General features: G+C 61.2%; 39 protein-coding genes. 21 read left to right on the top strand and 18 right to left on the bottom strand.

Features of this window, described 5'->3' with window-relative positions; translation table 11 throughout:
- Window positions 1–60 precede the first annotated feature (60 nt).
- Window positions 61–1,428: an aromatic acid/H+ symport family MFS transporter gene (locus tag HX807_RS27100; RefSeq protein ID WP_134325766.1), complete on the top strand. Its 1,368-nt coding sequence runs from the start codon at window positions 61–63 to the stop codon at window positions 1,426–1,428.
- Here HX807_RS27100 and HX807_RS27095 read toward each other — a convergent pair.
- The gene (locus tag HX807_RS27095) at window positions 1,399–2,223 is read right to left on the bottom strand and encodes a class I SAM-dependent methyltransferase (RefSeq protein WP_008438574.1); all 825 of its coding nucleotides are present in this window, start codon (window positions 2,221–2,223) and stop codon (window positions 1,399–1,401) included. The genes HX807_RS27100 and HX807_RS27095 overlap by 30 nt on opposite strands.
- Window positions 2,224–2,265: 42 nt before the next feature.
- Window positions 2,266–3,069, bottom strand: coding sequence for a SirB1 family protein (locus tag HX807_RS27090; RefSeq protein ID WP_003212796.1), 804 nt, complete (start codon window positions 3,067–3,069; stop codon window positions 2,266–2,268).
- A 186-nt stretch (window positions 3,070–3,255) separates the two neighbouring features.
- On the opposite strand from HX807_RS27090, the gene HX807_RS27085 reads away from it, so the two are divergent.
- On the top strand, window positions 3,256–4,275 hold the full coding sequence (locus HX807_RS27085; protein WP_010176963.1) for a Glu/Leu/Phe/Val dehydrogenase dimerization domain-containing protein: 1,020 nt from the start codon (window positions 3,256–3,258) through the stop codon (window positions 4,273–4,275).
- A gap of 6 nt (window positions 4,276–4,281) precedes the next feature.
- Here the strand turns inward: HX807_RS27085 and HX807_RS27080 are convergent, their stop codons facing one another.
- The gene (locus tag HX807_RS27080; RefSeq protein WP_102368149.1) at window positions 4,282–5,589 is read right to left on the bottom strand and encodes an acetamidase/formamidase family protein; all 1,308 of its coding nucleotides are present in this window, start codon (window positions 5,587–5,589) and stop codon (window positions 4,282–4,284) included.
- A 217-nt stretch (window positions 5,590–5,806) separates the two neighbouring features.
- Here HX807_RS27080 and HX807_RS27075 point away from each other — a divergent pair, with 217 nt between their 5' ends.
- A complete protein-coding gene (locus tag HX807_RS27075; RefSeq protein ID WP_087695180.1) occupies window positions 5,807–6,532 on the top strand; it encodes a dienelactone hydrolase family protein in 726 nt (241 codons plus the stop codon).
- A gap of 209 nt (window positions 6,533–6,741) precedes the next feature.
- Here HX807_RS27075 and HX807_RS27070 read toward each other — a convergent pair whose 3' ends face one another.
- On the bottom strand, window positions 6,742–7,002 hold the full coding sequence (locus HX807_RS27070) for a YebG family protein (protein ID WP_003212789.1): 261 nt from the start codon (window positions 7,000–7,002) through the stop codon (window positions 6,742–6,744).
- Window positions 7,003–7,307: 305 nt separating this feature from the next.
- On the opposite strand from HX807_RS27070, the gene HX807_RS27065 reads away from it, so the two are divergent.
- Both HX807_RS27065 and HX807_RS27060 read left to right on the top strand, forming a co-directional pair.
- The gene (locus HX807_RS27065; protein ID WP_008438570.1) at window positions 7,308–7,565 is read left to right on the top strand and encodes a DUF6124 family protein; all 258 of its coding nucleotides are present in this window, start codon (window positions 7,308–7,310) and stop codon (window positions 7,563–7,565) included.
- A gap of 283 nt (window positions 7,566–7,848) precedes the next feature.
- Window positions 7,849–8,337, top strand: a complete 489-nt coding sequence (locus tag HX807_RS27060) for a phosphate-starvation-inducible protein PsiE (RefSeq protein ID WP_003212783.1) — start codon at window positions 7,849–7,851, stop codon at window positions 8,335–8,337.
- Here the strand turns inward: HX807_RS27060 and HX807_RS27055 are convergent.
- From HX807_RS27055 to HX807_RS27045, 3 genes are all read right to left on the bottom strand, one after another.
- Window positions 8,334–8,651 (bottom strand): DUF3509 domain-containing protein, encoded by a 318-nt coding sequence (locus HX807_RS27055; protein WP_177051634.1) that lies wholly within the window; start codon window positions 8,649–8,651, stop codon window positions 8,334–8,336. The genes HX807_RS27060 and HX807_RS27055 overlap by 4 nt on opposite strands.
- 300 nt (window positions 8,652–8,951) lie before the next feature.
- Window positions 8,952–10,247: a serine/threonine transporter gene (locus tag HX807_RS27050; RefSeq protein ID WP_102605175.1), complete on the bottom strand. Its 1,296-nt coding sequence runs from the start codon at window positions 10,245–10,247 to the stop codon at window positions 8,952–8,954.
- Between the two features lie 60 nt (window positions 10,248–10,307).
- Window positions 10,308–11,684, bottom strand: coding sequence for an L-serine ammonia-lyase (locus HX807_RS27045; RefSeq protein WP_177051632.1), 1,377 nt, complete (start codon window positions 11,682–11,684; stop codon window positions 10,308–10,310).
- 137 nt (window positions 11,685–11,821) lie between these two features.
- On the opposite strand from HX807_RS27045, the gene HX807_RS27040 reads away from it, so the two are divergent.
- Complete coding sequence (locus HX807_RS27040) at window positions 11,822–12,769, top strand: LysR substrate-binding domain-containing protein (RefSeq protein ID WP_003212775.1); 948 nt, start codon at window positions 11,822–11,824, stop codon at window positions 12,767–12,769.
- Window positions 12,770–12,980: 211 nt separating this feature from the next.
- Complete coding sequence (locus HX807_RS27035) at window positions 12,981–13,391, top strand: HPF/RaiA family ribosome-associated protein (protein WP_003212772.1); 411 nt, start codon at window positions 12,981–12,983, stop codon at window positions 13,389–13,391.
- 72 nt (window positions 13,392–13,463) lie between these two features.
- Here the strand turns inward: HX807_RS27035 and HX807_RS27030 are convergent, their stop codons facing one another.
- Window positions 13,464–14,972, bottom strand: a complete 1,509-nt coding sequence (locus HX807_RS27030) for an MFS transporter (RefSeq protein WP_177051630.1) — start codon at window positions 14,970–14,972, stop codon at window positions 13,464–13,466.
- A 104-nt stretch (window positions 14,973–15,076) separates the two neighbouring features.
- Between HX807_RS27030 and HX807_RS27025 the strand changes: the two genes are divergently transcribed.
- A complete protein-coding gene (locus HX807_RS27025; RefSeq protein ID WP_177051627.1) occupies window positions 15,077–15,949 on the top strand; it encodes a LysR family transcriptional regulator in 873 nt (290 codons plus the stop codon).
- On the opposite strand, the gene fecA is transcribed toward HX807_RS27025, so the two are convergent.
- From fecA to HX807_RS27010, 3 genes are all read right to left on the bottom strand, one after another.
- Complete coding sequence (gene fecA / locus HX807_RS27020) at window positions 15,950–18,295, bottom strand: TonB-dependent Fe(3+) dicitrate receptor FecA (protein WP_102605177.1); 2,346 nt, start codon at window positions 18,293–18,295, stop codon at window positions 15,950–15,952.
- A gap of 89 nt (window positions 18,296–18,384) precedes the next feature.
- Complete coding sequence (locus HX807_RS27015) at window positions 18,385–19,326, bottom strand: FecR domain-containing protein (protein WP_087695174.1); 942 nt, start codon at window positions 19,324–19,326, stop codon at window positions 18,385–18,387.
- The gene (locus HX807_RS27010; RefSeq protein ID WP_087695173.1) at window positions 19,323–19,811 is read right to left on the bottom strand and encodes a sigma-70 family RNA polymerase sigma factor; all 489 of its coding nucleotides are present in this window, start codon (window positions 19,809–19,811) and stop codon (window positions 19,323–19,325) included. The genes HX807_RS27015 and HX807_RS27010 overlap by 4 nt, the downstream gene beginning before the upstream one ends.
- A 159-nt stretch (window positions 19,812–19,970) precedes the next feature.
- Between HX807_RS27010 and HX807_RS27005 the strand changes: the two genes are divergently transcribed.
- The 6 genes from HX807_RS27005 to HX807_RS26980 all read left to right on the top strand — a co-directional run bounded on the left by HX807_RS27005 (window position 19,971) and on the right by HX807_RS26980 (window position 26,243).
- The gene (locus tag HX807_RS27005; RefSeq protein ID WP_003212759.1) at window positions 19,971–20,273 is read left to right on the top strand and encodes a DUF3649 domain-containing protein; all 303 of its coding nucleotides are present in this window, start codon (window positions 19,971–19,973) and stop codon (window positions 20,271–20,273) included.
- Window positions 20,270–21,844: a PepSY domain-containing protein gene (locus tag HX807_RS27000; RefSeq protein ID WP_177046373.1), complete on the top strand. Its 1,575-nt coding sequence runs from the start codon at window positions 20,270–20,272 to the stop codon at window positions 21,842–21,844. Before HX807_RS27005 ends, HX807_RS27000 begins: the two co-directional genes overlap by 4 nt.
- Window positions 21,845–22,171: a DUF3325 domain-containing protein gene (locus HX807_RS26995; protein ID WP_177051625.1), complete on the top strand. Its 327-nt coding sequence runs from the start codon at window positions 21,845–21,847 to the stop codon at window positions 22,169–22,171. It abuts the gene before it with no gap.
- Between the two features lie 11 nt (window positions 22,172–22,182).
- Window positions 22,183–22,743: an RNA polymerase sigma factor gene (locus HX807_RS26990; protein WP_003212753.1), complete on the top strand. Its 561-nt coding sequence runs from the start codon at window positions 22,183–22,185 to the stop codon at window positions 22,741–22,743.
- Complete coding sequence (locus HX807_RS26985) at window positions 22,740–23,729, top strand: FecR family protein (RefSeq protein WP_177051623.1); 990 nt, start codon at window positions 22,740–22,742, stop codon at window positions 23,727–23,729. The genes HX807_RS26990 and HX807_RS26985 overlap by 4 nt, the downstream gene beginning before the upstream one ends.
- 273 nt (window positions 23,730–24,002) lie before the next feature.
- The gene (locus tag HX807_RS26980; protein ID WP_177051621.1) at window positions 24,003–26,243 is read left to right on the top strand and encodes a TonB-dependent receptor; all 2,241 of its coding nucleotides are present in this window, start codon (window positions 24,003–24,005) and stop codon (window positions 26,241–26,243) included.
- 135 nt (window positions 26,244–26,378) lie between these two features.
- On the opposite strand, the gene HX807_RS26975 is transcribed toward HX807_RS26980, so the two are convergent.
- On the bottom strand, window positions 26,379–26,729 hold the full coding sequence (locus tag HX807_RS26975; protein ID WP_003212747.1) for a glutaredoxin family protein: 351 nt from the start codon (window positions 26,727–26,729) through the stop codon (window positions 26,379–26,381).
- On the bottom strand, window positions 26,729–27,733 hold the full coding sequence (yejK, locus tag HX807_RS26970; RefSeq protein WP_003212745.1) for a nucleoid-associated protein YejK: 1,005 nt from the start codon (window positions 27,731–27,733) through the stop codon (window positions 26,729–26,731). The genes HX807_RS26975 and yejK overlap by 1 nt, the downstream gene beginning before the upstream one ends.
- Window positions 27,734–28,130: 397 nt before the next feature.
- Here yejK and HX807_RS26965 point away from each other — a divergent pair, with 397 nt between their 5' ends.
- The gene (locus HX807_RS26965) at window positions 28,131–28,412 is read left to right on the top strand and encodes an HU family DNA-binding protein (RefSeq protein ID WP_003212743.1); all 282 of its coding nucleotides are present in this window, start codon (window positions 28,131–28,133) and stop codon (window positions 28,410–28,412) included.
- Between the two features lie 64 nt (window positions 28,413–28,476).
- On the opposite strand, the gene rlmF is transcribed toward HX807_RS26965, so the two are convergent.
- The 5 genes from rlmF to HX807_RS26940 form a co-directional block, all read right to left on the bottom strand.
- A complete protein-coding gene (gene rlmF / locus HX807_RS26960) occupies window positions 28,477–29,499 on the bottom strand; it encodes a 23S rRNA (adenine(1618)-N(6))-methyltransferase RlmF (RefSeq protein WP_003212741.1) in 1,023 nt (340 codons plus the stop codon).
- 248 nt (window positions 29,500–29,747) lie between these two features.
- On the bottom strand, window positions 29,748–32,594 hold the full coding sequence (locus tag HX807_RS26955; RefSeq protein ID WP_177051619.1) for a valine--tRNA ligase: 2,847 nt from the start codon (window positions 32,592–32,594) through the stop codon (window positions 29,748–29,750).
- Window positions 32,595–32,779: 185 nt separating this feature from the next.
- Entirely contained in the window at window positions 32,780–33,184 is a 405-nt protein-coding gene (locus HX807_RS26950; RefSeq protein WP_177008183.1) for a DNA polymerase III subunit chi, read from the bottom strand.
- Window positions 33,185–33,191: 7 nt separating this feature from the next.
- Window positions 33,192–33,620, bottom strand: coding sequence for a DNA polymerase III subunit chi (locus HX807_RS26945; protein ID WP_102605183.1), 429 nt, complete (start codon window positions 33,618–33,620; stop codon window positions 33,192–33,194).
- Window positions 33,621–33,671: 51 nt separating this feature from the next.
- Window positions 33,672–35,162, bottom strand: a complete 1,491-nt coding sequence (locus tag HX807_RS26940) for a leucyl aminopeptidase (RefSeq protein ID WP_003210444.1) — start codon at window positions 35,160–35,162, stop codon at window positions 33,672–33,674.
- Window positions 35,163–35,444: 282 nt separating this feature from the next.
- Between HX807_RS26940 and lptF the strand changes: the two genes are divergently transcribed.
- From lptF to era, 6 genes are all read left to right on the top strand, one after another.
- Complete coding sequence (gene lptF / locus HX807_RS26935; protein WP_008438514.1) at window positions 35,445–36,563, top strand: LPS export ABC transporter permease LptF; 1,119 nt, start codon at window positions 35,445–35,447, stop codon at window positions 36,561–36,563.
- Window positions 36,556–37,635, top strand: a complete 1,080-nt coding sequence (lptG, locus tag HX807_RS26930; protein ID WP_003210440.1) for an LPS export ABC transporter permease LptG — start codon at window positions 36,556–36,558, stop codon at window positions 37,633–37,635. Before lptF ends, lptG begins: the two co-directional genes overlap by 8 nt.
- A 151-nt stretch (window positions 37,636–37,786) precedes the next feature.
- Window positions 37,787–39,586, top strand: a complete 1,800-nt coding sequence (gene lepA, locus HX807_RS26925) for a translation elongation factor 4 (RefSeq protein WP_003210439.1) — start codon at window positions 37,787–37,789, stop codon at window positions 39,584–39,586.
- Window positions 39,587–39,591: 5 nt separating this feature from the next.
- Complete coding sequence (gene lepB / locus HX807_RS26920) at window positions 39,592–40,446, top strand: signal peptidase I (RefSeq protein ID WP_003210437.1); 855 nt, start codon at window positions 39,592–39,594, stop codon at window positions 40,444–40,446.
- Window positions 40,447–40,593: 147 nt separating this feature from the next.
- Window positions 40,594–41,283 carry a ribonuclease III gene (gene rnc / locus HX807_RS26915; protein ID WP_003210434.1) on the top strand — a complete coding sequence of 230 codons (690 nt, stop codon included), beginning with the start codon at window positions 40,594–40,596 and terminating at the stop codon, window positions 41,281–41,283.
- Window positions 41,276–42,178, top strand: coding sequence for a GTPase Era (era, locus tag HX807_RS26910; RefSeq protein ID WP_003210432.1), 903 nt, complete (start codon window positions 41,276–41,278; stop codon window positions 42,176–42,178). Before rnc ends, era begins: the two co-directional genes overlap by 8 nt.
- Window positions 42,179–42,220 lie beyond the last annotated feature (42 nt).

The raw sequence follows: 42,220 nt of genomic DNA, 5'->3' as shown, positions 1-42,220 counted from the left end.
GCTCCCACATGTGATCTTCAGCGTGTCCAAAATATATAAAAACAATACAGGTCCCTTGCGATGCACAATCAGATTGCCAGCTTTCGTGCGGCACTCGACGCCCGTCCGGTGTCGCGCTATCAGTGGTTGATTCTCCTGTTGCTGGCACTGTTGCTGGTCACCGACGGCTACGACGCCCAGGTCCTGGGCTACGTGGTCCCGGCGCTGGCCAAGGACTGGGGCCTGGAAAAAGCCGCGTTCGGCCCGGTGTTCAGCGCCAACCTGCTGGGGCTGACGCTGGGCTCCCTGGCCGTCACGCCGCTGGCGGATCGCTTCGGGGTGCGGCGAATCCTGCTGTGCTGTGTGTTGATCTACGCCAGCCTCACGGTGCTGATGGTGTTCGCCAACTCTCTCAATACCTTGATGGCCGCCCGCTTTATCTGCGGCATCGGCATGGGCGGTGCAATGCCCAGCGCCATGGCCCTCATGTCGGAATACTCACCACCCCGCCTGCGAACATTGATGGTGACGCTCGCCGCCTGTGGCTTCTCTTTCGGCGGTGCGGCCGGTGGTTTTGTCGCGGCCGGGTTTATCGACAGCTTCGGCTGGCAGGCGGTGTTCCTCGCCGGTGGTGTGACGCCATTGCTGTTGTTTCCGTTTCTTGCCTGGATGTTGCCCGAATCCCTGCCACGCCTGCTGCGTGATGCACCGCCGTATGCGCGCCTGCAAAAAGTCACCGCGCGAATGCTGCCAGGCTGGCAACCGCCGCCAGCGAGCGAGGCAGAAAACCGCCAGGAGCAAGGCAGCAAACTGACGGTGGTGGAGCTGTTCCGCCATGGTTATGCGCGCCCGACATTACTGCTGTGGGCGACGTTTTTTGTCAGCCTGATCCTGCTGTATTTCATGATCAGCTGGCTGCCTTCGCTGTTGCTGGAAAGCGGCCTGGGCCTGAATGAGGCCAACCTGGTGACCTCGATGTTCCTGTTCGCCGGGACCTTGGGCGCCATCGGCATGGCCTGGTTTGCCGACCGGCTCAAAAGCAAAGTGCGCCTACTGTCCGGCGTGCTGGCAGCGGCTGCGGTGTGCACCATCCTGCTGGGGCTGAATCACGACAATCCGCGCTATCTGGTGGCCTGCGTGTTTGCGGCGGGCTTCTGCATCATCGGCGGTCAACTGACCCTGAACGCGTTCGCCAGTAACTTCTACCCGGCTCACGTACGGGCGACCGGTACTGGCTGGGCGTTGGGCGTCGGGCGGTTCGGTTCGATCCTGGGGCCGTTGTTCGGCAGCCTGTTGCTGGCGATGCACATTCCGGTGCAGCAGATTTTCTTCTTCTGCGCGATTCCGGCGGTGATTGCGGCGTTGTTGATTATCCAAGTGCGCTCGCCCAAGGGCGCAGCACCACAAGGCCCTGATGCGTTATTGGCGCCGGGCGCTGATAACGCGTAATCCCCAGCCGGTGGACACGCTGCCATCACTCTGCTGAAGGTGAGCGATGGCGGCCAGGAAGCGTTCTTTCAGGCGGGCCTTGGCAGGGATTGTCAGCCGGTCGATATCGTAGGTTTCTTTCAATGACGTCCACAGTGCGGCTGGCTGAGGCTGCCAGTGGACGTCGATGTCTTCGAAGCGGATGTCAGTGAAATGATCTGCCAGCAAGGTTCGCCAGCCGTCTTCGGTGCGCGTGCGCGGGTCGCCCATTGGCAAGTGGGGCAGTTGGTCTTGCTTGGCGATTGGACGAAACGCGTCCAGAAACGCGTCGCCGACAGGGCCGAGTAGAAACGTCCTGCCGATCAGCACCGCCAACGTGCCGCCGCTGCGCAATACCCGCTGTACCTCTTGCAGTACCTGTTCAAGATCATCCATCAGCATGATTGCCATGTGCGACAGCAGCACGTCGACGCTGCCCGTGGCCATACTCAATGCCTGGGCGCGTTCCTTGAGCAGCGTTACATCAGATGGGAGACGCAAGCGGGCGGCGTCCAGCTCCGCCTGGCTCATGTCGACACCGGTCAGTTGCAAGCCGGGTTGCTGACGGGCAGCCAGCAATTTGAGCAGATAACCATCGCCGCAGGCCAGGTCCAGCACGTTCATCGGGCTTTGTGCGGTGGGCACGTGCGCAGTCAAGGCAGCATAGGATGAGCTGTATTTCACCGCCGGCAGTTCGGCGAATGCCGCGCTGGTGGTGCCGGGCTGGCGCTGGTGAAAATCTTCGAGGTAACGTTCGGCGGGGGAGCGCAGGGGCATGACAACCTCATCCATGGGGCGGTACAGCTTACGCCAAGCGGGTCAATGCACCACAGAGTTCGGCGGCAAATGGCCCAGCCGTTCGGTCAGGCGTAGACGCTGGATCGGGTCTTCGCTGAGCATCAACGCGTGTTCCAGGTCAAAACGCTCGGCGTTCGGGCAATCCAGGCGCTGATACAAACTGGCCCGGGCCAGGTAATCGGCGGCGCTGGCATTGCCCAGCTCCAGCACGCGTTCGGCGTCCACCAGAGCGGCCAGGTGGTCGTCGTTGGACAGGTGCAACTGGCGCAGATTACGCGACAGCCGTTGCAGGATCGATCGCGGCTCGGCGGTGTGCAGGTGGTCGGCCTGCAACTTGAGATTGGGCCCGTACTGGCGGGTCAGCAGGTCGCGGCAATCGTTGGGGTACAGGCGTCGGCCGCCGCAGGGGTCGAGCAGGTGATCGGCGCCCGGCACGCGCAACAGGAAGTGCCCCGGGAAGTTGACGCCGACCAAGGGGATGTCCAGGCGCCGCGCCAGCTCCAGGGCAATCAGCCCCAATGCCAGTGGCTGGCCGCGTTTACGCTTCAACACCTTGTCCAGCAGCGCGGCGGCGGGGCGCAGCGGGGTGTGGTCATCCTGGGCGAACCCCAGGTCGTTCATGCGCCGCAACAACGGTTGTCCGAGTTCATCCGCCGGCAGCATTGGCATGCTGAGGCTGACCAACTGCTGCAGTACCTTGAAGTCCTGCAGGATGGCCAAGGGGTCCACCGCCGGGTCGTGCTCGGCCGCCATCCACAGCGCGGCTTCAAACAGCGCGGGCGGTGACCGTTCCAGGCAGGCAAAAAAGGCGTCGCGGGGCTTCATTGGGTTCTCCGGCGGATGTCTCGTTTTAGCCTTGCTGTGAACTTTCGTCCAGTGCCTTAAGACAGGTCCTACCTGTTTATGTCGCAAACCCTTTAAAACCGGTGGTCTTATTCCTGCGCGCTTCAGCAGGGTTTCGCTGGCGGTCCTATACTTGGCGCCTACCAGAAGTGATTCGGGAGCTTGACGATGTTTGCGCTCATGCACAGCACCCGCCTTGAATCGCTGCACCTGAGCGTTGACCCGGCCACCGGGTTGAAGGCGGTCATTGCCATCCACAACAGCCGCCTCGGTCCCGCCCTTGGAGGCTGCCGCTACCTCTCTTACCCCGACGATGAAAGTGCCGTGGCGGATGCCGCGCGCCTGGCTCAGGGCATGAGCTACAAGGCCGCGTTGGCCGGTTTGCCGGTGGGTGGCGGCAACGCGGTGATCATCCGCCCCGCCCATGTGGAAAGCCGCGCGGCATTGTTTGAAGCCTTCGGCCGCTGCATCGAGCAGTTGGATGGCCGCTACATCACCGCCATCGACAGCGGCACCTCGGTGGCCGACATGGATTGCATCGCCCAGCAGACCCGCTATGTCACCAGCACCACGGCGGCCGGCGATCCCTCGCCCCACGCGGCGATGGGCGTGTTCGCCGGCATCCGCACCACCGCGATGGCTCGCCTGGGCAGCGATAACCTGGAAGGTCTGCGCGTGGCGATCCAGGGCCTGGGCAACGTCGGTTATGCCCTGGCCGAGCAACTGCACGCCGCCGGGGCTGAATTGCTGGTGAGCGACATCGACCACGGCAAGGTGCAACTGGCGATGGAGCAACTGGGTGCGCACCCGATTGCCAACGAAGCCTTGCTCAGCACCCCATGCGATATCCTTGCGCCCTGCGGTGTGGGCGCGGTGTTCAACCGCTACACGGTCGCGCAGTTGCGATGCGCAGCGGTGGCCGGCTCCGCCAGTGCGCAACTGACCAACCTGCAAGTGGCCGATCAGTTGGAAGGGCGTGGGATTCTTTACGCGCCGGACTACGTGATCAACTCCGGTGGGCTGATCTACGTGGCCCTCAAGCACGGCGGCGCGGAGCTGGAAACCATCACCGCGCACCTGTCGAACATCGGCACACGCCTGACCGAAATCTTCGCCCATGCCCAGGCTGAAAAGCGCTCACCCGCGCGGGTAGCGGATGAGCTGGCGGAGCGCTTGCTGTACCGCTGAGGCGGGTCAAAGCTGATATTTCTCCCGGGCCAGTTGGCCCACGCCCATACGATCAAGGATGTGCATCGGGCACAGAATCGTGACCCGCACGGTTCCCGGCAGGCGGCTGATTTCAATTGAGCCGTTGATGGTCGCGCGGTTGCGCACTTCGTCGAGCGGCAGCCCGGTCACGGCGGCGGCGCGTTCCAGTCCATTGTCTGTCGCGACGTTGAGATTGGTCCCACTGCCGATGAAGGTGATGGGCGCGTTCTCCTCGATCTCCACCTGGCCCCAGCGCTCCCCCAGTGCCTTCACCCGCAGGCGTTGCTCCGCGGTCATCGGGCGCGCCATGGGCGGCAGGTCATCGAGGTTTTGCAGCAGGATCGGCCCGTCCAGGCTCAGGCCCTTGATCACCTGCACCGTCAGTTCGGTTTCCCCCGACACATCGGTGGCATGCCCGGCAATTTCGCCATTGCCCTGTTGAGCATGCATATCGCCCATGTATACCCCGGCGCCGGGGACCTTCACCGGGCAGATCAGGATGCAGCCTTCGCGCACGGAATTGGTGTCCATGTGGCCATCGGTTTTCGCGGCGTGCAGTTCATCGTGGGTCATGCTGTAGCGATGGGGCGCGCCCACCAGGTACTGGCCGAAGTCGCCGCAGTTGTGGGAATCCGGCAGATCCCGTGAAGGCGTGGTGCCGATGTTGCCCAGGAATGGGCGCATATGCGCGGCCAGGCCCGGGATATCGGCGCGGGCCAGGGACAGGATCGAGTGCTGGGCAGACAGTTCGGGCAGCGCCGACATGTCCGATGCCTTGCCGGCCAGGCGATCCGCCACGGCCTGATTGACCGTCAGGCTCACCTGATGCTCGGCATCCAGAACGATCACGTAACCATTGCTGAAACGAAACGCACTGACCTCGGCGCCACAGGCATCGCAACGAATGGCGTCATCGCCAATGCCTTCGACGTGGCTGGCGGGATGCTCTTGCCCGCAGTTGGAGCAGAACTTCGCGACGAACGGGTCGCCGTGGTAACGCCCTTCGACAAAACTCATGACCCCCGAGGACGTGGCCAGGGAGGTGACGCGCATGCGCTTGATCTTCAGCGCCACCGCGTCGCCGATGTCGGCGCCGGCGATGAACACGGGCTGGGTCACTTCATGGCCACCCTCAAAGGCCGGCGTGATCATCGGGCCCCAGCAACCGGGCGGGGTGCCGGTGATCAAGGTGCCACCGTCGGCCAGCGGGCCGAGCATTTTCTGGCTGGGGCCGAGCAGCCCATTGGTGTAGGAGGTGACGGTGAGACGGTCGACAGAAGGGAGGTTATTCATTTTATTTTCCGGGCCCTGGGTGATTGAATGTTGAACAGGCTTCATCACTTAAGCGCCGATGTGTATCTGTCGTGTGTCGCGCTGCCGCGATTGCCGGTACGTGTGTATCTCAGGGGCATCCATACACACTCTGATACACCCGCAGTGGCGGACACGTGCAAATACAGATATCTCTGTTGCAGGCTTACTTTTTCAAACCCATCAGAACGAGGTTGGCATGTCCAAACAAACAGCAGGGCGCTCCAGCGGGCGCATGATTACCTTCAAACGCCCGGATGGCGCTGACGTCAACGGCTACCTGGCCAGCCCGGCGGTACTCGAAGGCGCGCCGGCGATCGTGGTGATCCAGGAATGGTGGGGCGTAAACGATCAGATCAAGGGCGTGGCCAATCGACTGGCCGAATGCGGTTACCGCGTGTTGGTGCCGGACCTTTATCGCGGCGCGTCGACCGTGGAAGAGGAAGAGGCTCACCACCTGATGGATGGGCTGGATTTTGGTGACGCGGTTTCCCAGGACATCAAGGGCGCCGTGCAGTACTTGCAGGCAGATTCGAAAAAAGTTGGTGTGACCGGTTACTGCATGGGCGGGGCGTTGACGTTGCTGGCGTTGAACGCGATTCCGGAAGTCGCTGCGGGCGTGGTGTGGTACGGCTTCCCGCCGCTGGAGTATCTGGATGCTTCGAAGATCAAGGCGCCGCTGATCGGGCATTGGGGCACGCAGGATGCCTTCTTCAATATCGACACCGTGGCGGAGCTGGAGTCAAAACTGCATGCTGCGGGTGTGGACGCGACTTTCCATCGCTACCTGGCGCGCCATGCGTTTGCCAACGAGACGGCGATTGGTGATGGTCGGATTGCAGACACGCAATACGATGCCGCCTGGTCGCAACTGGCGTGGGACCGCACGTTGACGTTCTTCGGCAAGACCTTGTGGCAGGCATGACACATGTGAAAGGCATCAACGCATAACCTGTGGCGAGGGAGCTTGCTCCCGCTGGAGTGCGCAGCGCTCCCAAGCTTTTGGGTCTGCTGCGCAGCCCAGCGGGAGCAAGCTCCCTCGCCACAGCAAGCTCCCTCTGCCACAGCAAGCGCCCTTGCTCAAAGCAAGCCCCCTCCGCCACAGCAAGCCCTTTCGCCACTACTGGCAATGCATCACTCAGCCGCTGGCTGCCCAATCTCCGCCAATGCACTCGCATTGTTTTTGAACGCCGCCGCAAACGCCGCGCGGTTCTTGGCCATGAAAATACCGGCATCTTCAGCCTGCTTCTCGCTCAAGCCTTCGACGTTTTTCAACAGCACTTCCATCAGGGACTCTGCCAGCTCAAGCATCTGGTCGTGTGCGTCGGCAAGTTTGCGATCCACGAATGTAGTCTCCAGGTCACGGGTACTGCGATACAGGGTTTCAACAGCCATTTTTCGGCCTCGTCATCGGTGCAGTATTGAAGGGAGTTGCCCTTGGTTCGAGTGTCGCCAAGCGTTTTTGCGACCACTGTATTTATATACAGCTAAAAGCATAAGCCAATCCATGGGCTTTGGGTAGTGGCTTTTCAATGTAGCTGGCAAATGCTGGTTTGCCCTATCGGAAACCTCTCACAGGTTGGTGGGGTTGCAGGAGCGTCATTCAGTGGCTTACCTTCTCCGGGCTTCGCTTATGCGGTACACGAGTTTGGCGGCTCGAATTTAAGGAGCAAACATCTTGTAAATCCAAGGAATGCACCATGGTAAAAATGACTGCCTGTTTTTCTGAATCGCCTATAAAGCCGCCTACCGCGCTTTTCGCTGTGACCCCAAATACTGACACTGAAACATTACTCGCCAACGCCAGCGAAACCTTGAACAGTGCCCGTGAAATGGCCAGTAGCCTGGCTTTTGAGCTTGAAGGACCACAGCGAAGTTTGCTTCTGGCGATCCATCAACTGCTGGAAATGAGTGGTTTGTTGGTTGATCAGGCGTTGGACCAAGTCGCCCCGACCTGACCTGAATCACCCGGTCACCTGGATCGTTCCCACGCTCTGCGTGGGAATGCATACCGTGACGCTCCGCGTCACCTCTATCCGAAACCCTGGGGCATGGGACGCGGAGCGTCCGGGGCGGCATTCCCACGCAGAGCGTGGGAACGATCATCAAGCAGCAAGATAAGTGCCTCATATCACCCCGCCACCATCTCACTTCCTGTTCCCTGGCCTTTTTTCTGCATGCAGAGAAACCGTCACGTCCAACCCGCATTATCCGGTCGAGCCGACCTAAGGAAGCATCATCGTGAAAATCAACTGGGCTGAAAACCTGCGCAAGACCGTGCACCAACTGGCCGAGTCCTTGGGAAATCTGTTCGTCGAGACGTTCCACTACCTGGCGTTGTTCGCCATTGGTGCGGTGACCGCCTATGCCGCGGTGATGGAATTTCTGGGGATGCTGGAGACGGGGCACATCAAGATCGATGACATCTTGCTGCTGTTCATCTACCTGGAACTGGGGGCGATGGTCGGGATTTATTTCAAGACCAACCACATGCCGGTGCGTTTCCTGATCTACGTAGCGATCACGGCGCTGACCCGTCTGCTGATTTCCAACGTGTCCCACCACAACCCGCCCGACATCGGCATCATCTACCTGTGCGGTGGGATTCTGCTGCTGGCGTTCGCGATTCTGGTGGTGCGGTATGCGTCGTCGGCATTTCCGTCGGTGAAGGTCGAAGGCCCGCGCCGCAAGGGCGAAGCGAGCCTTGAAACAGAGAAGGGCGAGCTCTAGAACCCTGCGGTGAGCGGCGGCCTGCTGACCGGCGGCCGCTGCAGTACCTGGTGGCTGTCCCCATCGGTCATCACCGCCAATATCTCCATCGCGCTGTGCCCCTGCTCGATCGCAATCCCGAATTGCACACTCTGCACCAGCCGTTTCAGGCGCTGGGGGTCGTTGCGTTGTTCGGCGCTGATCATGCGTTTGGCCACGACGCCGTCTTCATCGGACAGGGTCAGCATGATGCTGCCGTCCAGCCGCTGGATGCTTAAATTGACCCGGTATTTCGGGGCGAAGGTGTCGGTGATGATCTGAAAAGGGTTGTCCATGGTGCGTTACCGCCTGATAAGAACATGCAGTCATTGACGACCGGTGTCGGGATTAGTTCGCGTTTCCTGACCACCGGCCATTCGCTCGCTGAGGTTTTCACAAGGTCCGTTTTCCTCAAGTGCTGTACAGCAAGGGGCGTGCCGTACAGCAATCTGCCTGCCATCAAATTTCCCCTGTAGGAGCGGGCTTGCTCGCGAATGCGGTGTGTCAGCCAATGATTGCTCAGCTGAACGACCGCTTTCGCGAGCAAGCCCGCTCCCACAGTGGGTCGGTGGTGTTTTTGAGTTCGGTGATCCGTTTCAGGGCATGACCGAAAAAACGATCGCAGACAGCGCAATCAAACCGATCAACACCACAAACACGTTGGACGCCTGGCCCGAGTACTGGCGCAGGGATGGCACGCGGCGGATGGCGTACATCGGCATCAGGAACAGCAGGCAGGCGATGATCGGCCCGCCCATGGTTTCGATCATGCCGAGGATGCTCGGGTTGAAGGTGGCCACGGCCCAGCAGGTGAGCACCATGAACAGCGCGGTGCAGCGCTCCAGCCACTTGGCCGACATGCTGCGGTTGCGCCCGCGCAGGGATTTGACGATCAGGCCCTGGAAGCCTTCGCTGGCGCCGATGTAGTGGCCCAGGAAGGATTTGGTGATCGCCACCAGCGCGATCAACGGTGCGGCGTAGGCGATGACCGGGGTCTGGAAGTGGTTCGCCAGGTACGACAGGATCGAGATGTTCTGCGCCTTGGCGGCGGCGAGGTCAGCCGGCGACAGGGCCAGCACGCAGCTGAAGCAGAAGAACATCACCGTCAGCACCATCATGCTGTGGGCCATGGCCAGGATGCCGCTGCTTTTGCGTTCGGCTTGCGGGCCGTACACACGTTTCTGGTCGACGGCGAAGGCGGAGATGATCGGCGAGTGGTTGAAGGAAAACACCATCACCGGGATCGCCAGCCACAGGGTCTTGAAGAAGGCCGGCACGGGCATGCCTTCGCTGGCGGAGGCGAAGAACGCACCGTTCCAGTTGGGGATCAGGCTCACCGCCAATAGCAGCAGAGCGGCGACGAAGGGGTACACCAGCACGCTCATGGCCTTGACGATCACGCCCTGGCCGCAGCGCACGATGGCCATCAGGCCGAGGATCAGCACCAGCGACAGGATTGCCCGGGGCGGTGCAGCCAGGTGCAGTTGGTGTTCCATAAAGCTGGTCAGGGTGTTGGTCAGCGCCACGCTGTACACCAGCAAAATCGGGAAGATCGCGAAGAAGTACAGCAGGGTGATCAGCTTGCCGGCGCCGATGCCGAAGTGTTCTTCCACCACTTCGGTGATGTCGCCGGATTTGCCCGACAACACAAAGCGCGTCAGCCCACGGTGGGCGAAGAAGGTCATCGGAAAGGCCAGCAGCGCCAGCACGATCAACGGCCAGAAGCCGCCCACGCCAGCGTTGATCGGCAGGAACAAGGTGCCGGCACCGATGGCGGTGCCGTAGAGGCCGAGCATCCAGGTGGTGTCGTGTTTGTTCCAGCCTTGTGTAACGGTGGTCGGCGTCAGGTCTACAGCGGGATTTTCGGCAGCAGGTGTACGTACATCGGTCATCGTTATTGCCTCGTTATTATTTTTGCGCGGGCTCACGTTGGGGCGATCAGGGAATGCTCCTCAGCACTCCACCCAGCTAACGGCCAGGCCGCCCCGTGAAGTTTCTTTGTATTTGTCGTGCATGTCGGCGCCGGTGTCGCGCATGGTGCGGATCACCCGGTCCAGGGAGATGAAGTGTTTGCCGTCGCCGCGCAGGGCCATTTGCGTGGCGTTGATCGCCTTGACCGCGGCGATGGCGTTGCGCTCGATGCACGGCACCTGGACCAACCCGCCAACCGGGTCGCAGGTCAACCCCAGGTTATGTTCCAGGCCGATTTCGGCGGCGTTTTCCAGTTGCTCCGGGGATGCGCCGAGCACGTCTGCAAGGCCGGCAGCGGCCATGGCGCAGGCGGAACCGACTTCGCCCTGGCAGCCGACTTCGGCGCCGGAGATCGAGGCGTTTTTCTTGCAGAGGATGCCGACGGCGGCGGCAGCCAGGAAGAAATTCACCACGTCATCGTCGGACGCGTCCGGGTTGAACTTCATGTAGTAGTGCAGCACCGCCGGGATGATTCCCGCCGCGCCATTGGTCGGCGCCGTCACCATGCGCCCGCCGGCGGCGTTTTCTTCGTTGACGGCGAGGGCGAACAGGTTGACCCATTCCATGGCCGACAAGGTCGAGGTGATGACGTTGGGTTTGCCGATTTCCAGCAGGCTGCGGTGCAGTTTCGCCGCGCGCCGTGGCACATCCAGACCGCCGGGCAGGATGCCTTCGTGGCGCAGGCCTTGTTCGACGCATTCACGCATCACCGACCAGATATGCAGCAGGCCGCTGCGGATCTCGGCATCGCTGCGCAAGGCCCGCTCGTTGGCCATCATCAGCTCGGAAACCCGCAGGCCGTGCTTGTTGCACAAGGCCAGCAGTTCGACGGCGCTGGAGAAGTCGTAAGGCAATTGCACTTCGCTGGTCGGCGCGATGCCGGATTCGGCTTCCGCCGCTTCGATGATGAAACCGCCGCCCACCGAGTAGTACGTCTGCTCGTTCAACAGGCCGTTTTCGCCGTAGGCATGCAGGGACATGGCGTTGGGGTGGTAGGGCAGGCTTTCGTCCAGCAGCAGGAGGTCGTGTTGCCAGTTGAAGGCAATCGACGTGCGGCCGCCGAGCAGCAATTGGCCGGACTCGCGCAGTTGCTGGATGCGTGGGCCGATGCTGGTGGGGTCGATGCTGTCTGGCCATTCGCCCATCAGGCCCATCACACAGGCGCGGTCGGTGGCGTGGCCGACACCGGTGGCGGACAGCGAGCCGTACAAACGCACCTCTACGCGACGGGTTTCGTCGAGCAATTGCTGGTCGATAAGCGCTTGGACGAAGGTCGCCGCGGCCCGCATCGGGCCGACGGTATGGGAGCTGGAAGGACCAATGCCCACTTTGAATAGATCGAAAACACTGATAGCCATGCTAAACCCTTACAAGCAATGGAGTAGGAATCGCTGCCATGTTTTGTAGGACAAGCGGAATTGGCGCGATACTGAGCCTCTGGATCGGCACTGACCAACGAATTATCCTAAGACACCCTTTAGCAGGACTAAACCCTATGGCTCGCCCGCTTCATGGCCAGACCTACGTCTGGTTGCACGTTTTTTCCTGCGCGGCACGGCATTTGTCGTTCACCCGTTGCGCCGAGGAACTGCACATCACCCCGGGCGCGGTCAGCCAGCAAATCCGTCAGTTGGAGGAGCGCCTGGGCTTTCGCCTGTTCCATCGGCGCGCACGCGGGGTTGAGCTGAGCGCAGAGGGCCAGCGGTTGGCGATCACCGTGGGCGAGGCCTATGGCAGCATCGATGCCGAGTTGCAGCGGCTGGACGCCGGGATGATCAGCGGCACCTTGCGCCTGCGCTCGATCCCGTCGTTTCTCGGCAAATGGCTGACCCCGCGTTTGCCGCGTTTGCAGCAGCGCTTCCCGGATATCCAGCTGCGCATGGTTGCCGAAGACAGCAGCGTCGCCCTGCACGAGGGCGACTTCGACCTGGCCATCGACCTTAACGACGGCAGCTATCCCGGCTTGTTGTCCACAGCCTTGCTGGACGAGCAGATTTTCCCGGTGTGCGCACCGAGCCTGCTGCGGGGGCGACCGCCACTGCATGGCCCCGCTGACCTGGTGCATTTCCCGCTGCTGCACGACATCACTGCCTGGCGTGGGAGTTATGAGTACGCAGAGTGGGAGTTCTACCTGAATGCCATCGGCTATGACGCCGCCGACGTACGGCGCGGGCATACCTTCAACCGCAACCACCTGACCATCGAGGCGGCGATTGCGGGCATGGGCGTGGCGATTGCCCGGCGAACCTTGCTCAATGACGAACTGGAACGCGGCACCTTGATCGTGCCATTCGGCCTCGCCGTTCCCAACCACAAACGCTATGTGCTGCTGTACGCGCCGGGTGCGTTGAGCCATCCGGGCGTGCGGGCGGTGCATGACTGGCTGGTGGAGGAAGCGGAGATTTTTCGCGGATTGCACCCGTTGGGAGAGGGGCAATTGTAAGGAAGTTGGCGGTAAGAAGATGTAACCAACTCCCCACCCTAACAGCGTTTTTGGTTGTAGTCAGGGTTAATTTGTAATGTGGGATTTATCTTTGCAAAGGGGTTGAAATGTTCCTCTGTCTGCTCAATTGTGTAATCAGGAGGTCATGGTTTTCACCCATCCGGTGAAGCAGGAATGGCCTTCGGCGAGCTAGCTGAAATAAGGGAAAACTATGCAAATCCAAGTCAATAGCGATAACCATATTGAAAGCAGCATCCGACTGGAGGAGTGGGTACGTACCACCATTGAGAGCACGCTCGAACGTTACGAAGAAGATCTGACCCGCGTCGAGGTTTACCTGCGGGACGAGAACGGTGACAAGCCCGGCCCACACGATCTGAGTTGCCGACTGGAAGCACGGCCAAAAGGCCATCAACCGCTTTCGGTCCTCCATAAAGCCGATACGCTGGAACAGGCGATCGATGGCGCAGCGACCAAGCTGGAGCATGCCCTGGAGCATCTGTACGGCAAACTGCGCGGCAAACCACGCGCCGCGGGTCAAAGCCTGCCCAATACCAAGGCCGACGAGGCCGAGCTAGAAGAGGAATTCCTGGAAAACGAACAGGCTGCGCTTAACGGCTGATAGCTGATACTTTTTTCAACCCCACTGAAAACGGGCCTGCAGATGCAGGCCCGTTTTTTTATGCGCAAAAGGTCAGCGCGGGCTGCGCCGGAAAAAACAGGCGCTCAAGGCCGCCAGTGCGCACGCTCCAACGCCGGCATACAACATGGCCCATCCCGCACCGTTGCGTAGCGCGGCCTGGGCGATCAGTGGGCCCTGCGGCAACACGTCCAGCTTGCCGGCGGCGATGTCCTGGCTGAGGGCGGCCAATTGCGCGGTGTCGGGCAATACGCCCGCCAGGTAGTGAGCGATCCCAAGTATCAACACCAACCCCATCAACGCGATATTCAGCGCCAGGGTGATCAGCCGTGCACTGAAGTCGATGCCCGAGGCCATCCCCGCGCGGTCGGATGAAACTGATCCGGTGGTGGTGTTGGTGGTGGGCGAGTTGGTAAACGCCAAGCCGCTGCCGGCAATCCCACAGGCGATCAGGACCCATACCACACTGGGCTGGCCGCTATGATTGATAGCCGCCATTGTCACAAACCCCACGCCCATCAGGCCCAGGCCCAATGGAATGATGCGTTCGGCGCCATAGCGCAGGGCCAGGCGTTCAGCCATCGGCGGCACCACCAACGTGGGCAGGGTATAGGCGAGCAGGGCGAGCCCGGTGAGCATGGTGTCGTAGCCCAGGCCGGCCTGGAAATACAGCGGCAGGTAGATCATGAAGGGCCAGAAGCTGAAGTTCATGCCGATCGAGCCCATCAGCGCGCCGTTGAAGCGCGGGATGCGAAACACCGAGAAGTCGAACATCGGGTGCGGGCTCCGTCGCTCGACAACCACGAACAACAGCAGGCTGGCCACCGACAGTCCGGCCCAGCCGAGCATGGCCGGGGTGGCAAAGCCGCTCTCGGTGCCCTGGGTGATGAAATAAACCAGGGCGAACACTGCCAGGGTGAGGGTGGCCATACCGGCTATATCGAGGCGATGGGCCGCCGGGTCACGGGATTCCTGCACGCTGATGCGCAGCAACACCAGAGTGAACAAGGTCAACGGCACATGCACCAGGAACACCCAGCGCCAATCCGCCACCGCCAGGATCAATGCCCCCACCATCGGCCCGAAACCCAGGCCCACCCCGGCGATCACGCCCCACACCGCAAAGGCCCGGGCCCGGGCCGCCGGCTCGCGGAACTGGTGCGACAGGATCGCGAACTGGCAGATCATCATCGCCCCGCCTCCCACGCCCTGGACAAAACGCGCCGCGATCAGCGTGGACGCATCGTTGGCCAGCCCGCAGGCCAGCGAAGCCAGCCCGAATACCCACAGGCACAGCACCAGCATGCGTCGGCGGCCAAAACGATCGGCCAATGTGCCGGCGGCCATCAGCACGCTGGTGCAGGCCAGGGTGTAGGCGTTCATGATCCATTGGGCGTCCTGGAAGCCGGTGCCCAGTTGCTGCTCAAGGGTGGGCAGGATGACCGGCACGCTGGAAATCTCCAGCCCGAACATCAGCGCCACCAGGCACACGGCGGTGAGCGCAAGGCCGTCCCGGGCGGTACGTGGCGGGTTGATGGCGGATACAACGGCGTCGGGTGGCATGGCCTCTTCCTTTCAATGGGGGAAGGTGTCATTTTCACGGGAATCTGATTCTTTATTAGCGATACTTCTTCCTGTGATAAGGGAATATAGGGCGACAAACGACCATGGCCACTCCGCGTTTTGATGGTGTTGAACTGTTTTTGCAGATCGTCGAAAGCGGCAATCTGACGGAGGCCGCCGAACGGCTGAACCTCACGCGCTCGGCAGTGGGCAAAGGCCTGGCGCGTCTGGAGGCGCGGTTGGGGACGTCGCTGTTGCAACGCTCCACCCGGCGTCAGCGTTTGACCGAGGACGGGCAGGCCTATTACGAGCATTGCCTGCGTGCGCTGGCGGAACTGGAAGCCGCCGAATCCGTGCTGGAAAGTGGCCGTCAGCAGCCCCGTGGACGGTTAAGGGCCAGCTTGCCTTTGGCGTTTGGTCATCACTATGCGGCGCCTGCCTTGTGGGGGCTGATGGACCGTTTTCCGCAACTGGAAATCGAGATTTCCTTCTCCGACCGATTGATCGACTTGGCGCAGGAAGGCTTCGACCTGGCGGTGCGCATTGGCGCATTGCCTGACACCGACCGCTTGAGTGCACGTCGCCTCGGCGAACAGGCGATTGCCCTGGCGGCGTCACCCGCGTACTTGCAGCGCACACCTCGTATTGACTCCATCGACGACCTGACCGGGCACCGGGGCATTGCCTATCGCAGCAATGCCCCGCACCGCGAGCGAGTCGCCTCGCCGTTGATCCTCGATGACCTGCAGGCCGTGGCCGATGCCGCCATCGCCGGGGTCGGCCTGGCCTGGTTGCCCAGTTGGCTGATCGCCCACTACGTGTTGCGCGGGCAACTGCAGGCGGTGCTGCCGGGCCACCGCGAGCAACCGATGCCGATCCATGTCATCTGGCCCACGGCGACGCACATGCCGGCCAAGACCCGTTGCGCCATCGACGCGTTGGTGGCCGGCACACCGTCGTGCCTGGCGGGTAGCTGATCAGAACGCGATGGACGTCTGCACATACAGCGTGCGCGGCTCGCCGACGTATTTGCCCTTGTTGTTATCGTCAAACGAGCGGGTGTAGTACTGCTTGTTGAAGATGTTTTTCACACCCACCGCCACGTTCAAATCCGACAGCTGCGGGCCAAAGTCGTACGCCGCGCGGCTGCTGAACAGCATGTAGCCAGGAATGCGTCCGGTGCTGCCATCAGCACTTTCTGCTTCAGTGTTGGCGTTGTCGGCAAACTGGCTGCTCTGGTAGCTGCTGTCCACGTTCAACTTCCAGCGACCTTCGGTGTAACCCACACCCAGCGTGCCCTTGTGCTTGGAGGAGAAGGGTACGCGGTTGCCTTTGTTCGGGCCGTCTTCGCGGATGGTGGCGTCGACGTAGGCGTAGGTGGCGTACACATCAAAACCGGCGAGCGCCGGGCTCAAGCCGTCGAGGGCGTAGTTGATGCTGGACTCGATGCCCTGATGGCGGGTTTCGCCGCGGGCGATCACGGTGTCGTTGGTCTGGTTGCTGTCGTACTGGTTGTCGAAGTTGATCAGGAACGCGCCGATCTCGGCGCGCAAGGTGCCGTTGTCATAGCGTGTGCCGAGTTCCCAGGTGCGGGCTTTTTCCGGCTTCACTTCGCCACTGGTCACGCGGTTGGGCATCTGGCTGTACTGCACGCTGCCGAACGACCCTTCGGTGTTGGCATAGAGGTTCCAGTCGTCGGTCAGGTGGTAGAGCACGTTCAGCGCCGGCAGGGCGGTGTTGTAGTCGCCTTTGTATTTGACGTTGCTGAGGTTGTTGGTCTGCTGGGACTCGATCATCTCGTAGCGGATGCCCGGGGTGATGGTCCACTTGCCGATATCTATCCGGTCGTCGACGAAGAACGCATTGGCTTCGGTGCTGCCTCGGGTGTCGCGGTCGTTGCGGCTGTCGGTGGTCGGCAGTTGCTGATTGGCGGAAATCGGCGTGCGGTAGCGCAGTTCGTGGCCGGCCTCGTTGATGTAGCGGTAGCCCACGCCGACTTCGTGGCTGGTTGGGCCGAGGTCGAAGCCTTGGGCGAAACGGGTTTCCAGGCCGCGTACCCAATACTCGCGGGGCGACAGGGAGAGGAAATTGCCCTGGTCCAGGTAACCGCTGCGCAGGGTGGTGGTGAAGAAGCTGTTGACCGTGAATTCCCGGCGATCTTCCTGGTAGCGATAGCCCGCGTTGAACATGGTACGCCGGCCCCAGAACTGGTCGTAGGGACGGGTGGACTGATACGGGTCGGCCTTGTAGGCCGCAGTGCTCAAACCACCGGGCATATCGGCCTTGCCTTCGTAGTACTGCGCCATGGCGTTGAAGCTGTTGGCGTCGTCCAACTGGTATTTGCCCTTGAGGATCAGGTCGTCGATGCGGGTGTCGCTGTTCTCGCGCCAATCACCACCACGGGTGCCGGAATACAGGATCGCGCCGCCCAGGCCGTTGTCCGCCGTGCCGCCGGCCAGCAGGTTGCCGGTGGTCTTGAAGCCATCGTGGCTGGAAGACGGGCTGGTTTCGGTTTGCAGGCCGCCTTTCACCGTTGGCGCATCGGGAATCGCGCGCGTGACGAAGTTGACGATGCCACCGACGTTCTGCGGGCCATAACGCACTGCACCGCCGCCGCGTACCACGTCCACGGCATCCATGTTGCCCATGCTGATGGGCGCGAACGACAACTGCGGCTGGCCATACGGCGCGAACGGCACCGGGATGCCGTCCATCAAGACCGTGGAGCGCGAGGCCAGGCGTGGGTTGAGCCCGCGAATGCCGAAGTTCAGCGCCATGTCGTGGCTGCCGGTGCCGTTGTTTTCCGGGGCGTTGACCCCGGGAATGCGGTTGAGCACGTCGCGGGCCTGGGTGGCGCCCTGGCGTTCGAATTCTTCGCGGCGGATCACGTCCCGGGCGCCCGGGTGCTCGAAGACGTTGGTTTGTGCCGCGTCCCCCAGCCAGTCGCCGACCACGTTGGAGGTGCCCAATTCGAGGGTGGCCGGAGCATTCGCCGGTTGCAGGCTGAAGGCGTTGTTGCCCTCGGCACGGGCTTGCAGGCCGGTGCCTTTGAGCAACGCATTCAAGCCTTCTTCAGCGGTGTAGTTGCCCGACAGGCCGTGGCTTTGCACGCCGGCGGTCACGTCCGAGCCAAATGAAATCAGCACGCCGGCTTCCCGGCCAAATTGATTCAGCGCCGCTTCCAGTGACGTAGGGGCGATGCGGTAGGGCTTGGCGTCGGCCGCCATTACGTAGGGAACGGTGCTGAAACTGAGGCTGGCCCCCAGCAACAAGTGGCGCAGGGTGCGGGCGAGTGGCGTCAGGCGAGTCGGTTGCTGGGGCATGAAGTGCGGTCCTGAGAAGGAAGGATCAAGGTGGCTTTCCTTCTCTGTCACGCGAGGTGCGGAAAACGGCTCACGGGTTTTGAAATATTTCAGGCACGGGCTTCGACAGTGACCCAGTAGCGGGTAAACCGCCGGACCCTGACCGGCAGGCTGACTTGCAGCAGGTCCAGGATTCGTTCGCTGTCGTCCAGCGGGTAGCTGCCGGAAATCAGCAGGTTGGCCACCTGCGGGTCGCAATTGAGCTGGCCACGGCGATAACGGCTCAATTCGGCGAGGAAATCTTCCAGGCGCATGTGGGCCGCCACCAGCATGCCGTCGGCCCAGGCGCCGCTGCCGGCGTCGGTGGGGCGGGCGGTGTCCCAGCCTTTGCGGGTGAAATTGACCTGATGGGCTTTCTCCACCGACAACGGCAAACCGCTATAGGTGTTGGGCATCACGTCAACGTGCCCATCAAACACCGCCAGTTGTGTGTGATCGTTGAATTGCCGCACGTTCAGCCGCGCGGCCTGGGCGCTGAGCAGGCCCTGGGAAGTGATGACCCGCAGCGGGGCGTTGCCGGGTTTGGCGGTCAGCAGGATTTCGCCTTCGAGCAGGCGGATCAAGCGTTGCTGGCCATCAAAATGCACATCCACCGCACTGCCGGTGTTGAGCTGCAACTGGCTGCCATCCGCCAGCTGGAACTTGCGCCGTTGGCCGATGGGGCTGCGGTAGTCGGCACTCAACGGCGGCAATATATGTTGCTGGCGCAAACCCCAGGCCGCTGCCGACCCGGCGCCGAGTATCAGCAACAACTTCAGGGCCTGACGACGACTGTTGGATTTCGGTGCATTCAAGGCGGCGTGGGCCAGGGGTGATGGCATCCCGCGCAAGCGCTGGTTCACTCGCTGGATGTGCTCCCAGGCCCGCTGATGTTCGCTGTGGGCGTCCAGCCACTGTTGCCAGGCCGCCTGTTTGCGTGGGTTGAGCGGGCCCTGCTGCATTTCCATCAGCCAGTGCACCGCTTGTTCGGCGACTTGCGTTGAGAAACTCATAGGGCGAAGTAGCAGCGCATCGCCGCTTTATTCAGATGGCGCTTGACCGTGGCGATGGAGATGCCCAGTTCCGCGCCGATTTGCGCATAGGTCAGGCCGTCGAGCTGGGACAGCAGGAACGCGCGTTTGACCAGGGGCGCCAGGCCATCCAGCAACTGGTCCAGCTCCATCAGGGTTTGCAGGATGATTGCCCGCTCTTCCTCCGACGGCGCCACGTGTTCGGGCATTTGCGCCAGGGCGTCGATGTAGGCGCGCTCCAGGTCCTGGCGGCGGTAATGGTTGCACAGCACACGCTTGGCGATGGTGGTGAGGAAGGCGCGAGGTTCGATCAGCGTCGGTGTTTCCCGTGCGGTGAGCACGCGGATGAAGGTGTCCTGGGCCAGGTCGGCGGCGCTTTCCGGGCAGCCGAGCTTGCGTCGCAACCAGCCGGTAAGCCAGTGGTGATGGTCGTGGTACAGGACTTCGACGGTGTTGGACGGCTGCAACGCGCACACTCCGGCAGCATGGGCATGCTTTAGAGAACAAGAATTGTTCGCATTGTAGGGCGCGCAGACGGGTTCGGCAATTGCCAGTGATGCGTTCTCTTTTGCTTATGAGAACCTTTATCATTAATATTGCGCCCTGACGAACCTGGCGCCTTGTGCATGAAACGCAAAACCTCACTTCCCGTTTCCTACCGTCTTGCCGTGACTTCGCGGGTGCTGGCGGCTGTGGTCGGCGGTTACCTGCTGGCCTCGCTGGCCAGCGTGTGCATGACGCTGTGGCTGCCCACCAGCCGCGCCGATGCGGTGATCAGCGGCATGCTGAGTTCGTTTGTGTTCTACCTGTTGGCGGTCATCTGGTGCTTCGCCTGCCGCACGGCCTGGCGCGCCTGGTTTGGCGTGTTGCTGCCCAGCGCGATAATGGCCACGTTCGCCGGGTTGGCGTACTGGATGGCGCGCACATGAAAGAGGGCTTCCGCCAGGCCATGGCCTGGTTGCACACCTGGGCCGGGCTGATCTTTGGCTGGCTGCTGTTTGCGATTTTCCTGACGGGCACCCTGTCGTATTTCAAGGACGAAATTACCCACTGGATGCAGCCCGAAGTGCAGGCGCATCCCGTCGATGACGCCCGTAGCCTGGCCGCCGCCCAAACCTATCTGCAACACCAGGCGCCCAATGCCGCGCGCTGGTTTATCACCTTGCCGAGCAGCCGTGAGCCGGGCCTGTCGGTGATGTGGCAAGACAAGGTCGACCCGGGCAAACGCGGTAATTTCGTCGAAAAACTCCTCGATCCCGTCAGCGGCCAGCAGGTCCAGGCCCGGGAGAGCATGGGCGGCGAATTCTTCTATCGTTTCCACTTCCAGCTGCAAATGCCGTATCCCTGGGGGCGCTGGCTGTCGACCATCGCCGCGATGGTGATGTTCGTGGCGTTGATCACCGGGATCATTACCCACAAGAAAATCTTCAAGGACTTCTTCACCTTCCGCCCGCGCAAGGGCCAGCGTTCCTGGCTCGACGGGCACAACGCCGTGGGCGTGCTGGTGTTGCCGTTCCACTTGATGATCACCTACAGCAGCCTGGTGATTTTCATGAGCATGGTGATGCCGGCGAGCATCCTCGCTTCCTACGGCAACGACACCCGTGCGTTCTTCAACGATGTGTTTCCGGCCACCGACAATGCGCCGGCCCTCGGCCAGCCGGGGCAATTGCTGCCACTGGGCCCGATGTACGAGCAGGCGCGCGGGCAATGGGCCGGTGGGCATGTCGGACGGCTGGTGGTGAATAATCCAAGCGATGTGAACGCCTCGGTCAATGTGTTCCGCGCCGGGTCGGATCGAGTGGTGCATGACTTTGGCAGCACCGTGTCATTCAACGGCACTACCGGCGAACTGTTGCGGGTGAGCGGCGAGCAGTCGCTGCCGGCGGCGATTGGTGGCAGCTTCTACGGTTTGCACATGGGCCATTTCGCCGGCCCGGTATTGCGCTGGCTGTATTTCATCTGTGGCCTCGCGGGCACGGCAATGATCGGCACCGGGCTGGTGATGTGGCTGGGCAAGCGTCAGCTCAAGCACACCAAAACCGGTGTGCTGCCCTTTGAGCTGCGGCTGGTGGAAGTGCTGAACATCGCCAGCATGTCCGGCTTGATGATCGCCATCGCTGCATTCTTCTGGGCCAACCGCCTGTTGCCGGCCAGCTTTGCCGGGCGTTCGGACTGGGAAGTACAAGCCTTCTTTATTGCCTGGGGCTTGAGCGTCGTGCACGCGATTGTTCGCCAGGGGCGCCGCGGCTGGGTTGAGCAATTGAGTGTGGGCGCGCTGCTGTTTATCGGCGTGCCGGTGCTCAACGCGCTGACCACGACCCAGCATTTGGGTGTGACCCTGGCCAACGGCGACTGGGCCATGGCCGGCTTCGACCTGACGTGCCTGGGCAGCGGTGTGTTCCTCGCCTGGGCTGCCTGGAAAATGCAGCACCGCCGTGTCCCTCAGCCCAAGGCCGAACGTGCCCGGCCATTGACCCTCAAGGGCGAGGTGAACTGAATGCTCCTGGCGCTGCTGCTGTGTTACGCAGGGTTTACCGCGTTGTGCCTGTCCATGGACCGGCACCATGGCGAACTGCTGCACAGTAAACTTTCGCCTCGTCGGCGCCTGGGTTTGCGCGTGGGCGGCTGGCTGCTGTTGATTGTCTCGATCTGGCCGGCGGTGCTCGCGACCGGGTGGAGCCAGGGGTTGGTGGAGTGGTGCGCGGTCTTGATGCTCAGCGGGTTGTTGCTGGTGTTGCTGTTGCCGTATCGGCCAAGGCTGGCCTTGATCCTGGCGGGCCTCGGCCTGCTGGCCAGCCCGGTTGCGGCCTTCGCGACCCTTTGAGTCCACCGTTGATGATCACCACGCCTCCCGAACACCCAGAGCAGCACGCAGACGCGGCGGGCGGACGGGCGCATTTCCTGCAGGTGTTCCTGTCCCAGCGCTCGCAGATGGAAGCGCTGGTCAGCCGCCGCGTGGGCTGCCGTGCGACGGCGGCGGACCTGGTGCAGGATTTGTTCCTGCGCTTCTGGCGCCGGCCGCTGGTGCAGGTCGAGGAGCTCAGCACCTACCTGCTGCGCTGCGCCGGCAATATCGCCATCGACCACCTGCGCAGCGAAGGCGCCCGGGTGCGCAGCAGCGAAGGCTGGCTGCCGGAACAACAGGATAACCAGGGCTGCGAACCCCAGGCCGCGCTGGAGGCGGGCAATGATCTGCGTCACGTTGAAGCAGCCTTGCGCAGCCTGCCGGAACGTACCCGGCAGATTTTCCTGCTCAACCGCATCCATGGCCGCAAGTACGCGGAAATCGCCAAGGCCATGGGCCTGTCCCAAAGCGCCGTGGAAAAACATATGATGCGTGCCCTCGAAGCCTGCAAGGCCAGCCTTCGTGAACCATCGCCAAGGAAAGCCCCGTGAACCCCACCGCCAGCGTCACCCCGACGCCCGATCAGGAACAGGCCGCACTGGCCTGGTTGAGCCTGTTGCATGACCAGCCCAGCAGTGGCGACCAGGCCACGTTCAGCCGTTGGCTGCGGGCCGATCCTGCGCATGTGGAAGCCTATGCCCAGGCCCAGGTGCTGTGGGAATTGAGTGAAGTACCGGCCAGAACGTTGGCGGATGAGGATGACCTGGCGCTGCAGGGTTACTTGAACGCGATGAATACCTCGAAACGCTCCAGCGTGCGGCGCTGGTCTGGCGCCCTGGCCATGGCCGCCTGCCTGCTGGTGATGATCTCGATGGGCGCCGGCTGGCAGCCGTCACGCTGGGTCGATGACTTCGGCGCGGATTACGTCACCGCGCCGGGTGAGGTGAAGACCGTGACCCTGGCCGATCAAAGCCAGGTCACCCTGGACGCCGACAGTGCGATCGCAGTGGATTTCAAGCATGGCGAGCGCCATATCCAGCTACGCCGTGGCGCCGGTTTTTTCAGTGTGACCCACACTGGCGAATCCTTTGTGGTCGAGGCCGGCAGCGGCGAAGCACGGGTGCTCGGCACGCAGTTTGAGGTGCGCCTGCAACCGGCAGGTGCGCAGGTGACGGTGTTGTCCGGTCGGGTTGGGGTAACGCCGTCGAAGTATGCTCAGCAACAGATTCTGACGGCCGGCCAGCAAGTGGCCTACGCCGACGGTGTCGCCGATGAGCTGCACGCGGTCGATAGCGAGTCGCGCCTGGCCTGGCGCGATGGTTGGCTCAACTACTACAAGGCGCCGCTGGCCGATGTGGTGCAAGACCTCGGCCGCTACTATCCGGGGCGCATTCTGCTGCTCAACGAAGACCTCGGCGCCCGGCGTGTCAGCGGTAGTTTTCCGAGCAAGGATCCGCAAGCGGTACTCAACGCGCTGCAGGCGGTCCTGGGGTTTGAACAACACTCGCTGCTCGGTCGGATGATCGTATTGCGCTAGATACAGAGCGCTACGCCGCAATGGCGTGGCGCTGTCATTACTTGCACCACCTTCCCTTGAAAATCCCCATGCCTTGGCACATCCGTGTGTGTGGACCTTTCATTTAACCTTCATCGCAATCGCCAAAACCTGTAACCAAATCGTTACGTGATGCACGGATGATCCTCGGATTCCTGAGCAGGTGGTCAGGAAGATTGGCGGCGCTGTTCACCCAGCCGAGATCGCCAATACCTCCCCCATAACAACAGATAGATGCATGTAAGGGATCTACTCGTGACCTACAACAAACTCTATGCCCTGCTTTTAGCATCGGGCCTGGGCGGCTTTGCGCCGCTGGTTCTGGCAGACGATTCCCAGGATGTCGGTTCGGTGCACGTCGCCGGCGAACGCACCCTGGGCACCGGCCACATGATTCAGGAAGAAAGTGCCAAGGCCCGGTCCACCGTGACCAAGGAAGCCATGGATGAAATGTCCCCGACGGCCAACGCCATCGACAAGCTCAAGTACACCCCGGGCATCAACGTTTCCAACGACGACGCCAGCGGCATGAGCGGCACCAGCTTCACCATGCGCGGCATGAACTCCGACCAGGTCGGGGTTTCCATGGACGGCGTGCCGATCAACGACTCCGGCAGCTACGGTGTTTACGCCAACCAATTGGGCGACCCGGAAAACGTCGGCGAAGTATTTGTCACCCAGGGCTCCTCGGAAGCGGACGGCCCACACATTGGTTCCAGCGGCGGCAATATCGGCATGGTCACCATTCGGCCGACCAAGGAGCCGGGGCTGTTCGTCAAGCAATCCATGGGTTCGAACAACCTGACAAAGTCCTTCGCCCGCATCAACACCGGCGACCTCGGCGGCTTCAAGACCTGGGTGTCGGCCTCTCACACCGAGGGCGACAAGTGGCGCGGCAAGGGCACCTTGCGGGGCGACAAGGTGGAGTGGAGCACGCTGTTCGAAGACGACAACGGCAACACCAGCTACTTCACCATGAAGTACAACACCCAGGAAAACTACAACTACAACACCCTGAGCAAGAGCCAGTTCCAGCAACAGGGCCGGCGTCTGGATTACTCGGAAACCCCGGTCTACAAAAACGGCTTGCTGTCGTCTTCCTACAAGCTCAACCGCAACCCTTTCGAAAGTGTCATGACCACCTTCACCCAGCGCTGGCGCCTGCGTGATGACCTGGCCCTGACAGTTGCGCCTTACTACTACTGGGGCAACGGCGGCAGTTTCAGCGGCCAGACCGCGACCAACCTGGGGCCGAAGTCCGACAAGAGTGGCAACTACGACCTGAGCAACCTCAAGTCGGCCAACTACTATCGCCCCTCGTGGACCGAAACCTGGCGCCCTGGCGTGACGGTCAAAATGAAATGGGACATCAACGAGGAGCACAGCCTGGATTACGGCTACTGGTACGAGCGCGCTCGCCAGCGCCAGACCCAGCCGTATATCGGGATCAACAGCGAAGGTGCACCGGACGACGTCTGGGGCGATTACAACAGCGGCGGCCAGGTGGTCGACAAGAACGGCAAGACTGTCCAGGGGCGTCATCAATACACCGTGACTCCGGCCCAGAAGCTGTGGGTGCAGGACAGCTGGCAAGCCACGCCAGACCTGAGCTTTGTCGGCGGCCTGGCGTACCAGTACGTCGAACGTGACGGCGACAACCTCGGTAGCCTGTACGACAAGCCGGAAAAGCGTAACGCCCGCTACCATCAGTTCCTGCCGAACTTCAGTGCCAAGTACCAGGTCGACGAGAGCAACCAGGCGTTCTACAACGTCACTCGCAACATGCGCACACCGCAGAACTACGTGCTGTACAACAAGGGTGACTCGCTCAACCTCAACCCCGAGCTGAGCTGGAACCAGGAACTGGGCTGGCGCTACACCGAAGAGAAAATGGCCCTCAGCGCCACCCTGTTCTACATCACCTTCAAGGACCGTCAGCTGTCGACCACCGACTTGAACGGTGACTACGTGATGGCCAACGTCGGTGACGTGACCAACAAGGGCCTGGAGTTGGAGTGGAGCGGCCTGCTGCCGTACAACTTCAACTACTACGCGTCGTACACCTATACCAAGTCCGAGCAGCAGGACGACTTTGTCAGCAAGAACGTGTTGTTGCCGACCAAGGGCAACCAGTTGGCCAACGTGCCGGAAAACATGCTCAACCTGGTGTTTGGTTACGACGACAAGCGCTATTACGGCAACATTGCCGGCAAGTATGTCGGGGCGTTCTACGGTGATTTGACCAACAACGAGAAAATCTCCGGGCGCACCGTGTTCGACCTCAGCGCCGGTATCTACCTGCCGGTGGACAAGAAGGTCTTCAAGTCGGCCGCGCTGCGTTTCTCGATGCTCAACGTGTTCGACAAGGAATACCTGAGCTCGGCGCGTACCGTGTCGTTCAACTCGGCGCCGGTGAATGGCCTGGCGGCCAGTTCGGCGTATTACAACGTGGGTGAAGAGCGTACGGCGATGGTTTCCCTGGAGGCCAATTTCTAACGCGTACGCAAACCCAATGTGGGAGCGGGCTTGCTCGCGAAAGCGGTGGATCAGTCGCCAGATGTATTGACTGAACCAGCGCATTCGCGAGCAAGCCCGCTCCCACATTTGATCTGCGGTATTTTACAGAGTGAGTTACTTCAGCGCCGCCATGATCGCTTCCGGGTTGTAGTCGCGAATCAGCGTGCCGTTCACGTCCACAAACGGAATCCCGCCGCCCCCCAACGCCTCGTACGCCTTGCGCGCCTGGGCGTCCTTCTCGATATCAAACGCCTGGTAGGGAATCCCCTTGGAATCCAGAAAGCGCCGGATCTGTTTGCAGTAGCCGCACCACTCGGTGGAATACAGCACCACGCGCGCTGCCGCGCGTGTCTGCTCCGGCACCACCTGGGAGGGGTTGAACAACCGCTCGATCTTGCCCCAGTTCTGGAAAACCACCACCACCAGCAACACCAGCAGGACTTTCTTCAGAACCCCGCCCAGCATCAGTTGCGACGCTTGAGCTGGTCGGTCAACTGGGTCGGCAGGCCCTTGATGATCAAGGTGCCGGCGGCTTCGTCGTATTCGATCTTGTCGCCCAGCAGGTGCGCTTCAAAGCTGATGGACAAGCCTTCGGCACGCCCGGTGAAACGGCGGAACTGGTTGAGGGTGCGTTTATCCGCCGGGATTTCCGGCGACAGGCCGTAGTCCTTGTTGCGGATGTGATCGTAGAAGGCTTTTGGCCGATCTTCATCGATCAACCCGGACAGCTCTTCCAGGCCCATCGGCTCGCCGAGCTTGGCCTGGCTGCTGGCGTAGTCCACCAGGGTCTTGGTTTTCTCGCGGGCGGATTCGTCCGGCAGGTCTTCGCTTTCGACGAAGTCGCTGAAGGCCTTGAGCAGGGTGCGGGTCTCGCCCGGGCCGTCGACGCCTTCCTGGCAGCCGATAAAGTCGCGGAAGTACTCCGAGACCTTCTTGCCGTTCTTGCCCTTGATAAACGAGATGTACTGCTTGGATTGCTTGTTGTTCTGCCACTCGGACACGTTGATGCGCGCGGCGAGGTGCAGTTGGCCAAGATCCAGGTGGCGCGACGGCGTCACGTCCAGCTGGTCGGTCACGGCCACGCCTTCACTGTGGTGCAGCAGGGCGATCGCCAGGTAATCGGTCATGCCCTGTTGATAGTGGGCAAACAGCACGTGGCCGCCGGTGGAGAGGTTGGACTCTTCCATCAGCTTCTGCAGGTGTTCCACCGCAATGCGGCTGAAGGCGGTGAAATCCTTGCCGCCGTCGAAATACTCCTTCAACCAGCCGCTGAACGGGTGCGCGCCGGACTCGGCATGGAAAAAGCCCCAGGCCTTGCCTTGTTTGGCGTTGTAGCTCTCGTTGAGGTCGGCGAGCATGTTCTCGATCGCGGCCGACTCGGCAAGCTCGGAGTCGCGGGCGTGGAGAACTGCGGGTGTGCCGTCGGGTTTTTTGTCGATCAGGTGGACGATGCAATGACGGATCGGCATGGGCTTCTCGGCTGGTTGAAGGGGAGGGGTGGGGCTCCCGGAAAAAGTCGCCAGTGTACCGCACCCGCTGGGGATGGCGCTGTTCGGAGGGCGTTTTGAGCGCCATCCGACGGGCCATATGCCTTTTTTTCACGGTTTAGAGCGATAAAGCTGACCAAATGGGTATGTTGAGGCGGATATTTCCCCGTCTCTGTGCTAGTTTTGCCCCGTCTTACGCGCAGTCTGGGCGTTAAGCGTGCATTCAGCATTTGTCAGGTCGAACCAAACCCGGTTTCAGGTATCTATAACCCCGATCTTCGTGGTTATAGCCCTTGGGTGCCAGGCCTTGATGGCAGGGCTCGATGGCTGACACTGCACTCTGCAATCCAAATGAATTTGATAGGGAAGGAACACCACAATGGCTATTACTAAAGACCAACTGATCGCTGATCTGGCTGAAGCTGTAGACGCACCGAAAACCACCGTGCGTGCTCTGCTGGACCAACTGAGCCAGATCGTTGCTGATCAGCTGGAAAACGGCGGCGAAATCACTCTGCCAGGCGTTGGCAAACTGAAAGTGACCGAGCGTCCTGCCCGTACTGGCCGTAACCCTTCGACTGGCGCTGCCATCGAAATCGCTGCCAAGAAAGTTATCAAGCTGGTTGTGGCCAAAGGCCTGACCGACGCTGTTAACAAGTAAGACGCAGCAAAAAAAACCGTGCTCCGGAGCGATCCGGGCACGGTTTTTTGTTGCCTGCGATTTATCAGTCCTTACGGGCCCAACGCTGGCGCCACACCTGTTGCTCGCTCGGGGTCTGGAACGTCCAGGCGACGAAGCGGCTCTGCTTCTGGCCCTGGGACATCTCTACCACCTGGCTTTCCAGCACACCGGCCTTTTTCAGCGCTGTCTGAATCGCCGGCAGGTTCGACGCTTTCGACACCAGCGTGCTGAACCACAGCACCTTGTGCTGGAAATGCGCGCTTTCAGCGATCAGTTGCGTCACGAACCGCGCTTCACCGCCTTCACACCACAATTCCGCCGACTGGCCACCGAAGTTCAGCACCGGTAGCTTGCGTTTCGGATCAGCCTTGCCCAGTGCTCGCCATTTACGTTCGCTGCCCTTGGTCGCTTCATCCATGGACGCGTGGAAGGGCGGGTTGCACATGGTCAGGTCAAACCGCTCGCCTGGCTCCAGCAAGCCCAGCAGGATCTGCTTGGGGTTGGTTTGCTGGCGCAGCTGGATGGCCTTGTTCAGCCCGTTGGACTGCACGATCGCCTTGGCGGCGGCCACGGCGGTCGGGTCGACTTCCGAGCCGAGGAAGTTCCAGCGGTACTCGCTGTAGCCAATCAACGGATAGACGCAGTTGGCGCCCATGCCGATGTCCAGCACCTTCACCGGCGCGCCACGGGGGATCACGCCTTCGTTGACGCTGGCCAGCAGGTCGGCGAGGAAGTGCACGTAGTCGGCACGCCCCGGTACCGGTGGGCACAGGTAGTCAGCCGGGATGTCCCAGTGATTGATGCCGTAGAACGCCTTGAGCAACGCCCGGTTGAACACCCGCACCGCGTCTGGGCTGGCAAAGTCGATGCTTTCCTTGCCGTACGGGTTGATGATCACGAATTGCGCCAGTTCGGGCGTGGTCTTGATCAGCGCCTGGAAGTCGTAACGGCCCTGGTGGCGGTTACGCGGGTGCAAGGTGGCCTCTTTGCGCGGAACGACGGGCTTGGCCGGCGTACTGGATTTTGGCTTCTTGCGCGGTGCTTTGGGTGTGCTGGGGGCGGTCATGGGCTGCGTCGATTCTGCGTTTGTTTCAAAAGTGGCGGGTATTGTCACACATTCCTTGGTCGAACTCGGTCAAATGTGGGAGCTGGCTTGCCTGCGACGCAGGTGACTCGGTGTATCTGCCAGACCGAGGCGATGCCATTGCAGGCAAGCCAGCTCCCAAATTGGTCGGGTTTCCAAAGAGAAATAGCGGTGTTTTTCCAAGCAAAAAAAAGAGACCCGAAGGTCTCTTTTTCCGCACGGGCAGCCTCTTACAGGCTGGAAATCCGTGCGTGTTGCTCCGCCAGCTTGCCCAAAGCCTGTTCAGCTTCAGCCAGTTTGGCGCGTTCTTTCTCGATCACTTCAGCCGGAGCCTTGTCGACGAACGCCGCGTTGGACAGCTTGCCGCCCACCCGCTGCACTTCGCCTTGCAGGCGCAGGATTTCCTTGTCCAGGCGCGCCAGTTCGGCACCCTTGTCGATCAGGCCGGCCATCGGCACCAGCACTTCCATCTCGCCCACCAGTGCGGTGGCGGACAGCGGTGCTTCTTCGCCAGCGGCCAATACGGTGATCGACTCCAGCTTCGCCAGCTTCTTGAGCAGCGCGTCGTTCTCGGTGAGGCGACGCAGGTCTTCGCTGCTGGCGTTCTTCACGAACACGGCCAGTGGCTTGCCCGGACCGATATTCATCTCGGCGCGGATGTTGCGTGTACCCATCATCAGGGTCTTGAGCCACTCGATATCGCTTTCGGCCGCCTCATCAATGCGGGCGTCGTTGGCCACCGGCCAAGGTTGCAGCATGATGGTCTTGCCGTCTTTGCCCGCCAGCGGCGCGATGCGCTGCCAGATTTCTTCGGTGATGAAGGGCATGAACGGATGCGCCAGGCGCAACGCCACTTCCAGCACGCGTACCAGGGTTTGACGGGTGCCGCGCTGACGTTCGATCGGCGAGTTCTCGTCCCACAGCACGGGCTTGGACAGTTCCAGGTACCAGTCGCAATACTGGTTCCAGATGAACTCGTACAGGGCCTGCGCCGCCAGGTCGAAGCGGAACTGGTCGAGTTGACGGGTCACTTCGGCTTCGGTGCGCTGCAGCTGGGAGATGATCCAGCGGTCCGCCAGGGACAGCTCGATGGCCTCGCCGTTCTGGCCGCAGTCTTCGCCTTTATCCAGCACGTAGCGCGCGGCATTCCAGATCTTGTTGCAGAAGTTGCGATAGCCTTCGACGCGGCCCATGTCGAACTTGATGTCGCGACCGGTTGACGCCAGCGAGCAGAAGGTAAAGCGCAGGGCGTCGGTGCCGTAGCTGGCGATGCCATCGGCGAACTCGTCGCGGGTCTGCTTCTCGATCTTCTTCGCCAGTTTCGGCTGCATCAGGCCCGAGGTGCGTTTCTGCACCAGGGTTTCCAGGTCGATGCCGTCGATGATGTCCAGCGGGTCCAGGACGTTGCCCTTGGACTTGGACATCTTCTGGCCCTGGCCATCACGCACCAGGCCGTGCACGTACACGGTCTTGAACGGTACCTGCGGGGTGCCGTCTTCGTTCTTCACCAAGTGCATGGTGAGCATGATCATCCGGGCAACCCAGAAGAAAATGATGTCGAAGCCGGTGACCAGCACGTCGGTGGAATGGAATTTCTTCAGGAATTCGGTCTGTTGCGGCCAGCCGAGGGTGGAGAACGTCCACAGGCCCGAGCTGAACCAGGTGTCCAGTACGTCGTTGTCCTGTTGCAGCGCCACGTCCGCGCCAAGGTTGTGCTTGGCACGGACTTCGGCTTCGTCGCGGCCCACGTAGACCTTGCCCGACTCGTCGTACCAGGCCGGAATCCGGTGGCCCCACCACAGCTGGCGGCTGATGCACCAATCCTGGATGTCACGCATCCACGAGAAGTACATGTTTTCGTACTGTTTCGGCACGAACGCGATGCGGCCGTCTTCCACGGCAGCGATCGCCGGCTCAGCCAGCGGCTTGGTGGACACGTACCACTGGTCGGTCAGCCAGGGCTCGATGATGGTGCCGGAGCGGTCGCCCTTCGGCACTTTCAGGCCGTGGTCGTCAACGCTTACCAGCAGGCCGGCGGCGTCGAAGGCGGCAACGATCTGCTTGCGCGCTTCGAAACGGTCGAGGCCGGCGTATTCAGCCGGGATCTTGCCGTCGATGCTCTCGTTCAGCGTGCCGTCGAGGTTGAATACCTGGCAGGCTGGCAGAACAGCGGCGTTTTTGTCGAAGATGTTCAGCAGCGGCAGGTTATGGCGCTTGCCAACTTCATAGTCGTTGAAATCGTGGGCCGGGGTGATTTTCACGCAGCCGGTGCCGAATTCAGGGTCGCAGTAGTCATCCGCGATAATCGGGATGCGACGGCCAACCAGCGGCAGCTCGACGAACTTGCCGATCAGCGCCTGGTAGCGCTCATCGTTCGGGTTGACCGCGACGGCGGCGTCGCCAAGCATGGTTTCCGGACGGGTGGTGGCGACGATCAGGTAATCATTGCCTTCGGCGGTCTTGGCGCCGTCAGCCAACGGGTACTTGAGGTTCCACAGGAAACCTTTCTCGTCGTGGTTTTCCACTTCAAGGTCGGAAATCGCCGTGTGCAGCTTGGTGTCCCAGTTGACCAGGCGCTTGCCGCGGTAGATCAGGCCGTCTTCATGCAGGCGCACGAAGGCTTCCTTCACGGCTTCCGACAGGCCGTCGTCCATGGTGAAGCGCTCGCGGCTCCAGTCGACGGACGAGCCCAGGCGACGGATCTGACGGCTGATATTGCCGCCGGACTGATCCTTCCATTCCCAGATTTTCTCGAGGAATTTCTCGCGGCCCAGGTCGTGACGGTTCTGGCCGGTGGCTTCCAGTTGGCGCTCCACCAGCATCTGGGTGGCGATACCGGCGTGGTCTGTACCTGGCTGCCATAGGGTATTGCGACCCTGCATGCGGCGGAAACGAATCAGGGCATCCATGATCGCATTGTTGAAGCCATGGCCCATGTGCAGGCTGCCAGTGACGTTCGGTGGCGGAATCATGATGGTGTAGGCATCGCCCGCGCCTTGCGGAGCGAAATAATTCTCGGACTCCCAGGTCTGGTACCAGGAAGTTTCAATAGCGTGCGGCTGGTAGGTCTTATCCATGCGCGGCGGGACCCTAGTTGGCATTAATTCAGGAAAGCCGACAAGTATAACGGGGGATAGGGGAGAGGGGTAGGAGCGAGCTTGCTCGCGAAAAACCTGAGGGCGGCGCGTTCATTCAGGATGTACGCGTTATCGTTCACGCCCTTCGCGAGCAAGCCCGCTCCCACAGGGGATATGTGTCAGCCTTAGTTCTGGTACTGGCTCAACAACCGCTCCATGCGCGCATCCAGCCGGCGCTTGATCTCGGTTTCGATATGCGGGGCAAAATCGTCGATCACGTCTTGCATGATCAGTTGCGCGGCGGCGCGCAGTTCGTTGTCCAGGTGCAGCAGCAGGGCGTCGGGGGCTTTTTCGGCGGCAGGTACGGCAACAGCCGCAGCCGGCGCAGCTTGCACCGCGGGCGTTTCGACAGGTTCCGGCGTAACCGGCTTGCCACCCACCATATCGAACAGCAGGGGAATTTGTACGTCACCGTTGACCGAATCGGTCAGCAATGGCGGTTGCAGGTCATCATCACCGAGCAGCTTGCGGATCGACTCAAGGTCATCCAGCAGGTGGTCAGAGTCTTTTAGCGGGTTTGGAGTGTCCATCGTGTGCTCAAAGTCGTTGTAGCCGGTGATCTTGCAGAGAATAGCCCTGTTCGCGGTAGAAACGGAAACTCTCCCGCGCGGCCTGACGAATAGCCGGGTCTTCCACCACCACTTCCGCCACGCGGGCGAAACCCTTGGCGAAGGCCGGTACTTTCAGGTCAAGGTTGACCAGCAGGTCTGTGTGATCGCCGCAGCTGTCGCCCAAACCCAGTACTACCAGGCCTTCCGGTTCTGATTCGGCGGGACCGTGGGGCACGAAGCTTTCGCCCTTGAAGCGCCACAGGCGGGCGTCGAGGTCGTCACGCTGGGCGGCATCGCTGCAATGCAGGTAGATACGGTGGCCCATGCGCCAGGCTTTTTCGGTGAGCTTGCAGGCAAAGTCCAGGCGCGCGGAAGGATCGGCGCTGGGCAATATATAGAAGTCGACTTGGGTCATTGCGGTTCCTGAGCCCCGGGCGGCTTTACAAGCGCCCGGGGATCTTCATTTTCAGGCTTTGGCGCGGTCCAGCAGGTACTGGGTCAGCAATGGAACCGGACGGCCAGTGGCGCCCTTGTCCTTGCCGCCGCTGGTCCAGGCGGTGCCGGCGATGTCCAGGTGGGCCCAGTTGAAGTTCTTGGCGAAACGCGACAGGAAGCACGCCGCAGTGATGGTGCCGGCTTTCGGGCCGCCAATGTTGGCGATGTCGGCGAACGGGCTGTCCAGCTGTTCCTGGTACTCATCGAACAGCGGCAGTTGCCAGGCGCGGTCGTCGGCAGCCTGGCCGGCGCTGAGCAGTTGGCCGATCAGTTCGTCGCTGTTGCCCAGCAGGCCCGACGTGTGGGCGCCCAGGGCAACTACGCAGGCACCGGTCAGGGTGGCGATGTCGATCACGGCTTGCGGCTTGAAGCGCTCGGCGTAGGTCAGGGCGTCGCACAGCACCAGGCGGCCTTCGGCGTCGGTGTTGAGGATTTCCACGGTCTGGCCGCTGAGGGTGGTGACGATGTCGCCCGGACGGGTCGCGCCGCCGCTCGGCATGTTCTCGGCGCAGGCCAGGATGCACACCAGGTTGATCGGCAGCTTGAGTTCCAGCACGGCACGCAGGGTGCCGAACACGCTGGCGGCGCCGCCCATGTCGTACTTCATCTCGTCCATGCCCAGGCCCGGCTTGAGGCTGATGCCGCCGGTGTCGAAGGTGATGCCTTTACCGACCAGGGCAAATGGCTTCTCGGACTTCTTGCCGCCGTTGTATTGCATCACGATCAGGCGTGGCGGCTGGTCGCTGCCCTGGCCCACGGCATAGAACGAGCCCATGCCCAGTTCCTTGATCTTCTTCTCATCCAGGACTTCGACTTTCAGGCCCTTGAATTCCTTGCCCAGCGCCTTGGCTTGCTCGCCCAGGTAGGTTGGGTGGCAGATGTTCGGTGGCAGGTTGCCCAGGTCACGGGTGAACGCCATGCCGCCGGCGATGGCCTGGGCGTGGGTCACGGCGCGTTCGACTTCAGCCTGGGCCGCCTTGATGGTCAGCAGGGTGACTTTCTTCAGGGCGCGGGGTTCGGCCTTGGTGCTCTTGAACTGGTCGAAGACGTAGCCGCCGTCCAGCAGGCTTTCGGCCAGCAGGCGGGTCTTGCCGTAGCTGTCGCGGCCCTTGACCACGACTTCGTCCAGCGCCAGGGCCGCGTCGGTGCCGCCCAGGCCCTTGAGGGTGTTGAGGATGCCGGCGATGATCTTGCGGAACGGACGGTCGCCCAGTTCGGCGTCTTTACCAACGCCCACCAGCAATACGCGGTCGGCTTTAAGGTTAGGCAGGCTTTGCAGCAGCAGGCTTTGGCCGACCTTGCCGGCCAGGTCGCCGCGCTTGAGGACTGCGCTGATGGCGCCGCCGCTCAGTTCGTCCAGTTGCTTGGCGGCAACGCCGAGCTTGCGGCCTTCGCCGACAGCGACCACGAGGGTGGCGGTTTTCAACGTTTCGGGGCTAACGCTTTTTACAACCAGTTCCATTTTCGGGTCCCTTATAAAGGTCAGTGAGCCAGGAGTCTGTACTCCGGCTTGTAAGCTTGGCAGCCTGTAGGCCGCCCGCGACAAAGGCCGCAGTTTGAACCTCGCCGCCCGAGCCTGACAACCCTTGCGGGCAGCTTTGTGCACGCGTATGAGCAAGCTCCGTGACAGGTGCGGTCAATCACAGGATAATGCGCCATCTTTTTAGCCGGCCTGCAGCAATGGGTCGACTCGATATGCTTGCTTGTTTGGCCGCCTTAGCCTGACAACCCTGGAGTGTCTGGTTTGATCGTCTTCCGTTATCTATCCCGCGAAGTCCTGTTGACCCTGAGTGCCGTGAGTGCGGTATTGCTGGTCATCATCATGAGTGGTCGCTTCGTCAAATACCTCGCCCAGGCTGCCTCGGGTGCCCTGGATCCGGGTTCGCTGTTCCTGATCATGGGCTTTCGCCTGCCGGGCTTCCTGCAGTTGATCCTGCCATTGGGCCTGTTTCTCGGGATTCTGCTGGCCTACGGCCGCTTGTACCTTGAAAGCGAAATGACCGTGTTGTCGGCCACCGGCATGAGCCAGCAACGTTTGCTGGCCATGACCATGGTTCCGGCCACCGGTATCGCGCTGGTGGTGGCCTGGCTGAGCTTGAGCCTGGCACCCCAGGGCGCCCTGCAGTTCCAGCTGGTGCTGAACAAACAGGACGCCATGACCGAATTCGACACCCTGGAGCCGGGCCGCTTCCAAGCGCTCAACGACGGCACCCGGGTGACCTATACCGAGCAAATGTCGGATGACCGTGCCAACCTGGGAGGGGTGTTCATCTCCCAGAAAAACCTCGGCCAGAACCAGAAAGACCGTGGTATTTCGATTCTGGTGGCCGACAAGGGGCGCCAGGAAGTGCGTCCGGATGGCAGCCGTTACCTGATCCTGGAAGATGGCTATCGCTATGACGGGAGCCCCGGTCAGGCCGATTACCGCGCAATCAAGTACGACACCTATGGCGTGATGCTGGCCCGGCCGGATGTCAGCGATGAGGTCACCGACCGCGACGCGATCCCGACCCCAGACCTGATCGGCAGCAAGGAACTGCGTTCGATCGCCGAGCTGCAATGGCGGATTTCCCTGCCGTTGCTGGTGTTTATCGTGACCTTGATGGCCGTGCCGCTGTCCCGGGTCAACCCGCGCCAGGGCCGCTTCCTCAAGCTGCTGCCGGCGATCCTGCTTTATATGGCTTACCTGACCATCCTGATTTCCGCCCGCGGCTCCCTGGAGAAGGGCAAACTGCCGCCGGCCCTTGGGTTGTGGTGGGTCCACGGGGTCTTCCTGGCCATTGGCCTGGGGCTGCTTTATTGGGAACCGATGCGGTTGAAGATGCGGAGTCGTCGCAGCGTGAAGGAGATGGCCCGTGGTTAAGCTCGACCGCTACATTGGTAGCAGCGTCCTGGTCGCAATCCTTGCGGTATTGGGCATTATTCTGGGGCTGGCCTCGTTGTTCGCCTTCATTGATGAAGTCGGCAACGTCAGCGATACCTACACCGTTACAGACGTCCTGAGCTACGTGGCGCTGACGGCTCCCCGTCGCCTGTACGACATGATGCCGATGGCTGCGCTGATCGGCTGCCTGATCGGCCTGGGCAGCCTGGCCAGCAACAGCGAGCTGACCATCATGCGCGCGGCGGGTGTTTCCATCGGTCGCATCGTGTGGGCGGTCATGAAGCCCATGCTGTTGCTGATGGTGGTCAGCGTGCTGATCGGTGAATACGTGGCGCCTCCAGCCGAGTCCACGGCCCAGGCCAATCGTGCCCTGGCCCAGGGTTCGGGCGATGCCCAGAGCTCCAAGCATGGCCTGTGGCACCGCCAGGGTGAGGAGTTTATCCACATCAACGCCGTGCAGCCGGGTGGCTTGCTGGTGGGTGTCACCCGCTACCACTTCGACAAGGAACGTCACTTGCTGTCGTCGAGCTTCGCCAAACGTGCGCAGTACGCCGACGAAAAGTGGCAATTGAGCGATGTGACCACCACCTATTTCCGTGATATCGGCAAGGGTGCGGCATCGACCACCGAAGTGATCAATGTGCCGACGGAGCAGTGGGATATTTCCCTCAAGCCCGAATTGCTGAATACCGTGGTGATGATCCCGGAAAGCCTGCCTATCTCCGGCCTGTGGGGGTATATCCATTACCTCAAGGACCAGGGCTTGAACAACGGCCGTTACTGGCTGGCGTTTTGGGTCAAGGTGTTGCAGCCGGTGGTGACGGCTGCGCTGGTGCTGATGGCGATCTCGTTCATCTTTGGCCCGTTGCGTTCCGTGACCCTCGGCCAGCGCGTGTTTACCGGCGTACTGGTGGGTTTCACCTTCCGTATCGCCCAGGACCTGCTGGGGCCGTCCAGCCTGGTATTCGGTTTCTCGCCGCTGTTTGCGGTGCTGGTGCCGACCGCCATCTGCGCCGTGGCCGGCTTCTGGCTGTTGCGTCGGGCCGGTTGAGCCCGCGCTTATGAAAAAAAATGCCCCGTTCGAACGACCGGGGCATTTTTGTTCTTGGTCGCCATGGATGACGTCTGGTCTGCGCATCAGGTACAATTCCCGGCTATTTTTCAGCGGGCAGTCTGCCTGCAGCCTTTTTGAGTGTTGATCCGTGAGTGATTTGAGTCATATCCGCAATTTCTCCATCATCGCCCACATTGACCATGGCAAGTCGACGCTGGCCGATCGATTCATCCAGATGTGCGGCGGCCTTGCCGAGCGTGAAATGGAAGCCCAGGTGCTGGACTCCATGGACCTCGAGCGCGAGCGCGGGATCACCATCAAGGCCCACAGCGTAACCCTGTACTACACCGCCAAAGACGGTATCAAGTACCAGCTCAACTTCATCGACACCCCGGGCCACGTCGACTTCACCTATGAAGTCAGCCGTTCCCTGGCGGCCTGCGAAGGTGCGTTGCTGGTAGTGGATGCGGGCCAGGGCGTTGAAGCCCAGTCCGTGGCCAACTGCTACACCGCCATCGAGCAAGGCCTGGAGGTGATGCCGGTGCTGAACAAGATCGACCTGCCACAGGCCGATCCGGACCGCGTCAAGGAAGAGATCGAGAAGATCATCGGCATTGACGCCACCGACGCCGTCGAGTGCAGCGCCAAGACCGGCCTGGGCGTCGACGAGGTGCTCGAGCGCCTGGTCAAGACCATTCCAGCCCCCACCGGCAACTACGAGGATCCGCTGCAAGCGTTGATCATCGACTCCTGGTTCGACAACTACCTGGGCGTTGTTTCCCTGGTACGCGTACGCCACGGCCGTGTGAAGAAGGGCGACAAGATCCTGGTCAAGTCCACCGGCAAGATCCACCTGGTGGACAGCGTCGGTGTATTCAACCCGAAGCACACGGCTACCACTGATCTGAAAGCCGGCGAAGTAGGCTTCATCATCGCCGGTATCAAGGACATCCACGGTGCACCGGTAGGTGACACACTGACCTTGAGCTCCACCCCTGACGTCGACGTGCTGCCGGGCTTCAAACGCATCCAGCCGCAGGTTTACGCTGGCCTGTTCCCGGTCAGCTCCGACGACTTCGAGGACTTCCGCGAAGCCCTGCAGAAGCTGACCCTCAACGACTCGTCGTTGCAGTACACCCCGGAAAGCTCCGACGCCCTGGGGTTCGGCTTTCGCTGCGGGTTCCTGGGCATGCTGCACATGGAAATCATCCAGGAGCGCCTCGAGCGCGAATACGACCTGGACCTGATCACCACCGCGCCGACGGTTATTTTTGAGCTGGCGCTGAAAACCGGTGAAACGATTTACGTCGACAACCCGTCCAAGCTTCCGGATCTGTCTTCCATCGAAGACATGCGCGAACCGATCGTGCGGGCCAATATTCTTGTGCCGCAAGAGCATCTGGGCAACGTCATTACCCTGTGTATCGAAAAGCGTGGCGTACAGCACGACATGCTGTTCCTCGGTACCCAGGTGCAAGTGACCTACGATTTGCCGATGAACGAAGTGGTCCTGGACTTCTTCGACCGTCTCAAATCCACCAGCCGCGGCTATGCTTCGCTGGATTACCATTTTGACCGTTACCAATCAGCTAATCTGGTGAAGCTGGATGTACTGATCAACGGCGACAAGGTGGATGCCCTGGCGCTGATCGTGCACAAGGACAACGCGCACTACAAAGGTCGCCAGTTGACCGAAAAGATGAAAGAACTGATTCCGCGCCAGATGTTCGACGTTGCGATCCAGGCCGCCATTGGCGGGCAGATCATTGCACGGACTTCCGTCAAGGCACTCAGAAAGAACGTACTGGCCAAATGCTATGGCGGCGACGTCAGCCGTAAGCGCAAGCTGCTCGAGAAGCAAAAGGCCGGTAAAAAACGCATGAAGCAAGTGGGTAACGTGGAAATTCCACAAGAAGCCTTCCTTGCGGTGCTCAGGTTGGATAGTTAGGTCCTATGTCACTAAATTTCCCGCTGTTGCTGGTCATCGCCGTTGCCGTTTGCGGTCTATTGGCGTTGCTCGATCTGGTGTTCTTCGCCCCGCGTCGCCGGGCAGCCATCGCGTCCTATCAGGGCAGCGTCAGCCAGCCCGATGTGGCGGTGATCGAGAAACTGAACAAAGAGCCGATGCTGGTTGAATACGGCAAGTCGTTCTTCCCGGTGTTGTTCATCGTGCTGGTGCTGCGTTCGTTCCTGGTGGAACCGTTTCAGATCCCTTCGGGCTCGATGAAACCTACCCTGGACGTGGGCGACTTCATCCTGGTGAACAAGTTTTCCTACGGGATCCGCTTGCCGGTGATCGACAAGAAAGTGATCGAGATCGGTGACCCGCAGCGCGGCGATGTGATGGTGTTTCGCTACCCAAGCGACCCGAACGTCAACTACATCAAGCGCGTAGTGGGCCTGCCGGGCGACGTGATTCGCTACACCAGCGACAAGCGCCTGTTCGTCAACGGCGAGTCGGTGGCAGAAAAACTGATCGGCTCCGAGCCGAACACCCTGGGCAGCGCCGAGCTGTACCAGGAAAAACTCGGGGCGGTAGAGCACGAAATCCGCAAGGAGATGAGCCGCTACCGTTCGCCGCCTGACAACCAGTGGACAGTGCCTGCCGGGCACTACTTCATGATGGGCGACAACCGCGATAACTCCAACGACAGCCGCTACTGGGATGACCCGAATATTCCCAAGGACCTGCTGGGCATGGTCCCCGACCAGAATATCGTCGGCAAGGCCTTCGCGGTCTGGATGAGTTGGCCGGAACCCAAGCTCAGCCACCTGCCGAACTTCTCGCGGGTCGGGCTGATCAAGTAATCCATGCGGCGCTGTGAACACAGCGCCGAATGCTTTTCTGGGGCTTGGACAAAACCAGGCCCCATGCAGCAACCACCAGGATTTGAATTTGAACACAGCGTTAATCGTCGCAGGCCACCGGTGCCTCGAACTGAATGTGGGTAAACCGTGAGCGTTTCTCTAAGCCGTCTCGAGCGCCAGCTCGGCTACACCTTCAAGGATCAGGAATTGATGATCCTTGCCCTCACACACCGCAGTTTTGCCGGGCGCAACAACGAGCGCCTGGAATTCCTCGGTGATGCCATCCTCAATTTCGTCGCCGGCGAAGCCCTGTTCAATCGCTTCCCGCTGGCCCGCGAAGGCCAGTTGTCGCGCTTGCGTGCGCGCCTGGTGAAAGGCGAGACCCTGGCTGTACTGGCCCGTGGTTTCGACCTGGGTGATTACCTGCGCCTGGGCTCCGGCGAGCTGAAGAGCGGCGGTTTCCGTCGCGAGTCGATCCTGGCCGACGCCCTTGAGGCACTGATCGGCGCGATCTACCTCGACGCGGGCATGGAAGCGGCCAAAGAGCGCGTCGTCGCCTGGCTGTCGACCGAAATCGAAAGCCTGACGCTGGTAGACACCAACAAAGATCCAAAGACCCGCCTGCAGGAATTCCTGCAGTCCCGTGGTTGCGACCTGCCGCGTTACGAAGTGGTGGATATCCAGGGTGAGCCGCATTGCCGAGTCTTCTTCGTCGAATGCGAAATCACCTTACTGAATGAAAAAAGCCGAGGTCAGGGTGTGAGCCGTCGTATTGCCGAACAGGTAGCGGCCGCTGCAGCACTGATTGCCCTGGGCGTGGAGAATGGCCATGACTGATTCAACCGCAACTCGCTGTGGCTATGTTGCCATCGTCGGCCGTCCGAACGTGGGCAAGTCCACGTTGCTGAACCACATCCTGGGACAGAAGCTGGCGATCACCTCGCGCAAGCCCCAGACCACCCGCCACAACATGCTGGGCATCAAGACCGAAGGCGCCGTACAGGCTGTCTACGTTGATACCCCGGGCATGCACAAAGGCGGCGAAAAGGCCCTCAACCGCTACATGAACAAAACCGCTTCGGCAGCGTTGAAAGACGTCGACGTGGTGATCTTCGTGGTCGACCGTACCAAGTGGACCGACGAAGACCAGATGGTTCTGGAGCGCGTGCAGTACGTCACCGGCCCGTTGATCGTCGCGTTGAACAAGACTGACCGCATCGAAGACAAGGCCGAGCTGATGCCGCACCTGAGCTGGCTGCAGGAACAACTGCCGAACGCCCAGATCATGCCGATCTCGGCCCAGCACGGGCACAACCTTGAAGCCCTGGAACGTGTGATTGCTGGCTACCTGCCGGAGAACGAACACTTCTTCCCGGAAGACCAGATCACCGACCGCAGCAGCCGTTTCCTCGCCGCCGAACTGGTACGCGAGAAAATCATGCGCCAGATGGGTGCCGAGCTGCCGTACCAGATCACCGTCGAAATCGAAGAGTTCAAGCAGCAGGGCAAGACTCTGCATATCCATGCGTTGATCCTCGTTGAGCGTGACGGCCAGAAGAAAATCATCATTGGCGACAAGGGCGAGCGCATCAAGCGCATCGGCACCGAAGCGCGCAAGGACATGGAATTGCTGTTTGATTCGAAGATCATGCTCAACCTGTGGGTGAAGGTTAAGGGTGGTTGGTCCGATGATGAGCGCGCGTTGCGTTCGTTGGGTTACGGCGACCTGTAACAGGTCTCCGGAACACCGCAGGACAAATGTGGGAGCGGGCTT

Source organism: Pseudomonas sp. D8002 (assembly GCF_013385695.1).
Lineage (GTDB): Bacteria > Pseudomonadota > Gammaproteobacteria > Pseudomonadales > Pseudomonadaceae > Aquipseudomonas.
This window is presented reverse-complemented; position numbering and strand designations above follow the sequence as displayed.

What these genes read in the sequence shown, in the direction of transcription:
- HX807_RS27100 (WP_134325766.1), top strand. Translation starts at nt 61, where the DNA reads ATGCACAATCAGATTGCCAGCTTTCGTGCGGCACTCGACGCCCGTCCG.
- HX807_RS27095 (WP_008438574.1), bottom strand. Translation starts at nt 2,223, where the DNA reads ATGCCCCTGCGCTCCCCCGCCGAACGTTACCTCGAAGATTTTCACCAG.
- HX807_RS27090 (WP_003212796.1), bottom strand. Translation starts at nt 3,069, where the DNA reads ATGAAGCCCCGCGACGCCTTTTTTGCCTGCCTGGAACGGTCACCGCCC.
- HX807_RS27085 (WP_010176963.1), top strand. Translation starts at nt 3,256, where the DNA reads ATGTTTGCGCTCATGCACAGCACCCGCCTTGAATCGCTGCACCTGAGC.
- HX807_RS27080 (WP_102368149.1), bottom strand. Translation starts at nt 5,589, where the DNA reads ATGAATAACCTCCCTTCTGTCGACCGTCTCACCGTCACCTCCTACACC.
- HX807_RS27075 (WP_087695180.1), top strand. Translation starts at nt 5,807, where the DNA reads ATGTCCAAACAAACAGCAGGGCGCTCCAGCGGGCGCATGATTACCTTC.
- HX807_RS27070 (WP_003212789.1), bottom strand. Translation starts at nt 7,002, where the DNA reads ATGGCTGTTGAAACCCTGTATCGCAGTACCCGTGACCTGGAGACTACA.
- HX807_RS27065 (WP_008438570.1), top strand. Translation starts at nt 7,308, where the DNA reads ATGGTAAAAATGACTGCCTGTTTTTCTGAATCGCCTATAAAGCCGCCT.
- HX807_RS27055 (WP_177051634.1), bottom strand. Translation starts at nt 8,651, where the DNA reads ATGGACAACCCTTTTCAGATCATCACCGACACCTTCGCCCCGAAATAC.
- HX807_RS27050 (WP_102605175.1), bottom strand. Translation starts at nt 10,247, where the DNA reads ATGACCGATGTACGTACACCTGCTGCCGAAAATCCCGCTGTAGACCTG.
- HX807_RS27045 (WP_177051632.1), bottom strand. Translation starts at nt 11,684, where the DNA reads ATGGCTATCAGTGTTTTCGATCTATTCAAAGTGGGCATTGGTCCTTCC.
- HX807_RS27040 (WP_003212775.1), top strand. Translation starts at nt 11,822, where the DNA reads ATGGCTCGCCCGCTTCATGGCCAGACCTACGTCTGGTTGCACGTTTTT.
- HX807_RS27035 (WP_003212772.1), top strand. Translation starts at nt 12,981, where the DNA reads ATGCAAATCCAAGTCAATAGCGATAACCATATTGAAAGCAGCATCCGA.
- HX807_RS27030 (WP_177051630.1), bottom strand. Translation starts at nt 14,972, where the DNA reads ATGCCACCCGACGCCGTTGTATCCGCCATCAACCCGCCACGTACCGCC.
- HX807_RS27025 (WP_177051627.1), top strand. Translation starts at nt 15,077, where the DNA reads ATGGCCACTCCGCGTTTTGATGGTGTTGAACTGTTTTTGCAGATCGTC.
- fecA (WP_102605177.1), bottom strand. Translation starts at nt 18,295, where the DNA reads ATGCCCCAGCAACCGACTCGCCTGACGCCACTCGCCCGCACCCTGCGC.
- HX807_RS27015 (WP_087695174.1), bottom strand. Translation starts at nt 19,326, where the DNA reads ATGAGTTTCTCAACGCAAGTCGCCGAACAAGCGGTGCACTGGCTGATG.
- HX807_RS27005 (WP_003212759.1), top strand. Translation starts at nt 19,971, where the DNA reads ATGAAACGCAAAACCTCACTTCCCGTTTCCTACCGTCTTGCCGTGACT.
- HX807_RS27000 (WP_177046373.1), top strand. Translation starts at nt 20,270, where the DNA reads ATGAAAGAGGGCTTCCGCCAGGCCATGGCCTGGTTGCACACCTGGGCC.
- HX807_RS26995 (WP_177051625.1), top strand. Translation starts at nt 21,845, where the DNA reads ATGCTCCTGGCGCTGCTGCTGTGTTACGCAGGGTTTACCGCGTTGTGC.
- HX807_RS26990 (WP_003212753.1), top strand. Translation starts at nt 22,183, where the DNA reads ATGATCACCACGCCTCCCGAACACCCAGAGCAGCACGCAGACGCGGCG.
- HX807_RS26975 (WP_003212747.1), bottom strand. Translation starts at nt 26,729, where the DNA reads ATGCTGGGCGGGGTTCTGAAGAAAGTCCTGCTGGTGTTGCTGGTGGTG.
- yejK (WP_003212745.1), bottom strand. Translation starts at nt 27,733, where the DNA reads ATGCCGATCCGTCATTGCATCGTCCACCTGATCGACAAAAAACCCGAC.
- HX807_RS26965 (WP_003212743.1), top strand. Translation starts at nt 28,131, where the DNA reads ATGGCTATTACTAAAGACCAACTGATCGCTGATCTGGCTGAAGCTGTA.
- rlmF (WP_003212741.1), bottom strand. Translation starts at nt 29,499, where the DNA reads ATGACCGCCCCCAGCACACCCAAAGCACCGCGCAAGAAGCCAAAATCC.
- HX807_RS26955 (WP_177051619.1), bottom strand. Translation starts at nt 32,594, where the DNA reads ATGGATAAGACCTACCAGCCGCACGCTATTGAAACTTCCTGGTACCAG.
- HX807_RS26950 (WP_177008183.1), bottom strand. Translation starts at nt 33,184, where the DNA reads ATGGACACTCCAAACCCGCTAAAAGACTCTGACCACCTGCTGGATGAC.
- HX807_RS26945 (WP_102605183.1), bottom strand. Translation starts at nt 33,620, where the DNA reads ATGACCCAAGTCGACTTCTATATATTGCCCAGCGCCGATCCTTCCGCG.
- HX807_RS26940 (WP_003210444.1), bottom strand. Translation starts at nt 35,162, where the DNA reads ATGGAACTGGTTGTAAAAAGCGTTAGCCCCGAAACGTTGAAAACCGCC.
- lepB (WP_003210437.1), top strand. Translation starts at nt 39,592, where the DNA reads ATGTCACTAAATTTCCCGCTGTTGCTGGTCATCGCCGTTGCCGTTTGC.
- era (WP_003210432.1), top strand. Translation starts at nt 41,276, where the DNA reads ATGACTGATTCAACCGCAACTCGCTGTGGCTATGTTGCCATCGTCGGC.